Raw genomic sequence first — 55,572 nt, forward strand, 5'->3', positions numbered from 1 at the left:
CAAGTGCACTACTCAAACCGCCATAGGCCGTCCTGCCTTGATGCCAAGTCGACGGAATTGTGATGCGGTGCGTGTCGGCACCGGGCTGGATGTCTGACAATAATTGAGCGAGATTCATGCCTTTGCGCATATCCGGCACTATCCATGGCTGCAAGAGAGGGTTGCATATCCCCGCACGCGATGGTTGAATTGCGGAAATGGGAGTGACCGAACAATTTTCCTGGGTGGATCGGTTGATTGCGGCCGATATCGCTCTCCCGCCCAATACAGCGTCGGTCAATTTGATCGCCAGAATCCTAGCTTCAGCGGAGTCCCGCGGCGCACGGCGCCCGGCCTTATTGGACGCCGTCGGCATTGGCGAGATGAATAGCCGCAACCAGTTAAGCCGGCTTCCAGGCAGCTTACTTGTACGGCTGTTCCAGGCTGTCGAACGGGAATTGACCGACCCGCTGATCGCCATGAAAATAGGACGCGATTCACGCCCGCGCTGTTTTTCCGACATCGGCTATGCGACTCGCTTCCTTCCGACCGCGACCGATGTGTTCGACGCCAACATCCATATGCAGACACTGCGCCAGAACCTCTATCGTGTCTCGCTCATGCAATCCGACCACCGCACCAGTCTCCGCTGGAACCTGCTCGAACATGATCCGCAGGAACTGGCTGCGCTGATCGAATTTTCGGTATCGACCTACGTGCGGCTCGCCCGCGAGTTGTGGTGGGACGACACCCGGATGCTGTCAGTTTCGCTGCAACACCGGCCGCGGTTCGATGCCGCCGAATATAGCCGCATGCTGGGTTGTCCCGTCGTCTTCGGCGCGGCCTTCACTGAAGTAGAATTTTCCACAGCGCAAATGTCAGCGCCTAATCCCATGGCGCATGCAAAACTGACGGCCGCCGTTCAGGGACGGCAGGCGGCACCAATGCTATGGTTCGATGCAGGCCAGCGCGTTTCCGCCCTAACCTATTTCCATATCTATACCGAATTGAACAAATCGCCGGTCACATTGCAGCGTATCTCCCGCTTTCTCGACCTGTCGGAGCGGACGCTCCGCCGGAAACTTGACGCTGAAGGCAGGCCGTTTCGCAATCTGCTCGATCAAGCCCGCATGGACCTGTGCGATCTTTATCGCATCGAGGGCCACAGGTCATTTGGGGAAATTGCCGAATTGCTGGGCTATGGCGAGCTAAGCGCGTTCACGCGCGCTGCCAAACGCTGGTATGGCACTGCACCAAGCCATTTCTGGAAAGACATCGAAGGGGAAAATGGTGGGCGTAGCAAGGATTGAACTTGCGACCCCTGCGATGTCAACACAGTGCTCTACCACTGAGCTATACGCCCACGCTGCGGGCCATCTAGCGGGGGAAGCGATTCCCATCAAGCCCCAATCTGCACGGTCAGATCTGGCCTGATGCAGCTTCCTTGTTGAACAACCGTTCGACCTCGAGCACGAGGTCTTTCAGATGAAAGGGTTTCGAAAGGATTTTCGCCTGTGGCATGGATTTTCCTGCACGCAGCGCAACGCCGGAAAAACCGGTGATGAACATCACTTCGGTCGACGGAGACACCTTGCTGCAATGCCGCGCCAGTTCGATACCGTCCATCTCCGGCATGACAATATCGGTCAGCAACAGATCGAACTGCTGCTGTTCAAGCAAGGGGACAGCCTCTGTCCCACGATCGACAGCAACCACTTCATAGCCTGATTTTTCCAACGCACGTGCCAGATATTCGCGCATTGCCTGTTCATCTTCGGCAAGCAGAATCCGAATCATAATAAATCTCGTCTTGATGCCGTTTCCGGCTGCGGTCCCTGTAGCTGCACTGTTAACAGCAGAGACTTAAAAAATTGCATTCATTTTTCCGATTTTCGCCCTAACGACGACGAATGTCGGCGACGAAACCTACAGAAAAAGCGAAAATGCCTGCCGAAAATGGCTTTTCTGCTTTCAATTGCGATGACCTGCAATTTCCTGTCCTGGTCTCTGTGCCGCATGCGGGGCGCATCTACCCGCTAGATCTAACGGGCAATTTGCGACTCGATCCCGCCCAGTTGGTGCGGCTTGAAGATCGCTATGCCGACCGGTTGGCGGCTACAGCGATCAAAGCGGGACTGCCGACACTGGTCGCCCATTATGCGAGGGCCTGGATTGATCTCAACCGCGACAGCCGAGATGTCGACCCAGCGATGGTCGAAGGCGGTTTTGCCAACAGCCTGGGCAGCGCGAAGATGCGCGGCGGGCTCGGTTTGATCCCCCGGCGGCTGATGCAATATGGTGACATCTGGAAACGGCAGTTGCGGCGCGAAGATATCGACCATCGCATTGGCAGTTACCACGCGCCCTATCACGACCTGCTGGAACAACTGCTGTCGCAAATCGTCGCGCGCCATGGTGTCGCGATCCTTGTCGACTTACACAGCATGCCGCCACTAGGCGCAGAGGGCGAAATGCAGCCGCAGATCGTAATCGGCGACCGATTCGGGCAAAGCGCGGCTTCGGTCTATTCGGAACTGCTGGCCGCGCGACTGAGTCATTTGGGAGTTCGTGTCGCGCTGAACCATCCCTATCCCGGCGACTACATATTGCGGCGCCATGGCGCGCAGAAACGGAATATCCACGCGCTCCAGATCGAGGTTGATCGCCGACTTTACCTTGATGCCGACCTGCGCGAACCTTCAGCCGACATCGGCGATGTTGCAGCAATGATCGCTGAGCTTTTGTTTCTGCTCATCGAACAGGCACGCGGCGCTTCCCTGCCTGTCGCAGCGGAGTAACGCCTGCACGCACTTCCCTGCAAACAAGAAAAAACCACCCCGGATTTCTCCGGGGTGGCCAAGGTTCAGGGAGGTGGCGCTGACCTGCAGCGCCGATAGAGCAGACAAGGGAGGGGAGATGTCCGCTCTTCACCAAAGATGGGCCGGATCTTCCGTCAAATCAATAGCTCAATTGTATTTTTCAATGTCAGCCAGCGCGATTAACCCATCAATCGTCGCACGCGCTTTCAGGGCCACATGCGCTGCAGGAACGGCAATCTGTCTATAAACTGGTGCTTCAGCGCGCCTGCAACATGCAACAGGATCAGCACGAACAGCGGCTTTGTAAGCACTTCATGCGCTTCATAGCCAATCTCGGCCAGCGCCTCGCTCTTGCTGATCGGAAGCGTGATATCGAACAATCCGAAAAACTCGACCGGCGGGGCCTTGGGATGCGCAGAGGCGAGCAACCAGCCCGAAAGCGGCACCGCAATTATCAGCACATAGAAAATGATGTGGACCGTGCGTCCGATCATGGCCTGCCATGCGGTCACTGCCTGCGGCAACGGCGGCGGTTTATGCCCCAATCGCCAGAACAGGCGCAGGAAAGACAGCGTCAGAATAGAGACGCCGATCGCCTTGTGCGATGCCATCAGACCTGCCCCTTCGGCCCTCGACAGATCTTCGGCCATGCTTGCCAGCACAAAGTTAGCGACCACCAAAATAGCGATCAACCAATGGAATAATATTGCGATTTTGCTATATTTTGCAGTCATGGCGGCCCTCCTTCACCGGGGAGCCGCCATCGCAGATCAAGCGAGCACAGGCTCCGTCCCCTCGGGGACTTTACCTTGCTGGGCCTGCATTGCAAATACCTCGCGAACCAGGTTCAGTGAGAAAAGATGCGCATAGATCAGCGGCAACATGCCGTTCTGGTTCATGGCGCGAAGCTGGTCGCCACGCATATCGCGCAGCTTTTCTTCATTCACCATCTGGAAACCGCGATAGATATAGGGCGCTTCCCGGCCATCCTGTTGGATTGCAACTTCGCCGTCCATCAGCAGCTCATATTTCTTCAGTTCATCGACAAATGCCTGGGTACGCGCACCCGCCTGTTCGAAATCTTCGCAGAATTTCAGGATATCCTTGGTGGTATCGGTCGCCTCGGTGCCGTCGAAGAGCGCATTGCCTTCCTCGAATTCGCCGAGCGCATCTGAAGTCGGATCAAAGCAGAGGGTCAGTTCGTCGCTGTCCGGACGAAGCCGGGCCAGCATGAACGGATAGCGGCGGATATAGGCTGGCAGATAGACAGGCAGCGTGAACTTGCCTTCATCGTCCATGAACACGTTGACGCCTTCATTCATGCCCATCAGCGCAAGCGGCACCGGATTGTCGCCTGCCGAAAAGACGATCGGGAAATTCCGGCTGGCGCTGACAAATTCCTCAACTGTCAGCGGAATTGCGTGCTGATTGACCACGAAATTGGCATTTTCAATCGGGCGGCTCTTCAGCTTGCCATGCTCTCCACTGTTGAGCGGCAGCAGGTCATTGTAGAAAAGCGGAAGGCCTTGCGGCGCGGGCTGAGTAGCCATCGAGAAAAACTCCGGTCTATAGATTCGTCACTTAAGTTGCGCGCGGCTTTAGGCGGCAGAGCGGTCGCTGGCAAGAGGAACGAGTTTGCCCGGGTTCATGATGCATAGCGGATCGAGCGCCTGCTTGATCGATCGCAAGGCGAACAGCCTCGCGGGATCAGACAATCGGCCAAATTCCGCCAGCTTTGCCTGACCAATGCCATGTTCGGCCGAAATCGACCCGCCATAGGCCGTCACCCTGTCATAAACATCGCTGCTGATCTGTTCTGCCTGTTCGCCATACCATTGGTCTGCGGTCACTCCCTTCGGAGCCTTAACGTGGAAATGGACATTACCATCGCCGAGGTGGCCAAATGCGACCACCTGCGTTCCGGGATAGCGCGCCTCGAGATCAGGGGATTCACGTTCGATGAAGCGCGCCATATCCGCCACCGGCACGCTGATATCATGCTGCAGCGCGGGGCCCTCTGCCCGTTCCGCCTCTGCAATCGAATCGCGGATTTTCCAGAAAGCGTCGGCCTGCGCCTCGCTAGATGCAATCACAGCGTCCTGAACGAGACCGGCCTCCATCTGCTGCGCCAGAAACTCCTCCGCCAACATTGCGGGCGAAGCCTGATCATCGCGATCCCGGACGAGCTCGATCAACACATGCCAGCCACCATTGCCGCCGTCGATCGGGCGGCGCGTGCCGGGAATATGCTGCAAGACATGGCCCAGCGCCGTATCCGGCAATATCTCGAATCCTTCAAGCATCGACTGACAACGCGCCTGCGCCGCCAGCAACAGTCTGTAGGCATCATCGGGTTGCGCCACTGCGGCCCAACTGACGCTGCGTTCGAGCAATGCCGGCACCAGCCTTAACGAGGCACGGGTGACAATTCCGATCGTGCCTTCGGCGCCAATCAGCAAATGTTTGAGGTCATAGCCGCGATTGTCTTTCTTCAGCGGTGCCATCCCGTCAAACACCGAACCGTCGGGCAACACAGCCTCGACACCAGCCACAAGATTGCGCATCGCGCCGTGCCGCAATACCTGCGTTCCACCTGCATTGGTTGAAACCAGTCCGCCAACCGTTGCCGATCCCTTGCCGCCCAGCGTCAGCGGAAAGCGCAGGCCATGGGCCGCCACCGCGTCATGCAGGTTTTGCAGGATAACCCCCGCCCCGCAACTGACTAGCATGCCATCACGGTCGATCTGTTCAATGTCGTTCAAACGACGCAACGACAAAAGGCAACTCTGCCCGCTGCCGTCAGGCGTTGCGCCAGCCACCATCCCGCTATTTCCGCCCTGCGGCACCAGCGGCACTCGATATTGCGCCGCAATTGCCACCACGCCAACGACCTCCGCTGTGGTGGCTGGCGACAGGATTGCCGCGGCATTACCACGAAACCGGCCCCGCCAGTCGGTCGTCCAAGGAGCGATCGCATCTGCATCCGACGTAAAGCCTTTTGGGCCGAGCAAGACGCGAAATGCCTCCAGAGCCTGTTCGAGGGCCATTTTTACGCCTCCTGTCGACGAGTGAATTGACTAAAGCCGGACTGCTCCATAGGGCGCAATTAATGCTCTGTTCAACCGTTACGGTCCACCGCCGCGAACTAAGAACACTGGCCGGGATCCGACATTGCGCCTTTTGCTGATAGTCATTGCCGGATTGACCTTGGCCTTCGGCGTTTCTGCCCGCGCGTCGGGCGAGATATTGCCTGCCCTCAATACGCTGTGGCACGATATTCGCAATTTCCAGATGCGGGTCGAACAGCGCATCATCATTCGTTTCCCGAACCAGCCCGTATCACCGCCTGCCGGTCGTGCCGACCCCCGCAAGGCGTTGATTTATAATGAGGAAAAAATCGGCCGCTGCCTGATGATGGACCGGCTGATCGCTTCACGGCCGGGGCCAAAGAACTCACTCGAACTGGTTACCCGCGAACGGCAGTTGATCCGTGCCTATCTGGGTGATGGTTGCCTTGCGCGAGAGTTTTACGCGGGTGCCTATGTCGAACGATCAAGCGATGGCCGTTTGTGCGTCGATCGCGATATCCTGCATGCCCGCACCGGTGCCAAATGCGAAATCGACAAGTTCCGTCTACTGGTACCCGAGTAAGACAGCCCTATTTCCTTGACATTTTACACCCGTTGGGCGTAACGGCTCGAACCGGACGCGCGGGCGTAGCGCCTGTTCGTCGTCCCCATCCGGATTTTCTTATATATGTCATTTGCCGACCTCGGCCTTTCCGATGAACTTTTGAGCGCGGTTATTGCCGCCGGTTACGATACTCCAACGCCGATCCAGGCGCAGGCAATCCCTTCCGTTCTGATGATGCGCGATATTATCGGCATCGCCCAGACAGGCACCGGAAAGACTGCATCCTTCGTGCTGCCGATGATCGACATTTTGGCGCATGGCCGCGGACGCGCGCGTATGCCGCGCAGCCTGATCCTTGAACCGACCCGCGAACTCGCCGCACAGGTTGCGGAGAATTTCGAAAAATATGGTGTGAACCACAAGCTGTCGATGGCGCTGCTGATCGGCGGCGTTTCGATGGGCGACCAGATCAAGGCGCTGGAAAAGGGCGTTGACGTGCTGATCGCGACGCCGGGTCGATTGATGGACCTTTTCGAACGCGGCAATATTCTTCTCAACGGCTGCGAATTGCTCGTCATCGACGAAGCCGACCGGATGCTCGACATGGGCTTCATCCCTGACATCGAGAATATCTGTACCAAATTGCCGACCAACCGGCAGACGCTGCTGTTTTCGGCTACCATGCCGCCGCCAATCAAGAAACTGTCCGACAAATTTCTGTCCAACCCGAAATATATCGAGGTGGCCAGGCCCGCGACAGCGAACATCAATATCGAACAGAAACTGGTCGACGTCGCGCCGATGAAAAAGCGCGAAGTGTTGCGCGATCTGATCCGCAGCGAGGATGTGTCGACAGGCATCATCTTCTGCAACCGCAAGACTACGGTTCGCGAATTGAACAAGAGCCTGAAGCGCCATGGTTTCCGTTCGGGCGAGATTCATGGCGATATCGATCAGGCAGCGCGCCAGCGCGAACTGGAAGCGTTCAAGACCGGCGAGATCAACCTGCTGGTTGCATCCGACGTTGCCGCGCGCGGGCTGGACATCAAGGGTGTCAGCCATGTGTTCAACTTTGACGCCCCTTGGCATCCCGACGATTATGTCCACCGCATTGGCCGCACAGGCCGTGCGGGTGCAAAGGGCAAGGCCTTCACCTTCGTCACCAAGGCTGATGAAGAAGCAATCGATAATATCGAGAAGCTGATCGGCCTGAAGATCGAGCGGTTGGGCAAGGTTTCTGCACCCAAAGAAGAGCGTGAAGCGACACCGAAGAAAGAGGCCGAGCGTCGTTCCTCACGCGGTGGCCGCGCCAAGGGCGAAGAGGCCGAAAAAGCCGAAAAGCCTGAGAAAAGGCAACCCAGACCTGAAAAGGTTGCGGCACCGGTGCCCGCCCCGCGCGAGAAGGCACCTAGGTCAAAGCCGGATGAAGGCGGCACCGACTGGAATGGCCCGATGCCCGACTTCCTCAATTTCAGTATCCCAGCCTGAAGCAACAAAAAAGGCCCGCCGAAGCGGGCCTTTTCTTTTACCTATTGTTCGCGATCAGAATTTGCCGCGGACGGTGATACCGTAGGTGCGCGGCTCTGCCAGAAAGTGCGAGAATATCTGCCGGCCGCCTGGATATTGCGGATCAAGATAGGGAGCCGCGGTCGTCCCCGCTTGGAAGGGCGCGTTGAACGCGACCTGTGCATAGGCCTTGTTGAAGATGTTCTGGCCCCACAGTTCGACAGACCATGCTTCATCCGGACCACGCAGACCGACACGCGCGTTGAACAGGGCAAATCCGTCCTGTTCCTTTTGCGGGAACAGATCCGACCCTGTGTTATAGTCGCTGGTCATGCGGGTATCGATGTAGAAGAGACCCGAAAGGCCGCTATCCCCGATTTCCGGTGTCCAGGTCATCGAACCCGTCGCCACCAGTTCAGGCGCATTCGACAGATTGTCGCCCGGCAACTTGCGCAAGGCCTGATCGAGCGGTGCACCGGTATTAGTGCCGATCAGATCATTGCGATATTTGGTGCTGGCATAGGTGAGACCGGCAGCAACGCGGAAGTTGCGGGCCGGAACAAGCGAACCTTCGAGTTCGAAGCCCTGGGTGCGGACACCATAGGAGACATCACCCGGAGCGCAGCTGCCGGTCGCATTGCTGAGGTCGGTATCGGCATTGGATCCACCCACCAGATTATCGCAACCATTGACGTTCTGGACCAGGAACACGGTTCCGTTGAAGGTGTTCAACTGGAAACTGCTGAAATCCGAACGGAATGCCGACAAGCTGAGGCTGAACGGGCCGGTCGAATATTTCGCACCCAGTTCATAGCTGTCGACCATTTCGGGGTCGAACTGCAGGTTGCGAACCAGAGCCTGAGCGCCGCCAACCGATGCAAATGTTGCGATCGGGGATTTTAGCGCCGAACGGTCGAGGTTGAAACCCCCCGCCTTGTAACCGCGTGCATAGCTGCCATAGAGCAGCAGGTCGTCAATCGGCTTCCAGCTGAGGATCGCGGTTCCGGTGAACTCGTCCTCGCTCCGCTGGTCGCGAATCGCAACGCCGTTCAGTTCGGCGGTCGAGTTGCCCTGACACGACAGGCCAATCACCGCACCTGCGGTCGCGGCGGCTGCTGTAGTCAGCAAGGGTGCCAATGCTGCTTGGTTGGCGGTGCAGACCGTGTTGTCGTTACCAAAGCGCGCGTTAAACTTCTTCTTGTCGCTTGTGTAACGAAGACCCAACGTCAGGTTGATGGTGTCGGTGATGTTCACGATATTGTGCGTGAACAGCGCCCAGTTGGTTCCATTCTGGAAATAACGATCGATGGTCGACCCGCGATCGTTCAGCGTGTCAAGGCGATCAAGCCCGGCCACGATAATGGGACCTGCAGCGCCCAGCGCGCCCGTAACTGTCGGACGCAAAGCGGGGTTGATACAGCTTTGCGAAGCTGGGCTATAGGCAAACGCCAAGCCGCCACCCGAAACGATACGGCAGTTTGCAAAGCGACCATATTGGTTGCCAAAGCGCAGATTGTCCTGAACAGTCAGTTTCTCATTGGCATAAAAGCCGCCGATCAACCAGTCGAGCTTGCCATCAAACGCCTCACCCCGCAGGCGCAGTTCCTGCGTGAACGTGTGGAACTGACGATAGGCATCGTCGCTCGGTGCGCGATAGAGGATGTCGACTTCACCATAATCGGTGTCTGACGCCTGACCCGAACGATATTCGCGGTAGGCAGTGATCGAGGTCAGCGTTGCGCCCCCAAGATTATAGTCAATCTGGCCCGAGAAACCATAGTCCTTGGTTTCACCGGTAAACACCCGATTGGGGCTGACCGAAATACGCCGGCCATAGCCCTGGTTGAACGCAGCCAGCGGCTGGCCCAGATCGCGCAGGACGTTGATGATGTTGTTGCCGGTCGTTTGCAGCGGGGTAAGCGGCGACGACAGATTGTTCAGATCGCCAATATATTGGTTGACTGTGCGATCGACGTAAGTCGCCGCGCAGCATTCTTCCTTGCGCGAGGTATAGTCTGCAATCAGGCGAACCGTCAGATCATCATTCGGTTCAAACAGCAGCTGGCCACGCAAGAAATAACGGTCGCGATTGTTGACATCGCGGCCATTGGTATCGTCGCGGTAAAAACCGTCACGCTTTACATAAACGCCGTCGACGCGGAAGGCGACCTGCTCCGAAATCGGGCCGGTGATGCTCGATGCGGCGCGCATGAAATCAAAGTTGCCATAGGTCAGTTCACCCGAACCACCGAAAGTGAATTCCGGCTTTTTCGAGTAAATGCTGATCAGACCGGCCGACGAGTTGCGGCCGCCGAGTGTGCCCTGAGGGCCACGCTGAACTTCAACACGGTCGATTTCACCAAGTTCGTTCAGGCCAATGCCCGAACGCGAACGGTAAACGCCGTCGATGAATACAGGAACCGAGCTTTCAAGGCCCGGGTTGTCGCCCACGGTGCCGATGCCGCGGATACGCGCCGAACCATTGGCTTCGCTGCCGGTCGAGGACACGAGAAGCGAGGGTGCCACCTGGTTAAGCTGGCGAATGTCGTTGGCGCCGCTGTTCTGCAGCGTTTCTGCATTAACAGCTGAAATCGCGACGGGAACATCGGACAGAAGCTGCGAGCGGCCCTGCGCCGTTACAACAATCTCGGGGGTTTCTTCACTAGCGCCTTCCTGCGCCGCAGTTTCGTCCTGCGCCATCGCAAGCGACGGCATGGCCAACGCTATCGACGCAGAGGAGAGGGCAAATAGGCTTTTTGTAAAAGTCAGTCGCTTAGACATCATCTTCTCCCACATTTTTTGGTTTGGGTGCTTTTAGCTAACCAAAAGTGAGAATTAGGCCACGCAATTGCAACTTAATGACAGATTTTTACATTCTACTGCGGCAAAAGCGCAACAGGATGTTAAAGTGCTGGCTGGCCCGCCGTATAAACTGGACGCCCGCCAACCCACGCCTCGGTAACCTTCGTTTCACGGATCTGGGCAGGTGATGCCAGCAACGGATCAGTATCAACCAAAATGAAATCCGCCCGATAACCGGGTGAAAGCGAGCCCAGCCTGCCCTCTGCAAAGGCGGCATAAGCGGCATCGATTGTAAAACCAGCCAGCGCCTGTTCGCGGCTTACCCGCTCTACCGCCATCCATCCGCCAAAGGGCTGGCCATTCGCGTCTTCACGGGTGATTGCTGCGGCAATGCCATGAAAGGGATTGGGCGATTCCACGGGCACGTCCGAACCAAAGGCCAGCTTGCCGCCCGCCTTCAGGATTGAGTTCCAAGCATAGGCCCCTGCCAGACGGTCGGGCCCCAGTCGCGCTTCGGCCATAAGCCGGTCGGAAATCTGGTGGACCGGCTGCATCGATGCGATGATACCATTTTTCGCAAGCCGCGGCAGATCGGCCGGATCGACGATTTGCGCATGTTCGATGCGCCAGCGCCGGTCGCCGGTATAGGTGGGTGCCAGATCCTCGACCGCGCCGATCGCCTCAGCATTGGCGGCATCACCTATTGCATGCACGGCTGTCTGGAACCCATCCATCGACGCGCGCACCATCATGTTGCGCAATTCCGCTGGCACCAGCAGCGGCAATCCTGTCTGCCCCGGCGCATCGGCATAAGGCTTTTTCAGCCATGCCCCGCGGCTGCCCAGCGCGCCGTCGAGATAGAGTTTGACGCCGCCAAGGCGCAGCTTGTCATCATAAAGCCAGGGCGTCGGGCGCGGGCCGGCAATCGCGACCATATTGTCTATCCCGGCCGCGTAGCCAAAGATGCGAACCGAAAGCCAGCCTTCATCTCCTGCGCGGCGATAGCTTTGCCAATCGGCAACCGTAGTCCCCATATCGGCAATCGCAGTGACGCCGACCTTCAGCAACGCCTGCTGCGCTTCGGCAAGCGCAAGGTCGCGCTCCACTGGGCGGGGGGCGGGCACATGCTTGGCCACCAACTCACTTGCCATATCAACGAAAATGCCGCTGGGCTTGCCATCGACCATCTCAATGCGACCGCCAGCGGGCGATTTCGTCGCCGCAGTAATGCCCGCGATTTCGAGTGCGCGGCTGTTGGCCCAGCCCGCATGACCATCAACCCGTTCAAGCCAGACCGGACGGTCGGCAACTGCCGTATCCAGATCTGCAGCGGTCGGGAAACGACCTAGCCCCCATTTTTCTTGGTTCCAGCCGCGCCCGATGATCCAGCGCCGGTCGGGGTATTTGGCGGCATAGCCGCGGATCGCGGCCTGTGCCTCTTCCAGCGAATTGGTGCCCGACAAATCCAGCGTCAGCGCCGCAAAACCCAGCCCGATGACATGGCCATGCGCGTCGATCAGCCCGGGCAGCATCGTCAGCCCTTTTCCGTCATGGCGGAAATCAAGCTGCTTTGGTGCCTTGTCCCGGGATGTCAGCAATTGGCTGACCTTGCCGTCACGGCCGATCAGCAGCCCGGTGAAGCGCACCACCTTGCCATCCTTATCGAGGGTGATGCCGTTCACATTCTCGATCAGCCCGTCGGCAATGGCAGCTGGAGCGGCCAGCACAGCAAGTGCAGCAGCAAGCAAAAAGCGCATCTTGATCATCGCTTCGGCAACCTCCGGACCAGCGCGCTCGTATCCTGACGGCCGCCGCCCATATATTGAATGTCGGAATAAAATTGGTCGGTCATCGCGGCGATGGGAATGCTGGCGCCATTGGCGCGCGCCTCATCAATCGCCAGACCCAGATCCTTGCGCATCCAGTCAACCGCAAACCCGAAATCAAATTCGCCGCGCGCCATCGTGGCCCAGCGATTATCCATCTGCCAGCTTTGCGCCGCACCGCCCGAAATCGCGTCGAAAACCTTGTCGAGATCGAGTTCGGCGCATTGTGCAAAATGCATTGCTTCGGAAAGCCCCTGCAGCACGCCCGCGATACAGATCTGGTTCGCCATCTTCGCCGTTTGCCCATCACCCGGGCCGCCAACATGGACAATGCGTTTCGAATAGGCGTGTATGATAGGCGTCGCCGCAGCGACCGCCGCCTCGGTACCACCGCACATGATGGCGAGCGTGCCATTTTCGGCGCCGGCCTGACCGCCAGTGACCGGTGCGTCGACGCAATGAATGCCCCTGCCCTTAGCCTCAACCGCAAGCTGACGGGCAATCCGCGCTGACACGGTGGTGTGATCGATGAAGCAGCTGCCCTTGGCCATCGCCTGAAACACGCCGTCGCGGCCCAGCGTGATGCTGGCCAGATCATCGTCAGTGCCAACGCAGCTCACGACAAAGTCGGCGTCCTTTGCAGCCTCTGCCGGAGAAGCGGCCTTGCGACCGCCATGCTCGCCGACCCATTTGTCCGCCTTTGCCGACGACCGATTGTAAACGGTCATTTCATGTCCGGCCTTGCCGAGGTGCCGGGCGATCGGGCCGCCCATGACCCCGAGGCCGATAAAAGCTATTCTTGCCATGACCGTGCCTTAATCTCTGTTTTCAGCTTGCGCCAGATAGGATAGGTTAAAACACCTATGGCCGATCAATCACCCAGCGAACTTCTTTCCCTTGCCGACGTCCGTGCAGCGCACGACCGGATTCGCGATGCCATTATCGAAACGCCGACGCTGCATAGCCAGACCCTGTCAAATCTGACCGGCGCAAACATCTTTCTAAAGTTTGAAAACCTGCAATTCACCGCAGCCTATAAGGAGCGTGGCGCGTTGAACGCGTTGCTCCAACTGCCAGAAGAAGCGCGCAAACGCGGTGTGATCGCAGCATCGGCGGGCAATCATGCGCAGGGCCTCAGCTATCATGGTACCCGGCTGGGCGTCCCGGTGACAATCGTGATGCCGAAGACGACCCCCACGGTAAAGGTGATGCAGACCGAGGCGGTCGGCGGCAAAGTAGTGCTGGAAGGCGAAAAATTCGATGACGCCTACAAACATGCCCGTCTTCTGGAAAAGGAACTGGGGCTGACATTTGTCCATCCCTTTGACGATCCAAAGGTCGCGGCGGGCCAAGGCACCGTTGCACTAGAAATGCTGGAGGCAGCGCCCGAAATCGATACGCTGGTCGTGCCGATCGGCGGCGGCGGCCTGCTGTCGGGTATGGGGACCGCAGCGCGCGGCCTGCGCCCCGATATCGAACTGATCGGCGTTCAGGCGGAACTCTATCCGTCCATGTATGCGCTGCTCAACGGGCTACAATTGCCATGCGAAGGCGATACCCTTGCCGAAGGCATTGCCGTAAAAGAACCCGGCGCATTTACGTCACAGGTGATCAAGGGTCTGGTCGACGATATCGTCCTGGTATCCGAGCCGCAGCTTGAAACTTCGGTCAGCCTATTGCTGCAGATCGAAAAGACTGTGGTGGAAGGCGCGGGCGCGGCGGGTCTTGCGGCTGTCCTTGCCTATCCCGAAAAATTCCGCGGCAAGAATGTTGGGGTGGTGTTGTGCGGCGGCAATATCGACACGCGCCTGTTGGCCAATGTGCTGCTGCGCGACCTTGCCCGTTCGGGCCGGCTGGCGCGGCTGCGCATCACATTGCAGGATCGCCCCGGCGCGCTCTACAAGGTGATGCGTCTGTTCAACGAGCATAATGTCAACATCATCGAAATCTATCACCAACGCATCTTTACGACGCTGCCCGCAAAGGGGTTGATCACCGACATTGAATGCGAAGCGCGCGACGCTGAGCAGTTGCAGGGCCTTGTAGATGGACTGAAGGTGGCGGGCTACAAAGTCGAGCGAGTCGAACTGAACTGACACCGGATAGTTTTTTCGCATACCGCATTTTGATGGTAAACAGACTTTTCACTATCGAAATGAGTTGTCATAAATAGGTCAAGCAATAAGCAATAAACAAGTAGGGAAAAGGTCGTAATCTCATGAGCGCTCCGGTTCGCTTTCCGCGCTTCTTTGTGACGAATCCTGCGCCTTGCCCCTATCTGCCGGGCAAAACGGAGCGCAAGGTCTTCACCGAGTTGAACGGACCACATGCCAGTGAATTGAACGAAGCGCTTGGGCGCATCGGTTTTCGTCGCAGCCAAAATGTCGCCTATCGGCCCAGTTGTGTCGACTGCAAGGCGTGCATCCCGGTGCGCATCCTGACCGAACAGTTCGTTCCCAACGCAACGCAGCGAAAGATCATCAAGCGCAATTCGGATCTGCAGGTCAGTGCTTGCCGTCCCTGGTCGACGGGCGAGCAGTTCGAATTGCTGCGCCGTTACCTTAAACAGCGGCATCCCACCGGCGGCATGGCTGAAATGGACGATATGGATTATGCCGACATGGTGGAACAGACGCCGGTGCGCAGCCATGTCGTCGAATATCGCCTGCCGGCCGGTTACGGTGCGCAGGGCGAACTTGTGGGTGCTTGCATCACCGATCAGCAGTCGGACGGGCTATCGATGGTCTACAGCTTCTACAATGCGGAAGCGGCGAACCGCCCCGGCCTAGGCAATTTCATCATTCTCGATCATATCCTGCGCGCTCGGGCGGCGGGCCTGCCGTACGTCTATCTCGGCTATTGGGTCGAAGGCGCGGAACGGATGCAATACAAGACCCGCTATCATCCGCTCGAAAAGCTGAGCCCCGATGGCTGGGTGCCCTTTGGCGACGAGGAACAGGGCGAATTGATCCGTTAATCCAACCCTGATCACATGAAAAAAACCCCGCCGCAGCGGGGTTTTTTATATGCTTAGCGACAAACGCAGCGCGGCTTCGGCTTGGGCTTCCATTTGCGGACCGCCTTGCGTTTCACCGGAACCGTTTCATAATAAACTTCTTCGGTGACGGTGGTGGTGGTCACGGGTTGCGATATAGTGATCGTAGTCACCACAGGCTGGCCGGAGTAATAATAGCTGCCGGGATAATAGCCCTGCTGCTGTGGATAGCCCGTTTCGGGATAACCAGTGACGGGATAGCCGGGCGCGGGTGCATAACTTGCCTCCCTATCGGGCAGATATTTGCGGCATTTCTTCATCGATTTCTCGACGCCAAGCCCCGCCAGTGCGCCAAGTCCACCACCGATCAGCGACCCTGCTGTGCGATCGCCCCGGCCGGCGATGCGGTTTCCGGCAACAGCGCCGATCACCGCGCCGATGGCAGCGCCAGCCACACCTTCTGTGCGAAGGCAACGTTCATAACGATCATAGCCATAGGGCACGGCATAGGCGGGGGCCATAGGATAGCCGCGCGCACCCGACTGCGGAGGCACCGGATAAGGCGCGCCTGCACGCACCGGTCCGGCATTGCCTTCACCCTGGCGCGTAACGGTGCCGTTCCACTGGCCTTCAAAGACACGGCCATCGGAATCGACATAACGGCCCTGTGTCCACTGGCCCTGATAATCGTACCGCACACCATCGTCGCCGGTATAGGTCGGCGCTCCACCCATGTCGTAGATGCTGCGATCCGCACCCATGGACGGGCCATAATCGGGCCGTCCATAACGGCCTCCTTCGGGGGCATAGCCATATTCGTCCCAATGGAGATTAGGGCGGTAATCCTGCACATAGCCACGCTGGTCACGCAGCACGGCATCGTCATAATAGCGCGACCAACCCCAGCCCGCGCTTGGCGCAGGAAGGCCCAACACGCGGTAATTGCTGATCGAATAAGCAGGGTTCACCCAATAGCCGGGAAGAACAAATCCACGGTAAGGCGCACGATAGCCCTGCCAGCCGCCCGGTGCATAAAATCCGGCGAACCAGCGTCCGCCAATATTGTGGCCCCAACGGTTCTGGACGACATAGGGCCGCGGCACAGGCGTGCCTGCAACCGGCTGCCGGTTGCCCTTGCGCCCTTCATAAACGGCGTCGAACAAAGCGGATTTGGCGGCATCGTTCCTGATCGTAAACGATTCGCTCGCATGCGCTGCGGGTGCGAGTGCCAAAGTTGCCGCGACGGACATCCCAGCAATTGCGAGTTTTTTCATGGTCAACAGCTCCTTAGACACCGAAAAGCGCACCCCATGCGCAATTCGGTGGTTAAGCTGTCTTTAACATTTTTTTCAAAGGACTGCCATGAAGGCGCATGTAAATTGCGCGCCGTCTGCCCAGCTGTTCCAAAATGATGCAGAAACGCAGCCTTGCGCGTGGATGACACAACCGGAAGATTGCCAAGCGCACTACCCGAACGAGGTGGCCAGCCTAGTGCATGCGTGAATGCGTGCGATGCAGCGTTTCAAGGGCCGACCGCAGCGCCGGGTCCATTTCCTCGGCATTGTCTGGAACGAAAACGTCAGCCAGCATCGTTTCGCGGGCCGGGCGCGACACCGCAACCGTTTCAGCTTCGATCGCGTTTAGAGCGCCGGTCTGCGGAGTGGGCACGGCTTGGCTTGCAGCCAGTTCCCGGGCAAGCGCCTCGATCCGCGCCAGTTCGGCATCACGCGCATTCAGCGCAGCTTCCAACCGGTCGACCATGGTTGCCAGCAAATCGTCAGCATGGGGCGCCACAACTTCGGCTTCGACTGCGACAGGCGCATCGGCCTCAACCGCAATATCATGGTGGGGCGAGATGCCTGCTGCGGCCTGCAACTGCTCTTCATGCGGCTCTCCGCTTTCAGCAATGGCGGCAGCCTCAATCAATTCGGCTTCCAGACCGGCATCAAGACTGTCGTCGACCAGCGGCATCGGTTCGTCTTCGGCAATCGGCTCGGCAATGGATGCTTCAGGGGCTTCTGGAGCAATTGGCGCCTCTGAAATTGCCTGCGCTTCACGCGCAAACATCGAGACGGTGCTGACCGGTTCGCCTTCGGCCGCCAACGCCTCAAGGTCACGACCAGCCGAGAAGGGGCGGCGGGGCGGCGCATCGGGATGGGCATCGCTGGCACGCAATTTCGGCAGATCCTCAAGGGTCACAATTGCGCTGCTGTCGCGCCGCGCCTCGGCCCAGGCCGCCAGCTTTCCACGCAGGCGCGCGACGAGCGAGGGGCTTGGTTCAGGATCGGCCTTCTCCGTCAGATCAAAAACCGCATCATTCCAGCTGGACATGCGCGGTTCGTTGGCGACAACATCGTCGGCAACATCCGCCACAGAACGGCTGCGTGCCGGACGGCGCAATGTCTGTGCCGCGAGCATGATGAAGGTTACGGCGCCCAGACCGAATGCAATCAGCGCGCGGGCCTTGTCACCCAAAGGTGCAGCCGCGACCGGAACCATTTCGGAAATGCCGGTCGATCCCGTAATCATTTCCCACACACGAACGGGCACGAACATCGCCGCGACGGCAACAATCGCCGATCCGACAAAAGCAAATATCCATGCGCGCATCTGGTTATCAATCTTGCGGTCAAGCGGCATATTCTAACCCTGTTATCATCGGGCAAAAACAGGCGCAAAACGCCGAATCCTAGCCCCGTTTGCCTCGGGCTAGCAGCAAATGGTAAACAGGTTCGTAACATATTATGTTATTCTGCCAATTGCGTTCCTTTTCAACAAAGGCCCGGGCATCCGCCTTTCTCTTCTCCCAAACGGCCCTGTCTGCAAACAAGGCATCAATTGCCTTGGCTGCGCCTGCAGGATCGTCGGCAGGAAAAAGCGTTCCCGTAACCCCGTCAGCAATCAGCTCCTTATGCCCACCAACATTGGACGCCGCTACCAGCCGGCCCTGCGCCATCGCCTCAAGCGGTTTCAGCGGGGTCACTAGGTCGGTCAGCCGCATCGATTTGCGCGGATAAACGAGGATGTCGATCAGGCTATAATAGCGTTCGACCTCAACATGCGGCACGCGGCCGACAAAATGGATACGATCTGCCACTGGGGATGCCGCAACCTGCCTGCGCAGGGCATCCTCCATCGGACCGCCGCCAACCAGCAAAAGATGCGCCGCGCTCGCCGCGCCTTTCAGCCGGGCCATCATGTCGACAAGATCGTCCAGCCCCTCATAATCGTAGAAACTGCCAATATAGCCGATCACATCCTTGCCCTGCAGCCCAAGCTCTGCGGCAAGCGCTGCATCGCGTGGCGGTGGCTGACCGAACATCGCCATGTCGACACCATTGGGTGAAACCAATATGCGTTCGGGGGCAACCCCGCGCGCCACAAGATCGCTCCGAAGCCCATCGCAAATCACAGCAATATGGTCTGCGCACGCAACGACATGGTTTTCGAGCGCGCGGGTCAGAAGATAGCGTGGCGAACCTTCCCGGCCGGTGCCATTGCCCACCGCCGCATCCTCCCAAAAGGCACGGATTTCATAAACAAATGGCAAGCCCAGCCTTTTGGCAGCCCGCGCTGCGGCCAGCCCGTTGAGCGCGGGCGAATGGGCATGAACAATGTCAAAGGGCCAGGCACGGTGCAGATCGACGATCCGCTTTTCCAGTGCGCGCACCTCGCGCCATTCGCGCAGCAGCGGCAAGCCGGACTGGGTCGCAGGCGTGCGATAAAAATGCAGCCCCTCGGCTTCTTCCTCAAACGATTCGGGTTGTTGGCCATGTTGATATTGCCGCAATCCGGTCAACCCGCGCGCATCCCATCCTGCCGCAATCTGCGCCTTCATAATGGCGCGCGTGCGAAAGGTGTACCCGCTGTGCAGCGGCAGGCTATGGTCAAGAACGTGGAGGATGCGAACCATAAGCTGCACATAGGCGCAGAATATTTAACGGGGCGTCAACCCTCCTCGAGTTAAGTTTTTCGCGATTTTGCAATTTAGCGCTATGTCCGGCCATCGCCGGGTTGGCAGGGGCCGCGTTCGAATGATCGACAATCTATCGATATTGCTGAGCCACAGCCTGATCCTGCTTGCCTTCTGGCTGCTCAGCCGGCGCGAAGACCTGAACGTAGAGCCGCCGCCCGAGCGTGATCCCGAACCGCAAGGATTCGGCATTGCCCGCCGCGCAGTCCAATCGCGCAACAAAGTAACGCCGCCCGATGCGTGACCTTTTCTTCGTCGGCTATATCGGCCTTCTGATGCTGCTTGCGTTCAAGCGGCCGTTTCTGTTCACCCTGCTTTATGCCTATATCGATATCGTCGCGCCACAACGGCTGAGCTATTTCATGCTCAACTCGCTGTCGATCTCACTTGTCGCCTTCAGCCTCGCCGTTCTCGGTTTTCTGGTGAGCGACGAGAAACGCGATGTCAGAATATCGCCGCGCTGGACGTTGCTGGTCGTACTGATCGTCTATTGCGGCTATACCACGACGGTCGCGATCGAGCCGGTGGCAGCTCAGGAAAAATGGGGCTGGGTCTGGAAGGCATTGGTCTTTGCCGCCTTTCTACCCTTGCTATTGAAGACACGTTTGCGGATCGAGGCGCTGGCGCTTGTCATGGTGCTGTCGGCATCGGCATTGATCGTCACCGGCGGGGTAAAGACGGTGTTAGGCGGTGGCGGATATGGTTCGCTGGTACTGCTGATCGACGACAATGCGGGTCTGTATGAAGGCAGCATCATCAGCTGCGTCGCGATTGCGATCATCCCGCTAATCGTCTGGCTGGCGCGGCATGGCACGATCATAAAGCCTGACTGGAAGGTGCGGGTTTATGCGGGCGCGCTAGTCTTTGCCGCCTTGCTGATCCCTGTTGGGACACAGGCGCGCACGGGCCTCGTCTGTATCGCTGTGCTGGCAGTGCTGTTCATCCGCCAAACCAAGCGCCGTTTCCTCTATCTGACAGCGGCAGTGTTGGTGGGCGCGGCTGCCATTCCCTTTCTGCCATCGGCCTTTTCCGACCGGATGGAGACGATCCGCGAATATAAAACAGATGAATCAGCGGCAACGCGGCTTGCAGTATGGAAATGGACGTGGGAGTTTGTCCAGGAACACCCCTTTGGCGGGGGCTTTGATGCGTATCGCATAAACAAGGTGCGCTATGAACTGCCGGTCGTCGACGAAAATGGTTTTGACACAGGGGCCGTCGACAGCCGAGAGATTGTCGATCAGGCGCGCGCCTATCATAGCAGCTATTTCGAGATGCTCGGCGAGCAGGGCTTTCCGGGACTGATCATCTGGTTGATCATCCATGTAGGCGGTGTCTGGCGGATGGAAGTGATCAGCCGCATCTATAGGAAGCGCAACCGGCCGGACGAGACTTGGGTGGCACCGCTGGCTCGCGCGCTGCAAAACGCGCAGATAATCTATCTGGTCGGTTCGCTTTTTGTCGGCATCGCGTTCCAGCCCTTTGTCTATATGCTGGTCGGAATGCAGATCGGGCTCGACACCTATCTTGCGCGGCGGCGCGGCGAAGCAGCATGGATGCCAATCCGTAACCAGCGGCTTGTATCCAAGGAAAGCGGCAATACCGCCTGACGGCCCACCTGGCGGCCCAACTGACGGCTTGTCGCAGGCATGGCTGGGCACTAGATCAAGGACATGCCCCTACCCGATCCCAAACTAACCCCGGATACCGCAACCGAACTTGTGCCGCGTATTCAGGCCTATGGACAGTTAATCACCGACTGGGTGCGCAACAATCTGCCCGAACTGCTGATCGCGACGGCGGCGGCGATCATCGTGTTTCTTGTGCTCAGCTGGCTGCGGCGGCGGGCGGCGCGTATCGTAAGGAAAAGCGAGGATCATGGCGCGCTGGCGACGATTGCCGCGCGCACTTTTGCCCGCACCGGAATATTCTTTCGCATCATGGTCTCTGCGGAACTGGTCAATGGCTATGCCAACGCACCCCACCCCGTTGCACGGACGATCGACATATTGTTCACCATCGCCGCCGCGCTGCAGGTCGCCATCTGGATGCGCGAGATCATTCTGGGCATGATCGAACGGCGTGCCGGCGAAAGCGGCGGGGAACATGAAACACTCGCCAGCGCGATGGTGCTGATCCGCCTGCTGGTCAGTTTCGCGCTGTTCGCCATCGCTGCCATCGTCATTCTCGCCAATCTGGGGGTCAATGTCACCGGCCTGATCGCAGGTCTTGGCGTTGGCGGCATTGCTATCGGCCTAGCCGCACAAGGAATCTTTCAGGATCTGTTCGCGGCGATTTCGATCATCTTCGACCGGCCATTCAAGCGCGGCGATACCATTAGCTATGACATGTCAACCGCAACGGTGGAACGCATCGGGATGAAAAGCACCCGGCTGCGTGCCGTGACAGGTGAGGAAAAGATCATCTCGAACAGCAAGCTGCTCGACAAGGAAATCACCAATAACACAACCACCGCCTTTCGCCGGACGACCTATCGGCTGAGCCTGATTTACCAAACCCCGCCGGAAAAGGCCCGGCGCATCCCCGCCATGTTGCGCGCGATTGTGGAAGCGGAAAATGAAGAATTTGTGCGCGCCGGTTTTGTCGGGTTCGGCCCTAGCTCGATCGATTTCGAACTGGTTTTCGATGTGCGGAGCGACGATTTCGAAGAGACCTTTACCACGCGGCATAATGTCGGGCTCACCATCCTCGAACGCTTCCGCGACGAAGACATATTGTTCGCCTATCCGACACAAACGACCTTCACCGCAGCGCCCGACGGAAGCTATGTAATGCCCTATGCCCCGCTGCCCCAGCCGGTTTCGCAGGGGCGCACCAAGGGCTGATTCGCGGACCGCAAAGCCTTGCTTGATCGGATGACGTAGGGTCAGCGCCGCTTCGAATGGCAAGACTTGTCAATTGCGGCAGAAAAGCGCAGAACCCCGCGCAAATTCCACCAATAAGGAGCAGGACATGAGCGGAGTTACCCCTGCCGATCTCGCAAGCCGGGTCGGCGAAGTCATCGGCAGTTCGGATTGGATGTTGATCGATCAGGATATGGTCAACAAATTCGCCGATGCCACCGGCGATCACCAGTTCATCCATGTGAACGAGGAAATGGCCAAGATGACCCCGTTCGGCGGCACCATCGCCCATGGCTTCCTCTCGCTTTCGCTGCTGCCCGTTTTGATGGCGAAATCGGATTGCCCGCGGATCGACGGCGTAAAAATGGGCGTCAACTATGGTGGCAACAAAACCCGCTTTCTTGCCCCGGTCCGCGTGGGCAAGCGCGTGCGCGGCCATTTCAAGCTGCTCGAACTTGCTGAAAAGCGTCCAGGCCAGTGGCAGCAGACGATTGAATACACGCTGGAAATCGAAGGCGAGGAAAAGCCCGCCTGCATCGCCGAATGGATCACCCAGTTTTTTGTTTGAGGTCGCTTCATCCCCTCCCTCAAGCGGGAAAGGATATGCAGCCTAGGGAGCTTATTCCTTAGGCGAAGTGGGCGAGGTCCCTCGCCGCTGCGATTAGTTCGCTATGCTCAATAGTCTCGCTCCTCTCCTTCATACAGGAGAGTAAATTATCGAAAGGAATTCTTCCATGCGCGACGCAGTTATTGTTTCCACCGCCCGTACCCCGCTGACTAAGGCAGCGCGCGGCGCTTTCAACAACACCACCGGTGCCACCCTTGGCGCATTTTCGATAAAGGCTGCCGTCGAACGTGCTGGCCTTTCAGGCGCGGAAATCGACGATGTCGTGATCGGCACTGCTGTGCAGCAAGGCTCGACCGGCGGCAACGTCGCGCGCCTTGCTGCGCTGCGGGCCGGACTGCCGGTAACCGTCCCCGCGATGACCATTGACCGTCAATGTTCCTCGGGCCTGATGACCATCGCCACGGCTGCCAAGCAGATTCTGGTGGACAATATGGACATCTGCGTCGCCGGCGGCGTTGAAAGCATTTCCAAGGTAGTCGGCAGCGGCAAGATGTTTGTTGAGCCTGATCGTGAACTTCTGGAAATGCACCCACACATTTACATGCCTATGATCGGCACTGCCGAAGTGGTGGCCAAGCGTTACAATATCAGCCGCGAATATCAGGACGAATATTCGCTCCAGTCGCAACAGCGCACCGCTGCCGCACAGGCGGCGGGCAAGTTCAACGATGAAATCGTGCCCTGCACCGCCACAATGGCTATCGTGGACAAGGAAACCAAGGAAGTTTCCTACAAGGAAGTCACCGCCGACCGTGATGACTGCAACCGCCCCGAAACCACGCTTGAAGGGCTTGCCAGCCTGAAGCCGGTGATGGGCGAAGGTCATTGCATCACCGCAGGCAATGCCAGCCAGCTCTCCGACGGCTCTTCGGCGAGTGTGCTGATGGAAGCCAAGGTTGCCGAAAAGCGCGGTCTGACCCCGCTCGGCCGCTATGTCGGCATGGCGGTCGCCGGCACCGAGCCCGATGAAATGGGCATTGGCCCCGTCTTCGCGATCCCCAAGCTGCTCGAGCGCTTCAACCTTAAGATGGATGATATCGGCCTTTGGGAACTGAATGAGGCGTTCGCTGTGCAGGTGCTGTATTGCCGCGACAAGCTCGGCATTCCTGACGAACTACTCAACGTCAACGGTGGTTCGATCTCGATCGGTCACCCCTTCGGTATGACGGGCGCACGCTGCACCGGTCATGCGTTGATCGAAGGCAAGCGTCGCGGCGCCAAATATGTCGTTGTAACGATGTGCATTGGCGGCGGCCAGGGCGCAGCCGGACTGTTCGAAGTCCTGTAACCAAGAAGACGGGCGCAGCGGTCAAAACCCTGCGCCCACCATCATTTATCGAGAGGAATCAGAAATGGCCGGAATTGGCGTCGTCGCAACATTGACCGTAGCAGAAGGCAAGAATGCCGAATTCGAAGCGGTGTTTGCAGAACTTTCGGCAGCGGTGCGGGCGAATGAGCCGGGCAACCATTTCTATACCCTTACCCGTTCGCGCACCAATGCGCAGGTCTATCGCGTGCTGGAATGCTATGCCGATCAGGCTGCACTCGACGCGCATGGCAAGAGCGATTATTTCCGCGCCGCTGGCCCGAAACTGGGCGCGTGCCTCGCCGGTGCACCCGAAATCGAATATCTCGACGCGGTTTGAGATGTCCTGCTCAGGCGGGAATTATCTTCCCGCCTTCGAAGGTAAAGCCATCTTCGCGATCGCGCGCCAGCAAGGCGGGCCCATCCAAATCGACCCATATCGCACCTTGTGCCGCAAGCCATGCGGGTGCGATGCCAAGGCTGGTGGAGAGCATGCAGCCGACCATCAGTTTTAGGTCGCGCGCCTGCGCCTCGCGCGCCAAAGCCAAGGCCTCGGTCAGCCCGCCGGTCTTGTCGAGCTTGATGTTGATGCCGTCAAAATGGCGCGCGCACAAATCAAGCTCTGCGCGTGATTGGCAGCTTTCGTCGGCAAGGAATGGAACAGGGGCCCTCACGCCATCGAGCAGCGTCTCCTGCCCCACCGCCACCGGCTGTTCGATCATTTCGACCCCCAGCGCCGCCAGAGCATGGGCCTCTGCCTCAATATCAAGACCGCCCCAGCTTTCATTGGCATCAACAATCAATCGCGCCATAGGTGCGCCTCTGCGCACCGCCGCAACCCGATCCCGGTCGCCCTCGCCGGTGAGTTTGAGTTTGAGCAGGCCAAAACCGCGCGCCGACGCCTTTGCCGCATCGGCCTCCATCACGTCAGGTTCGCCCAATGAAATGGTAAAGGCAGTCTGCAGCGGCTGAGGCGGCGCTACCAACCCTGCCAATTGCCATAACGGTTTGCCGGCGAGGCTGGCCTCAACATCCCACAAGGCACAATCAAGCGCATTGCGGGCGACACCGGGGGGAAGCAATTGCTGTAACGCCTCACGTGCAGCGCGAGGTTCAAGGCCGGAAAGCACTTCCATTACGCCTTCAATTTGCGACACGCCTTTTTCCGCGGTTTCCTGTAGGTAATAAATGGCGGTACCTTCGCCCATGCCAACCGCGCCATTGCAACGCACGGCAACGACAAGAACGTCGACATGGGTTTTCGCGCCCCGCGCAATCACGAACTGGCCGGCAACGGGCCAACGTTCCACCATAGCCGTGATCTGCAATTTCATCTTACACCTCCCCCGGCGGGCCCGTTCTTTTCCGTAACCACAGGAGCAGGTTTCGACAAGCAAACCGGGAGTTTAGAGCCTCCGTTGGGATCAGGCGTTATGCGCGAGGATCCAGTCTTCGACGACAGGGGCGATTTTATCGCGCCATTTGCTGCCATTAAAAATGCCATAATGGCCGACTTCGGGGGCCATATGATAATGTTTCAGCTTGTCTGACAAGCCGGTTGCTATGTCCAGCGCCGCCTTGGTCTGGCCAAGGCCGCTAATATCGTCACGCTCGCCTTCGATCGCAAGCAGAGCAATATCGTGGATCGCACCAGGATCGACCAGACGCCCGCGATAATTAAACTCGCCCTTGGGCAGCAGATGGCGTTGGAACACGACGTCGACGGTCTGCAGATAAAATTCGGCCGTCATATCGCAAACCGCGCGATATTCGTCGTAAAATTCCTTGTGCCGCTCGGCGCTGTCGCCATCGCCTTCGACCAGATTCTGGAACATTGTCCAATGGCTGATCATATGGTTGCCAAGGTTCATCGACATGAAACCGGCCAGTTGCAGAAAGCCCGGATAAACACGTCGACCAGCACCCTTGTAATAAGGTGGCACGGTCGCGATCACATTATGCACAAACCAGTCATGCGGACGGCGGGTGGCATGGTCGTTGACCGCAGTCGGCGCCTCGCGCGTGTCGATCGGACCACCCATCATCGTCAATGTACGCGGACGCAGCGGATGATCCTTTGCGCTCATGATCGCGGCTGCCGCATAGGCGGGAACCGAAGGCTGGCATACTGCGAGCATATGCGCACCCCGTCCACCGGCATCGGGACCGATATGTTCCAGCCATTCGATCAGATAGTCGATATAGGCCTCAAGGTCGAAACCGCCGCCAGTCAGCGGTACATCGCGCGCATCTTTCCAGTCGGTGATATAAACATCATGTGTCGGCAGCATCCGTTCGACCGTGCCGCGCAGCAGTGTCGCGAAATGGCCTGACATCGGCGCGCAGATCAAAAGGCGCGGCTTGGCCTCGCTGCCTTCATAAACGAAATGCTTGAGCTGGCCGAAGGGCTTACGCGCCTCATTGCGTTCCTCGACCGGAACATGCTTCCCATCCACCTCGACAAAATCGAGTCCGAAGCCAGGCTTTCCGCGAGGCATCACCGAATGGGCGAATACGTCAAGCGCCGACGCCGTGATCCCTGTCAGCCCGCCATAGTTGAACGGAGCGGCGTTAAAATTATTCAGGAAATCGGCCTGTTTCTGCGCGATCCAGCCCATTCCGGCAAGCATGCCGCGCTGAAGATCATATCCGGTGTAGAGCATGTGCGTTTCCCGTCTCGCCCAAAGGCAGCCTGACGCTGGATCAAAGGGCCCTGTTTCAGACCCTGACATAGGCATTTTTTGTGCATTGCACCATAGAAAAAGATCAAAGCGCTTCGCTCGCCAATTGTTACGGCTCGCCGCGCCTGCTAGGCGGTCGGCATGAATGATGTGACCGCAGCCATGCCCGACGCACCGGATAGCGGAAAACCGCCAGCGGAACCCAAGGCGAAAGTCAATCTGGGCAGCCTGCGCATGATCGCGCGCTTTACCCTCGATTATCCGCGACAGATCCTTTTTGCCTTGCTGGCACTGGTGGTGGCGGCATCGTCGACGCTGGCCATTCCTTATGGCTTGCGCCTGATCATCGACAAGGGGTTCATCAAAGATGGCGGCGATCCCGCCCCTTATTTCTACCTGCTCTTTGCGATTGTCGGGGTGATCGGCATCTCGACCGCCTTCCGCTTCTACTTTGTCAGTTGGCTGGGTGAACGCGTGGTTGGCGATATTCGCGCCGCTGTACAAGATAATCTACTCCGCCTTGCGCCCCGCTTTTTCGAAGAGAATCGGCCCGCTGAAATCGCGAGCCGGATGACGGCCGACACCGCGATCATCGAACAGATTGTAGGCACGACTGTTTCCGTTGCGCTGCGCAATCTGTTTATCGGCATTGGTGGTGTTTTCCTGCTGTTCGGCCTTGCGCCTAGCCTGACGATCTGGCTGCTTGCTGGCATTCCAGTCGTTGTGCTGCCCATCGTCTTCCTCGGCCGACGATTGGAAAAGGCATCGCGCAACAGCCAGGACAAAGTGGCGAGCGTCGGCACCGTCGCGTCTGAGGCATTGGGCGCAATCAAGATCGTGCAGGCTTTCGGGCAGGAGAAGCGGGAACAGCAACGCTTCCGCGACGCGGTGGAAAGCACCTTCGCCGCTGCACAGCGCCGTATCCGCCTGCGCGCCTTCCTGACCGCACTGGTGATGACGCTGATTTTTGGTGGCATCACCTTGCTGGTGTGGGAAGGCACCGACCAAGTAACACAAGGGATTATTTCAGCCGGCACATTGTTCGCAGTTGTTCTTTATGGCGGCCTTGTCGCCGGTTCATTCGGCGCCTTGACCGAGGTTTATGGCGATCTGGTGCGTGCATCTGGTGCAGCGTCGCGACTGGCGGAACTTTTGCAGGAAGTGCCCGAAATTGCCGCACCTTCAAATCCCGTCAAAATGCCCGCTCCGCGCGGCAGCCTTGAATATCAGAATGTCCGTTTCCGCTATCCGACGCGGCCCGAGGTTGCGGCGCTTGATGATTTCAGTCTGAAAGTCTCGCCGGGGGAGACGGTTGCAGTTGTCGGCCCGTCGGGTGCGGGCAAATCGACCCTCTTCCAGTTGGCGCAGCGTTTCTATGATCCTGAGGCCGGCACGGTGCGAATTGATGGAGTTGCGCTGACCAGCGCCGATCCGGCAGAATTTCGTCAACGCATGGCGTTTGTACCGCAAGATACGGTGCTATTCGCTTCGTCCGCACGCGATAATCTGCGTTACGGCAATTGGAATGCCGATGACGCCTTAATCTGGGCGGCGGCTGAACAGGCTAATGCCGCAACTTTCCTGCGCGAACTGCCCCAAGGCCTGGACACCTATCTGGGCGAAGGCGGCGCGCGACTTTCGGGCGGCCAGCGGCAACGGATCGCGATCGCCCGGGCATTGTTGCGCGATGCTCCCTTGCTGCTGCTGGATGAAGCTACCAGCGCGCTCGACGCTGAAAGCGAACGGTTGGTGCAGGATGCGCTTGAACATCTCATGAAGGGTCGCACAACCATCGTCATCGCCCATCGCCTCGCCACCGTACGCAAGGCAGACCGGATCGTAGTGATGGATCAAGGCCGCATCGTCGAGCAAGGGACGCATGACAGCCTGTCAAAGGCAGGCGGGCTCTACGCACGGCTGGCTAGCCTGCAATTCGACGCCTGAGTTGCTTATAGGTGTGGCCGTTCATTGGAAGGGCTCGTGGAGATCGCGCTAGCGGTGCGATAGTCCGCCATTGTCCATCCCGGTAGAATGTCGAGTTCTGACCGATCAATCGGCAAACAGGGCTTCATCGCCTCTACCATCCCGCCTGCTTACGGTCCGCTGCGGTTCATCCTGCGACTTATGTCGTTTCATTGTCGCGGATAGGGCTGTCGGATCAGCGGTCAAAGGTCCATCGTACGGCTTACGCATGTGGATCAACAGCTGCATCCCATGGCCGTCATACAAGGAAACCTCAGGATGATGGGGCCATAGCACCCCACTTTAGCGACACAAAAAAAGGGCGGCCCGAGAGCCGCCCTTTCATGTCGATTGCAGCTTCTGCGATCAACGACCTTCGATGGCCGCCTTGCCGAAGACGCGATATTGTTCGTTACCGACGAAACCGAACTTGGTGATGCCACTGCGCTTCACGACGTTCAACGTCGCGTTCACAGTGTCATAGACCGCAGTCGGTGCGGGCTGGAACTGAAGTTCCGGCTCGGGGCTCATCGATTTTGTCTGTGCGAGATACTGCCCGATCTGATCAAGCGAAGACGGCGTGCCGTTCCACTGGATTTCGCTGTTGGGCATGATCACGATCTTGTTGACCACCGGATCGATCAATACTTCCGGCGGAGGCTGGTTCGGATCCTGCACGGGCAGATCGATATCAACCGCGTGCGATACCGGCGGGATGGTGATCATCAGCATGATGAGGAGAACGAGCATAACGTCGATCAACGGCGTCGTGTTCATTTCCATCATCGGCTGGCCATCGTCCTTGCCACCACTCATTGCCATAATATTTGCTCCTTGCGAGGCTGGACTTATTTAGCCGAATCGAGCGGCGGGAACGGCGTCGAAATGAACCCGACGCGGGCAAAGCCTGCCATCTGCATCGAATAGATCGCACCACCAATGCAGCGATAAGGCGTGTTCACGTCACCACGAATATGCGCCTCGGGCAGCATATCGGGCGTGATCTGGCCAGCCGCTGCGGCAGCTTCGCCGCCGAGGATGTCAAATTCACGCTTCAGATGCTTGGCTGCACGATCAACCAATTCGGTCGAATCCACCGGAGTCACGTTCCAATAGATGCGGCATTCCCCGCTGGGGTTAGCGCCCTGAAAGCCCTCTGCGCCCGGATCGAGGCCGTTCACATCGGTCGTGGTCACAGACAGCAACACATTTTCACGCTTTGCCTTGGTCGGTTCAAAAATCTGCTCAGGGAGCTGCATCTTGACCGTCTGGATGGCCACGGGAATGGCGATCAGGAAGACGATCAGAAGCACCAGCATGACGTCCACAAGCGGGGTCGTGTTGATGTCTGACATTGGCGTGTCTTCGCCGCCGCCTCCAGTACTCATTGCCATTTAGCTATTCCTCTCTGACTGCTCGCACCCGGACACAAGGCCATGGGCGCGGTCATCGAGGGGAGGGCCGCCCTGACCGGACGACCCGTCCCCCCAGTGTCTTACTTCTTAGCGGCAGCGGCCGGAGCAGCCTTGGCAGCGGCAGCCGGAGCAGCCTTAACTGCGGGCTTCACCTTGCCATCCGAAGTGATGTAGCCAAGTACGTCATTCGAGAAAGCCGACATGCTGCGGGCGATCGACTTGTTACGCGCCTGAAGCCAGTTGTAGGCAAGCACCGCGGGAACCGCGACGAACAGACCGATTGCGGTCATGATCAGTGCTTCACCAACGGGACCAGCGATCTTGCCGATGTCGGCCTGACCGGCGATACCGATCTTGATCAGCGCCGAATAGATGCCGATAACGGTACCGAGCAGACCAACGAACGGAGCGGTCGCACCAACGGTAGCAAGGAATGCCAGGCCGCCAGCGAGCTTGCTGTTGATCGAATCTTCCGAACGATTCATCGCGCCGTGCAGCCAGTCATGGGCTTCAACCGGATCGGTCAGCATGCCATGCTGCTTCTGGGCAGCAATGCCGTCGTCGATCAGCTGACGGAACGCACTGTTCTTTTCAAGCTTCGCCGCACCTTCTTCAAGGCTGTTTGCGCGCCAGAACGTTGCCTGGACTTCCTTGGCCTGCTTCAGAACCTTCTGCTGTTCGATCAACTTCGTGAACATGATGTAGAACGAGAAGACCGACATGATCACCATCACGATGAAGATCGACCAGCTTATCGGGCCACCTTCGTTCAGCGCAGGGATAAGACCAAATTTTTGTGCAACGGCTGCCTGATCGGCACCAGCTGCAGTCAGGAAAACAATCGACATTTCTACTTCCTCTCAAAAAACCAGATAGACTATTGAAAAGCCCGGCCTGGAAGCTCCCCTAAGCCGGGCTGAATGATTACTTCGGAATTTGCCAGCGTACGCGGCTCGACCAGCTACCCGAGGTGGGCTGACCATTGGAGTCAAGTGCCGGATCGAAACGGGCGCGACGCTGGATGTTCTTGCAGGTCGCATCGTCGAGATCGGCATGACCCGAAGAAGCTGTGACCGTGCATGACTGAACGCGACCATCAGGACCAACGGTGACGCGGAAGCTGGTGGTGCCTTCACGTTCCTGCTGCAGGGCGCGCGACGGATAGTCGTTGGTGTTCGCCCAGTTGCCCGGATTACCCTTTGGCAGCGGATTAGGACGCTTTGCAACCGGCGGCGGCGGTGCCGCAGGTGCCGGCGGGGCAGCCGTGGGGACGATGGGCGCTGCGGGTGGCGGCGTATCGACCGTACGAACTGTCGGCGGCGGCGTTACCGTCGTGACCAGCGGCGGAGGCGAAACTACCGGCGGCTCGATCTGCTTTTCGGGCTCTGGCGGCGGCTCTTCCTCTTCAGGCGGCTCTTCTTCCTTCACGTCAACGACATTCAGCTTCTGCTTGACTTGCTGCACCGCCTCATAAGCGAGGCCGGTGACCAGTGCATAGCCAAGGAAAGCGTGAAGGAGCGCGACGATGATGATCGAGACCAGTCGGCTCGAACTCATTCCATCTTGATCAGCATATGCCATGCGGAAACTACTCTCCTAACTTACCCCATTAAGGCTCCGACCGCTTGGTAAGCTCATCTTCGTGATGCCACCCAATGGTCAGCGCTTGAAATTGCTTTTTATGGCTGATTCCTAAGCCGCTTTAGCGAGGCCATTTTCCGCAGGCAATGCGAATATTGCGATTCATCCGCAATTCATCCTTTGCAATTCAAGACTTGTGGGACCCTTGCTTTCACGGCACGATGTTACAAAGTAACAAAATATCAAGGAAACCCAAGGTGAAAAGCCAGTTTGCCATCCATTTAGCCTTGTCATGTGCGCTGATGCTGCTGGCCCCCAATGCGGTTGCGCAGGCCCCCGCTCAAACCACATTTTCTGTGCCTGCAGAGGGCGCAGGCTATGCGGATATTGCCGATCTCGTGGTGAAGTCGCCTTTGATTCTCGATGTCCAGATTCGCAAGGTCACAGCTTTGCCCCAAACCCAAGCGGTTGGAGTGCCGGCAAACATACAGCGATCGCTGGTCGAGGCCGACGTCCAGTCACTGATCCGCGGCGAAGATGGCTTTGCCGCACGGGCGCGTTTCCTCCTCGATATTCCCAAGAACGCAAAGGGAAAGGTGCCCAAATTGCAGAAGCGCCGCTTCTTCCTGTTCGGCAACAAAGCACAGGGCCTTCCGGGCACGCTGCGGCTTTCGCGCCCCGATGCGCTGGTTGATTGGAGTGCGGCAAATGACATGTTGGTGCGTACGATCACCAAAGAGGCGGTCCTGTTGGGCGCACCAGATGCGATTTCGGCAATCAGCAGCGCATTTCATACGCCGGGGACAGTGATCGGAGAGAGCGAAACGCAGATTTTCCTGCGCACGGCAGGCGGCGAACCAATTTCGATTTCGGTGTTAAGCCGGCCCGGCCAGGAAAAGCGCTGGGCGGTATCGACGGGCGATGTGATCGACGAATCCGCTCAGGCCCCGGCGCGCAATACATTATTATGGTATCGCCTCGCCTGCAGCCTGCCACGCAGCCTTGATTCCAAATTGATCGAAAGCAGCGAACCGCCCTCAATCGCGGGCGCGCAGGGAGATTATCGTTTTGTGCTTGAATCGCTGGGGCCATGCGGGCGCACCCGGCCGCTGCCCGGATCAAAATGACGGGTTAGCGGGACGCGCCCGGCACCCAAAGAATGTCGCCGCCGCGATCCTTGTTGATCAGGCGGCACAGCACGAACAGATAGTCCGACAGCCGGTTGAGATAGATAAGCGCGAGCGGATTGATCGCCTCTCCGGCCGCAGCCGATACGAGCGCCCGCTCGGCACGACGCGAAACGGCCCTTGCAAGGTGCATCGCCGCCGCCGCCTCGCTGCCACCGGGCAGGATGAAGCTGGTGAGCGGGGGCAGTTGTTCATTCGCAGCATCGATCGCCGCTTCCAGCCAGTCAACCTGGCCCTGCACGATGCGAAGCGTCATTTCACCCGGAGTAAAATCATCGCCCGGGGTCGCGATATCGGCGCCCAGATCGAACAGGTCATTCTGGATACGCCGCAGACCGGCAACAAGCGCGACATCACCATCAGCGCGTTCAAGCGCGGCAATCGCGATGCCCAGCGCGCTGTTCGCTTCATCCACCTCGCCAATAGCATGCATTCGCGCATCAGCCTTTGACCGGCGCGAACCATCGACCAGCCCCGTGGTGCCCGCATCACCCGTGCGGGTGTAAATCTTGTTCAACTTGACCATGACGGCCGGCTCAGTCTGCGAACGCGCCGCCGACGACGATGATCGCGACGATCGCAATCGCAATCGCCTGCCATTTGACGCGGGCGAACATCATCTGGTTTTGCCGGGCAAGTGCGCGCGGCACGCCATTTTCATCAACGTCATTCGGGTCCATATTGGCAAAGGCATGCAAGCCGCGCACCACGGCCCAAACGACCAGACCCATGACGATGATGAGAGCGATGATAAGAAGCGCGGCCATGATTAAATCCTTTTCTGCAAATCCATCTAGGGACTCGACCGGGTAATTCCAAGCGGAAGCTTTCCCTGCCGCAGTTGGCCGATAGATTCGATACCGGATATGCCCTTGCTTCGAAGCTCCGACAGCGGTTGCGACAACCGCGATTTTGCAAGTTTCTCACCCTTTTCGTCGAGCAATAACGGGTGGTGCCAGTAAAGCGGTTCGGGCAGCCCCAGCAACTTCTGGAGCAAACGGTGAATGGCGGTGTAGGCGAAAAGGTCCATCCCGCGCACGACATGGCTGATTGCGTCCGCCGCATCGTCCAGCGTTGCGGCCAGATGATAGCTGGCCGGCGCATCCTTGCGCCACAAGATCACGTCACCAAACTGCATCGGATCGGCATGCTGTACGCCGGCGGCAAGGTCGGTCCAGCGTAAAGGCCCTGTCCGCTCGGCTGCTGCGGCCATGTCGATCCGCCAGCAATATTCGCCATGGCATTCATCGGTCCGCCCACGACAGGTGCCCGGATAGACGGGACCATCGGGTCCATGGCACACTGGCCGATGGCGCAATGCTTCGGTGATTTCGCTGCGGGTGCACCAGCAGCGATACACCAGCCCCATTTCCTGCAGCCGTTCCAGCGCGCTGCGATAGCTGGCAATACGCCGCGACTGAAAAACAGGCGGGCCATCCGGAACCAATCCCAGCCAGCCCATATCTTCAAGGATCGCTTCGATATGTTCAGGGCGACTGCGCGTGCCGTCAATATCCTCGATCCGCAGAAGGAAGCGCCCGCCATTGGCCTTTGCAAAATCATGCGCGCACATCGCAGAAAAGGCATGGCCCAGATGCAGTCGGCCATTGGGACTGGGCGCAAAACGCGTCGCAGCCACGCGCTGCGGCGATAGTTCGATACCCGCTATTTTACCCACAGAAATACCATATCTGGTGGTCTTTGCCCTCTTGACGTCAATCCCTGCCGCCATAGTCTGCGGTTCAGCGTAGCAATTGTCAAAATGCTGTAACTTCCTTGGGAGAGGGAGGGAACAGTGTTAAGCCACAAAAGATAGGGGAGAGGTCAGAAGGCATGTTTCACGCCGGATCATTCCAAGCCGCAGATCGGGCACGCCACCCCGAAAACTGCCCCGCGCTTGTCCTAAACGCCGATTATACACCGCTAAGCTATTACCCGCTGAGCCTCTGGCCATGGCAGACGGCGATCAAGGCGGTGTTTCTGGAAAAAGTGGATATCGTCGCCAGCTATGAACGGCACGTCCACAGCCCCAGCCTCGACATGCAGATCCCGTCGGTGATTGCGCTCAAGCAATATGTGAAGCCCAATGAATATCCCGCCTTCACCCGCTTCAACCTGTTTTTACGCGACAAGTTTGAATGCCAATATTGCGGCACGGGCGACAATCTGACCTTTGACCACATCGTTCCGCGCCGGCTGGGCGGCAAGACAAGTTGGGAAAATGTCACCACCGCCTGCCTGCCCTGCAACCTTCGGAAAGGCGGCCGCACCCCGGCACAGGCCCACATGCAGCTGCGCATGGCGGCAATCCGCCCGACCAGTTGGCAATTGCAAGATCGCGGCCGCGCCTTCCCGCCCAACCATTTGCACGAAAGCTGGATGGACTGGCTCTATTGGGACATTGAGTTGGAGCAGTGAAGGGCCACCCCCCCTGACCCAGAGGCAGGGGAATGCCCGAATTGCCGGCCGCCGCCAGCCGCGTAAAGCGGTGTCATGCTTCAATCATTTCCATCACCGATTACTGTCTGCGTTTTTGGCGCGACGGGCGGGATTGGTGCCGCCTTTGTCGAACAGTTGGCTGCTGATCCCGCAGTTGCAATCGTCCATGCCGGGGGGCGCAGGCCGGTGGCGGGTGGCGGAAAAATCCACCCCTTCACTTTCGACCTGACCGATGAGGCGAGCATCGAGGCAGCCGCTACTCAAATTCGCAGCGCCGACCTGATCCTTGTGGCAACGGGGATGCTGCATGATGGCGGCGTTCAGCCCGAAAAATCCTGGCGAGCGCAAAGCGGTGAGGCCTATGCACAGGCCTTTGCGCTGAATGCGATCGGGCCGGCCCTGATTGCCAAGCACTTCCTGCCGCTTCTGCCGCGCGACCGGCGTGCGATCTTTGCGGCACTTTCGGCGCGCGTGAGTTCGATTTCGGACAACCGGCTGGGCGGCTGGCACGCTTATCGTGCGTCAAAGGCGGCGCTAAACATGATAGTCCGCAACCTCGCGATCGAACTGACCCGATCGCACAAGGAAGCGATCGTCGCCACGCTGCATCCGGGTACGGTCGATACCCAGCTGTCGCAGCCCTTCCAGCGCAATGTCGCGCCGGGAAAGCTGTTCACGCCAGCCTTTTCGGCAGACAAGCTGCTGGGTGTGCTCGACAGACTTACCCCTGCCGACAGCGGCAATCTGTACGCATGGGATGGGCAGAAGATCGAATATTGATATGCCAAAGATGCGCAAGAAATCCGACCTGCCCACCAAGACCTGCCTTGCCTGCGGCCTGCCCTTTGCCTGGCGCAAGAAGTGGGAACGGGATTGGGACAGTGTGAAATATTGCTCCGACCGCTGCCGGTCCGGCAAGGGGCGCAATACCCAAGGCTAGATACGCGCAGCCACCATGTCGCGCAGCGGCAGCCGGGCCTGCATCCGCACCGCAAGCAAGGCGGTACCACTGACCTTGCGTTGGACGAACAGCGTATCGGCAGGCGGCACATGCCAGGCCGCCCGGTCGGCGACGATCGTTTCAGCATGACGGCGCACCTGTTCAACAAAACTGCGATCGGCGAAATCGAACAGCCCGGGCTTGCCCAGATGCTGCATCAAAATATCGATCATCGCATCAAGGGCTGCGCCATGCCGTTCGAGAGTGACTGGCGCGACGAAACCTATATCGAGAAGCGCCGCCCGCAGCGCCGCCTTGTCCTCGCCCAGACCCGCCTGCATCAACCGGCGATAGGCAGCGACGGTATCAGCCGGCACCGCGCGGGCCGCGCCGAAATCGAGCAACACGATCCGCCCACTTTCGGACTGCCAGCGATAATTGGCAAAATTGGGATCGGTCTGCATATAGCCAAACTCGAACAATTCGCGCAGCACAAGGTCGAGCATCAGACCCATTGCACGATCGCGCACTTCCTGCGTCTCGATCTCCAGCGTTTCGATTGACCGGCCCTCGATGAAATCCATGGTGAGCACGCGTTCGCCCGAAAATGCTTCATGCGGCGCGGGCACGACAAATTCCGGCTGCTGCGACAGCAGATCGCGATAACGGCGCATCTGCTCCGCCTCGCGCAGATAGTCTGCCTCTTCATTGAGTTGCCGCTTCGCCTCGGACAGCAGCGGGGCAATATCGAGGCTGGCGGGCAGCAGGCCGGAAACCCGCAGCAGGCTGGCGACATTATCGACATCAGCATCGATGCTGGCCGCGATACCGGGATATTGCACCTTCACCGCAACAAGTTGGCCGTCGGGCAATGTGGCGCGGTGCACTTGCCCGATCGAGGCAGCCGCAATCGGCCGTGCCTCGAAATGGCGAAAACGGCGGCGCCAGCCCGGCCCCCATTGCGCGGTAAGCACCTTGTCCAATTGCTGCGGCGGCATGAAGTGCGCAGAATCCCGGAGCTTTGCAAGGATTGCCGTGAGTTCCGCAGGCAACAGGTCGCCTGCATCCATCGAGATCATCTGCCCCAATTTCATCGCCGCCCCGCGCAGCCGCGACAGTTGATCGGCAACGCGGGTTGCATTTGCGGGCGTGAGCAAAAGATCCGAGAGGCGCGGGCGTTCACCGCTGGCCACCTTGCGCACGCCCTCGGCCAACACGCCCCCGGCAATCCCGCCTGCCATCTGCCCGAAGGACGCCAGCCGCGACAGCCGTGCCGAAGGAACCTTGCGATAGCGATCGTCGGTCATGCAGCCCACCTTTGCAATTTCGGCCGGATTTTCAGGAAGCCCCGATAAGCGCGTTCAAGCAGCCAGAGAATGAACGGGATGCGCGCAAGCAGCCCGAGCGGCCGCAAAAGTGGGATCGCACGCCACATCGCGGCAAAGGCAGCGGCGCCATCCAGCAACCGCTCATTTTCGAGGGCATGGAAACGGGCAAGCAGGGCCTCACGATCAGTCGGACAGGCGGTATCGCCATCCGCCACATCGACAAAATCGATCCGTCCCAGCCGGTCGAGCCGCCGCATAAGCGCAATTTCACGCCGGCAAAGCGGGCATCCGCCATCAAACCAGACCGTCAACCGATTCATATGCCCCCATCCAGCGTGCCAAGGAAGCGCGCCGCATCGCCCGCAATCTCTGCCTTGCGGGGTTCGGCGAAACGATCATAGTTGCGCACCATCTGCGCCATGCGGGGGTTGCCTTTCAGTCGGTCGCGATGCCGGGCGACGAAATCCCAATAGAGATAGTTGAACGGGCAAGCCGATGTTCCAGCCTTGGCTTTCACCTCATATCTGCAGCCGCCGCAATAATCGGACATGCGGTCAATATATGCACCGCTTGCGGCATAAGGTTTGGACGCCAGCAGGCCGCCATCGGCAAACTGGCTCATCCCCACCGTATTGGGCGCCTCCACCCATTCATAGGCGTCGGCATAGACGGCAAGATACCACTCATGCACCGCAAAGGGGTCGACCCCTGCGAGCATCGCGAAATTACCGGTGACCATCAGACGCTGGATATGGTGGGCATAGGCTTCATCACGCGTCTGTTCGACGCAGCCACGGATGCAGGCCATGTCGGTTTCGCCCGTCCAGTAAAAGGAGGGCAGCGGGCGGGTGGCACCAAGCGCGTTGCGGCGCACATAATCAGGCCCTTCGCGCCAATAGATGCCACGCACATATTCGCGCCAGCCGATAATCTGGCGGATAAAGCCCTCTACCGCGTTTAACGGCGCACGACCGGCGCGATATTCCTCCTCGGCCGCGCGCGCCATGGCGAGCGGATCGAGAAGCCCACAATTGAGATAAAGCGCGACAACAGCATGGTAAAGAAACCGCTCATTGGCGAGCATCGCATCCTGATAATCGCCAAAGCGCGGCAATGCAGTCTTCAAGAAATGGTCAAACGCCGCCTCGGCATCGGCGCGCCGCGTTGCAAACCAGAAGGGACGCAGCGTACCAAAATTTCCAGCGAAGCGCGCCTCGACAAGATCGAGCACCGCCTCCGTTATAGCATCCGGCGCAAAACGCAGCGGGCGCGGCATCAATAGATCGCGGCTGGCAGGTTTGCGATTGTCATGATCAAAATTCCACTGCCCGCCCGTTGGCTCCTCGCCATCCATCAGCAGCCCGGTTTTGCGCCGCATATCCCGGTAGAAATATTCCATGCGCAGCGCCTTGCGCCCCTCTGCCCAGGCATCAAACTCTGCATGGCTGGCAACAAAGCGGCTGTCGGGCAGGATTTCGAGATCAAGCACGGCGTCAAGCGCGCGTAATTCGTCCAGCACCCGCCACTCGCCCGCTTCGGTAACGCGCAACCGGATTGCCCCATGACGCTGGGCCGCCCGCAACACCTCACCCGACAAGGAACCTGCATTGGCCGGATCGTCAAGCGTCACATAATCGACCACCCACCCCAGGTCGCGCAATTCGTCGGCGAAATGGCGCATTGCCGAAAAGAGGAAGGCGATTTTCTTTTGATGGTGCGGCACATAGCCGGCCTCAGCCATCACTTCGGCCATGAGTATGACACAGTCCGAAGGGTCTGCGCCCTGCATCGACGCGATCTTCGGGGTCAATTGATCGCCGAGAATGAGGATGAGCGTCTTGGCCATTGCTATTCCCACTAGGAACCGGACGGCGCTGCTGCACTACAGGCATAAGGTCGTGTTGGGGCCGTGCAGGCACACGTCTAAGCATCAGCCATGACCACAAATTCGCGCACCGTGTCCGATTCCGCCAAATGGTTTGGCTATGCCGGGCTGTTGCCCCAGCTATTCGCGGTACTGATGCAGCTTGACGATGGCAGCCTGCGCTGGATCGCAATGGCGGGCGGCTATGGCTATGCCGCACTGATCTTCAGCTTTCTCGGCGGGGCCTGGTGGGGGCTAGGCATTGCATCGCCCAATCCGCCCAAATGGCTGTTTGCCGCGGCGGTCGCGCCGAGCCTGATCGCGCTCGTCACTTATCTGCCTTGGACATGGGGCTGGCAATGGCCTGATCCATCACTTTGGATCATTGCCGCAGCACTGCTGCTATCGCCACTGATCGACCTTGCATTGGCCCGTTCGATCGCACTGCCGGCGGGATGGCTGCGCCTGCGCGTCCATCTGTCGGTGGGCCTGGGGGCGCTGACTGCGATGCTTGCGCTGGCCTGAGCCCGGTCAGTCCTTCAAGGCCCGCAGTGCAGGAACGGCGGCTGCCGCATCTTCGGAATTGATCCCTGGCGGCGGTGCGGCCGAAATCCGCGCTTCGCCCCGCATCACCCGTGCCGCACGCTGGATCGCATCGCGTAACCGGGGATAGACGCCACAACGGCAGATATTGGTTACTGCCGCGTCGATTTCGGCATCAGTAGGGTTGGCGTTTTTCTTCAACAACACCGCCGCCGCCATGATCATGCCGGGGGTGCAGAAACCGCATTGCACCGCGCCCGCCGCGACAAAGGCCTGTTGGAGCGGGTGACTGCGATCAACCGAGAGCTTTTCGATCGTGGTAACAAAGCGGCCCTCGGCCTCTGCCAGCGTGACAAGGCAGGATCGCAGCGCTTCACCATCAATATCGACAATGCACGCCCCGCAATCGCCCTGCCCGCAGCCGAATTTCGTACCGGTAAGGTTCGAGGCATCTCGCAACGCCCACAGCAAAGGCGTCTGCGGATCCATGCGATATTCGACGGGGCGGTCGTTGACGGTTAGCTTGGTCATCGCCTTGCGTCGCTAAACCAGCTTTTCGTCTAGGTCCAGTTTCGATACAGGCTTTGCGCACGGGCTGCTTTTTGCTTACAACCCGCAGGAAAGCGGCATTCGCTCTTGTCATTCCTGCCATGCAGGTATAAAGGCCCCCTCGGTTCGCCGCCTTTGTTGCGCGGCGATTTTTGTTTTTTGCAGTCTTTCTGCGGGTTTTTTTGCCTGCAAGCCGATTCGATTGCGGCAAAAGTTCGGAGTGTGGATTTTTTATGCAGATTATCGTTCGCGAAAATAATGTGGACCAGGCGCTGCGTGCCCTGAAGAAGAAGTTGCAGCGTGAAGGCGTCTACCGCGAGATGAAGATGCGTCGTCATTACGAAAAGCCGTCGGAAAAGCGCGCCCGCGAAAAGGCCGCTGCAATCCGCCGCGCTCGCAAGATGGAGCGTAAGGCTGCAGAGCGTGACGGCAACCGGTAATCCGGTTTGAAACGATCAAAAAACAGGGCGTCCGTTCGGGCGCTCTTTTTTTTGTCCGCAAAGCCGTTAAGAGAGCCGCATCTGTTTAGGGGCCGCCCCTGCCCCGATCCGAACATAACAAGGAACAACATATGTCCGTCACCACTGTCCCCATCCAGCCGATCAAAAAAGGTTCGATCCCCAAATTTTGGGTCGGCATTGCGGCGCTGGCGCTGGCAGGCGGCGGACTTGCCTGGTGGGGCACAGCTGATATCCGTTCGGAATATAGCAGCGACGCACAGTTTCTGAAGGACAATGCCGGCCAAGATGGCATCACCGTCACCAAGTCGGGCCTGCAGATCCAGACGATCCGTGGCGGCGAGGGCGCACCGCCGACCGACAATGATGTCGCGATGATCTCCATCACCGGTACGCTTCGCGACGGCACCATTTTCCAGGAACCGGCATCGGGGCCGTTCCCGGTCTCGGGAGGCATTCCCGGCTTCACCGAAGCGCTGAAACTGATGCAAAAGGGCGGCAAATACAAAATCTGGATCCCCAGCGAGATCGGCTATGGCGCAAGCGACATTCCCGATCCCAAGACGGGCGCAATTGCCATTCCGGGGGGAAGCATGCTGATCTTTGATGTCGAACTGACTGATTTCGTTTCGCGCGAACAGTTTGAAGCGGCCATGCAGGCACAGCAGAACGCGATGCAGCAGGGCGGCGCCGGTGCAGGTGGACCGCCGCCGCAATAAGCGGCAATCGCCCTTCGGGCGTAACCTCCAGTTAACCGCTTATGGCTAGTCTTTCTGGGCAAACGCCCAGGGGATTGCCATGACCTTTCAATTTGACCAATTTGCATCTGCCATCCGCGCCGGTGGCGCCATCACCGCGCGCGACACGCTTTCGCTGCGTCAATGGGTATGGGGCGACGGCATCTTGTCGCAAAGCGATGCGCAGGCCCTGTTCGAGCTGAATTCCGGTGCGCAATCCAAAGATCCGGAATGGATCGCATTCTTCACCGAAGCGCTGTGTGATTATGTGATCAACGGCACCGATCCCAAAGGCTATATTAGCGAAAAGGACGCACTGTGGGTGATTGAGGGCGTCGATAGCGACGGCCGGGTCGAAAGTGCCGCCGAGATGGAGCTGCTGGTGCGGCTTTCGGAACGCGCGGTCGAACTGCCCAATGTCCTTAAATTCTACACACTAGAGCAGATCGAACGAAACATCATAAGCGGCGAAGGCCCAACCCGCGACGGCGATAGCACACCGAACAGCGTAACCGCCGCCGAAGCCGCATTGCTGCGCCGGCTGGTATTCGCATCAGGCGGCATCGCTCCGCTGCATGTGTCACGCGAAGAGGCCGACATGCTGTTCCGCATCAAGGATGCTTGTCTCGATAGCGAAAACGCCCCTGAATGGCAAAAACTGTTCGTGCAGGGCGTTGCCAACCATCTGCAAAGCTTTGCCGCTTATGCGCCCCTAACCCGTGATCGGGCGCAGCAACTGGAAGGTTTCATGCGCAACACCAGCCCATCCATCGGCCGCTTCTTTGGGCGGATGGCGCAGTTGGACCTGCAAGCGGGCTTTGCCGAAATCTTTCGCCCCGAAGCGCCCGGCCGCGACATCGAAGGTGAAGCAAACGCCGCAGCGGAAGTGACCCTTGCCGAAAAAGGCTGGCTCGACGCCAAATTGGCCGAACGGGTCGGCATCGATCGCTACGAAGCGGCGCTGCTGGATTTTGTCGCGGGCTAAAGACCGCCAATCAGCGCAAGGGCAACACCCACGCCGACCAGAAGCAGCCCGAGAACCTCTCCCGGTTTGCGACCCTCGTTCAGGTAAAATCGGCTGAACCCGAGCGTGAGAATCACTTCGATCTGGCCGACCGCGCGTACCAAGGCAACAGGCGCAGTGGCAAAACCCGTGAACCAGCAGGCCGAGCCCAATGCCGCAAGCAGCCCGACTTGCCCCGAGGTTCGCCAAGTCGCGATCACGCGCGGCAGTTGTTCCTTCTCCCGCCAGACGACATAACTGCCCTGCATGAGCGTCTGCCAAGCCTGAACCACAACCAATGCCAAAAGCGCCGCGAGCAGTTTGTCTGACGTGGCAAGTTCCAGCGAAGCGGATTTGACAAAAATCGAGGTCATGGTGAAACCCAATCCCGCTCCAAGACCGCACAAAGCGGCAGGCTGGATCATGTCGGACGGACGCAGCCTCTGTCCACCGGCAGCAACGATCATCACACCCGCAACACTGACCGCAATTCCGCAGGTCGTAAGCCAGCTAAGCGTCTCTCCAAGTAGTAAGAAAGCGATCAATGCCCCCTGTATCGCCTCAGTCTTCGCGAATGCAGTGCCGGCGACATAGTTGCGATAGCCAAATGCCATCAGCAAAAGGTTGGTACCGATGATTTGCGCAAAACCGGCCGCAGCGCAAAAGGCGAGGAATGGGAGGTGAATGGCTGGCATCTCAGGATTACGCCAAACAAGATACAGGCCAAGCAAAACCAGCCCGACAGGGAGCCCGTAAAGATAACGTACCAGCCCCGCCGCGTTGACCGAAAGCTCTGCACGCACCCGTTGCTGTACAGCTGTTCGCCAAGCCTGAAACAGCGCAGCAAGCAGAGTTGCGGGAAGCCAGATCATTCAGCTGGCTCGAGCAAACCCTCCTCGGCAATCTTCTTCTTCCACACCAAGGGTGCGGTAGTGTGGACATTTTCGCCGCTGGAATCGACCGCGACGGTCACAGGGAAGTCACTGACCTCAAATTCATAGATCGCCTCCATGCCGAGGTCTTCAAAGCCAACGACCTTGCTGCCCTTAATCGCGCGGGCGACCAGATAGGCGGCACCGCCCACGGCCATCAGATAGGCGCTCTTGTGCTTGGCAATTGCCTGTGTGGCGGCGGGTCCGCGTTCGGCCTTGCCGACGCAGCCCAAAAGCCCCTGTTCGAGCATCATGTCCATGAACTTGTCCATGCGCGTCGCGGTTGTGGGGCCGGCGGGGCCGACAATTTCCTCACCCACCGGATCGACCGGGCCGACATAATAGATCATCCGGCCTTTGAAGCTGACAGGCAGCTCCTCGCCCTTGGCTAGCATATCGGCGATGCGTTTGTGCGCAGCGTCGCGGCCGGTAAGCATCTTGCCATTGAGCAGCAGGCGGTCACCCGCCTTCCAGCCCTGCACATCGGCGGCGGTCAGCGTGTCGAGATGGACGCGCTTGGCGGCGCTATCGGGCGCCCATTCGACCTTCGGCCATTCGTCCAGCTTGGGTGGCTCAAGATAGACAGGGCCGGCACCTTTCAGCGTGAAATGCGCATGGCGCGTGGCCGCACAATTGGGGATCATCGCAACGGGCTTTGACGCGGCATGGGTAGGATAATCCATGATCTTGACGTCAAGTATCGTCGCCAGCCCGCCCAGCCCCTGCGCACCGATGCCGAGCGCATTGACCTTGTCGAAAATCTCGATGCGTAGAGCCTCGATATCATTCTGGGGCCCGCGCGCCTTCAATTGCGCCATATCGATCGCACCCATAAGGCTTTCCTTGGCAAGCACCATCGCCTTTTCAGCCGTGCCGCCGATGCCGATGCCCAGCATTCCCGGCGGGCACCAGCCGGCACCCATTTGTGGAACCATTTCCAGCACCCAATCGACGATGCTGTCCGAAGGGTTCATCATCTTGAACTTGGTCTTGTTTTCGCTGCCTCCGCCCTTGGCCGCAACATCGAAGCTCACCTTGTCGCCCGGTACCATTTCGAGATGGACGACCGACGGCGTGTTGTCGCGGGTGTTAACGCGGGTGAAGGCAGGGTCCGCCAATATCGAGGCGCGCAGCTTGTTTTCGGGGTGAAGGTATGCGCGGCGAACGCCTTCGTCGATCACCTCTTGCAGCGAGCGGTGCGAGTCCAGCATGCATTGCTGGCCCCATTTGACGATCACGGTGACGATGCCGGTATCCTGGCAGATCGGGCGATGCCCCTCTGCGCACATGCGGCTGTTGGTCAGGATCTGGGCGATCGCATCCTTGGCGGCCGGGCCTTGCTCCTTTTCATAGGCGTCCCCCAGCGCGCGAATATAATCCATTGGATGGAAGTAGGAGATATATTGGAGCGCGTCGGCGACGCTTTCGATGATGTCATTTTCCCGGATGGTGACGGTCATGGTGCAAATCCCTGCTGAATTTGGGCCTTCCCTTACGCACAGAACGCCGCCGTTCAACCCGAAAGTGCGGCAGCACGGCAAAGCCGGTCATCATGCGGTGCAAAAGCCAAGGGGCCGGTATCGACCCGGCCCCGGCCAGTCAGCAGGTGCAATCAGGCCACGGCCTGCGTGCGGAACGGCATGTTGCGGATGCGTTTTCCGGTGGCCGCAAACAGTGCATTGGCCAGCGCAGGCGCAGCGGGCGGCAGGCCGGGTTCGCCAAGCCCGCCGATTGGCGCTTCGCTTTGCAGAAATTCGACGAAAATTTCAGGCGCATCAGCCATTTGCATAATCGGGTAATCCGGGAAGCTGGATTGCACGACCGCGCCCTTGTCGATTGTGATCTCTTCACCGATCGCCGCAGACAGGCCCATAACGATCCCACCGGCAACCTGGGCTTCGGCGTTGTTGCTATTCACCACCTGCCCGCAATCGACCGCAGCCCAAACCTTGTGCACCTTCGGGTTGCCGTCTTCCTTCACCGACGCCTCGATCACATGCGCACAGACCGTGCCGAAACTTTCGACGACAGCAATGCCGCGGCCCCTGCCGGTCGGCAACGGCGTTCCCCAACCCGACGCCTTTGCCGCCGCATCAAGCACACGGGCGGCGCGTGATCCGACAGCCAGATGGCTCTTGCGAAACTCCAGAGGATCCGCCCCTGCCGCGTGAGCCAGTTCGTCCATGAAAGCTTCCTGGAAAAAGCCATGCTGCGATGCCTCGACTGATCGCCAGGCCGCAGTGATGATGTTGGTCGAATGCTCAACATGTTCGACCTCAACCGAGGGAATGTCGTAGATCAGCTTCATCCCGGATTCGCCACCTGCCGCTTGGGCGAAGGCTGCCGACCAAGCGGAAACCTTGCCGTCCGCATCGAGTGCGGCCTTGAAAGCGATCGTCGATGCGGGGCGATAGGTGCCCTGCTTCACTTCCTCCTCACGCGGCCAGATCAGTTTGACCGGCCAAGGCGATTCCATCGCCAGCTTGACGACCTGTGGCACAATATCCGTACCCGCGCCGGGCAATTTTCGGCCAAAGCCGCCCCCCAGAAGCGTGGTGTTCAGGGTGACATTGTCGAAATCAAGACCTGCCGCGTCGGCGAGTGCTTTGCGCGTAGCCAGCGGGTCCTGCATGCCGCCCCACACTTCGAGGCTGTCACCCTTACGGTGCGCGGTCATCGCAAAGGGCTCCATCATCATATGATGGAGATAGGGCGCGCGATAACCGGCTTCGACCAACTTGCCGCCGCTTGCGTCGACCGACAGAGCAGCCTCCTTCACTAGACGGTCCTGTTCGGCCGCGATCGCCGCGCTCGAAACGGCGGCATGGCCGCCGTCCGAGAATTTCGGCGATAATGCCTGCAGCCCCTTCAGCGCGGGCCAATAGCCCTTGGCGACGACGGCAACGGCATTGTCCATCTGCACGACCTTTTCGACACCCTTAACCGCCATGGCAGGGGCGGGATCGACGCTTTCTAGCTTTCCGCCACGTACGGGGGCCGCCATCACCGCGGCGACACGCATATCGGGAAGCTGCACATCGATGCCGTAGATCGCACTGCCGTCAACCTTGGCCGGAATGTCGAACCGCAGCACCGGTTTTCCGATCAGAACAAAATCCTTCGGCGCTTTCAGTTTGGGTTCGCTTGAAAGGCTGCGCTGCGATGCGGCTATGGCAAGTTCACCATAGCGCAGCGAGCGGCCGCTTTTGACATGGGTCACAATGCCCTTGGCGGTTGTCAATTCGCCTGCAGGCACTTTCAACCGCTCCGCCGCCTCGGTAACCAGCGCCTCGCGCGCAGCGGCACCCAGCGTGCGCATGCCGATCTGTCCGGTAAAGCGCACCGCAGACGATCCACCGGTAATCTGGTTCACCATGTTGCGCGACATCAGCGAGGCAATCGAGCCGGGCAATGACACACCGGCTATGTCCTTGACAAAACCCTTGGCAAGCCAGGCATTGGCAAAGGCATTGTCCGCCGGCGCATGTTCAACACTGATACTGTCCCAATCGGCATCAAGTTCGTCGGCGACCATCTGCGCCAGCGCGGTGCCGTTGCCGGTGCCCATGTCGATATGCGGGCTATATACGGTGATACGGTCATCCTCGCCGATCTTCAGCCAGCCGGTGAAGGATCCGCTCTTCCCGCCCTTGGTCATCGCAAGCGCATCGCGCGCCGCGGCATAATCGCCATATTGCAGGGCGAAGACACCGCCGCCGACCACAGCAAGCCCGCCGATCAGGAAAGCGCGACGCTTCACGCCCTTCTTCTTTTTGGGAAGAGCAGTTGCTTCATCGATATTGGGGTTGGCATTGTCGGCCATCATGCGTCTCCCTTCACCGCGCTCGCGGCCTTGCCGGTGGCGGCATGGATAGCCGCGCGAATGCGGGGATAGGTGCCGCAGCGGCAGATATTGGTCATCGCCTCGTCAATCTGCGCATCACTTGGGCTACCGACCTTGGCGATCAGCGCCACCGCCGCCATGATCTGGCCCGACTGGCAGTAACCGCATTGCGGCACCTGCGCATCAATCCAGGCCTGCTGCACCTTGTGCAACATACCATCAGTCGATTTCAGCCCCTCGATTGTGGTGACGGATTTTCCGGCGACATCGGCGAGCGCGATACTGCAGGATCGCGTCAGTTCACCGTCAATATGGACGCTGCACGCGCCACAGGCGGCAACGCCGCAGCCGAATTTGGTGCCGGTAAGGCCGACATCTTCACGCAAGACCCAGAGCAAGGGCGTATCAGGCTCCGCCTCCACGCTAACCGCTTTGCCATTAACCGTCAGGCTGGTCGCCATGCCCATGCTCCTCAAGATTTCGATTAGGTTGTCTGTAGCAACCGATTGTCCGCTTTGCTACTGCCCTTACCATGCAACAAGGTGGGGCAATGACTAAGGGCGCAGCAGATCATCGCCATATCCTTGCGGCGGCACATCGCTGGGCAAGGTCCCCGATGGCCATTGCCACCGTGATCGAAACCTGGCGTTCGGCGCCCTGCCCGGTCGGCACACACATGCTGGTCCATGGCGATGGCCGCTTCGTGGGTTCGGTATCGGGTGGCTGCGTTGAAAGCGACGTTCTGGCGATTGCCGCGCAGGTGATCGCATCGGGCCGGCACGAGATGCGCCGCTATGGCGTTGCCAATGATTCCGCATGGGAAGCCGGGCTGCCCTGCGGCGGTGATATTGTCATACTGGTCCAGCCGGTTTCGGGCAGCGGCTTTCCAGCCGAATTGTTCGACAGCATAGCCAACGCCCGCAATGCCGGCGAGGTGGTGACCGTCAGCACCGACCTTCAAAAAGGCTCAAGCCGGATCAGCGCTGAAAGCAGCGAGACCTTCTTCGAAAATCCCTACCACCCCAGTCGCCGGCTGCTGATTGTCGGGGCGGTCGATATTGCCGTCGCGCTGTCGGCAATCGCGGCGCAGATCGACATCGATGTGACAGTGATCGATCCGCGGACACGCTTCCTTACCGAAGAGCGGTTTCCTTCTGTCCGCCTTGATGATCGCTGGCCGGATGAGGCGATTGTCGCCTTGCGCCCCGATCATCGCAGTGCCGTTGTCACCCTGAGCCATGACATCAAGATTGACGACCCTGCGCTGATCGCAGCGCTGGCCTCCCCCGCTGCCTATATCGGTGCGCTGGGATCAAAGGCGTCGCACGCCGCGCGGCTTGAACGGCTGCGTGCCGCAGGCCTTGATGAGATCGCGCTTTCCCGTATCGAAGGCCCGGCAGGGGTGGCTATCAACTCGATCAGCGCGTCCGAAATCGCCCTGTCAATCACCGGCGGCATGATCCGCGCCTTCAATGCCGGACTGCGCTAGGCTCTCCTGCATCCTGCTCGCGGCGGGCGAAAGCCGGCGCTTTGGCGGAAACAAGCTGGAGGTAGCTCTCAATGGCAAAATGCTTGGCCTGCACGCCGCAGAGAATCTGGCCGCGATGGGATTCGGCGCAATGGTGGCGGTCGGAAACACACGCAACACCCTATTGAATCCGGCACTGTCACAGCTGGGTTTCCGGCTTGTCATTAACCCTGATCCATCGGCTGGACAGGCCGGTTCATTGGCGCTGGGGGTAAAGGCACTGGCAGATAGCGACTGGGACGGCATATTGGTTGCACTTGCCGACATGCCCTATGTCAGCGGCCAACATCTGACTGCTTTGGTGAAAGGCTTTGCCAATAGCGGCAAATCACATTGTTCCAGCAATGGCATGGCCAATATGCCCCCAGCCATATTTGCGCGAAGTGATTGGCCGCAATTGACCGGCCTGTCCGGCGATCAGGGTGCGCGTGGGATGTTGGCTGATACGATCAGTATCATGGCCGAGGTAGCGACATTGCAAGATATCGATCTACCGGACGATATCCCTGCGCCTTAAACAGGGGCTGTCTGTGCTTATTTCGGCGTGCGCATGCGGATCAGGCCTTCCTGCGCGCAGGTGGCGACAAGGCGGCCGTCGCGGGTGTAGATTGATCCGCGGTTGAAACCACGGCCGCGGCCTGACCAAGGGCTGTCACAGCTGTACAAAAGCCAATCATCGACGCGGAAATCGCCGTGCAGCCAAACGGCATGGTCAAGGCTTGCCGATTGGAAGCCAGGGGTCAGCCATGTCACGCCATGTGCCAATGTCGAAGTGCCGAGCAACCAGCTGTCACTTTGATAAGCCAGCATGGCGCGGTGCATTGCGGCATCGTTAACCGTAGGGGCGCGCAGGCGAAACCAGATATCCTGACGCGCCGGTTCGCGCTTGTCGCCGCCCAGCCAGTCACGCGGATCGACGGGACGGCTTTCAAAGGCGCGGTCCCGCAGGAAATGGTCGCGGCCTTTTTCGGGGATACGGTCAGCATATTCGGCGCGCAATTGCACCTCGTCCTTCAACTCCTCGGGCGGCGGCACATCGGGCATGGGTTCCTGATGATGGAAGCCTTCTTCAAGTTTCTGGAACGATGCCGCCATGTTCAAGATGGGCCGATCCTGCTGCAACGCGATGATCCGCCGCGTCGAAAAACTGCCGCCGTCGAAATCGCGTTCGACACGATAGGTGATCTCGTAATCCTCATCCCCGGGACGCATGAAATAGGCATGGAGAGAGTGGGCGATCCGTTCCGGCTCCACCGTATCCTGCGCCGCGGCCAGCGCCTGCGCAATCACCTGTCCGCCAAAGACGCGCCCGACCCCGCCGGCCTTGCGCTGGCCAAGATACCAGCCATCGGCCATCCGGCTGACGGTGAGGAGCGATTCGAGCTCGGCAACGAGTTCGCGGTCAGTGGGATTTGGGTTCGACATGAGGCGGGCGTTAAACGGGACGCGACGCAATTGCAACGATCCACCCAGCGTCAAGTAGGCAGCCTGATTATCCCCATCCATTTTTTATCGTGGATAAAAATTTTCTGCCTTCACCCACAAAAATGCTTGCGTCCCAATCAAGCCCTAGAAAGTCCACGCGTCGCTGATCGGGCAAGGGCAGAGGCTGCGACGAATGGAATCTCGCAAGCGACGAACTGAGTCGTTAATTAACCATTTACCCTCTTGCGTCTGAAAACGGTTGAGGCACTATAGATAGCGGTTGGCCGTAGGGGGCATACCTACAATTTGTGTCTCATCCCGCAGGAGGTGATTCTGCGGAGGGTGTTTTCTGCTCAAAATAAAGGAGCGGAGGCGTGAATTTTTTCCCCCGCGGACAGCGCGAAATGCTAAGAGGGGCGCTTGCCTCTCGAGTCGAACAATAGGCGAACATGCCTATGCTGTTCAGGAATCAGGGGTCGGCAGCCGAAAGGGGTGGCAGCCGGCACCAGCAAGGGAGCAAAGAGTCACATGGATTTCAGGGATTTGGCACAGGAAGCCGGAAAAAACGATATGACGGATATGCTCGAAGCAGAAATGACCAAGACTGAAACCCCGCAGGCAGCAAGCAAGGCAACGCCCGAAAAGGAAGTCGCAGAGGCGCAGGCCAAGGCGAAGGCTGGTACCGATTCCAAATCGGTCGCCGCGCGTCGATTCAATGTCGTTACCGATACATCGCGTGACGAACTGCTGACCGAATTCGGCAAGGAAACGCTGAAGGACCGCTATCTGCTTCCTGGCGAAAATTATCAGGATCTGTTCGCACGCGTTGCTGACGCCTTTGCCGACGATCAGGATCATGCCCAGCGCCTGTACGACTATATCTCCAAATTGTGGTTCATGCCCGCCACCCCCGTGCTGTCAAATGGCGGCACCGGACGCGGCCTGCCGATCAGCTGTTACCTGAACAGCGTCGACGACAGCCTGGAAGGCATCGTCAATACCTGGAACGAGAATGTCTGGCTGGCATCGCGCGGCGGCGGCATCGGCACCTATTGGGGCAGCGTGCGCGGCATCGGCGAACCTGTAGGCCTCAACGGCAAGACCAGCGGCATCATCCCCTTTGTCCGCGTGATGGACAGCCTGACGCTGGCAATTTCGCAGGGCTCGCTGCGCCGTGGTTCGGCCGCCTGCTATCTCGACATCAGCCATCCGGAGATTGAAGAGTTCCTGGAAATCCGCAAACCTTCGGGAGACTTCAACCGCAAGGCGCTGAACCTGCACCATGGCGTGCTCGTTTCGGATGACTTCATGGAAGCCGTGCGCGAAGGTAGCGAGTTCAATCTCGTTAGCCCCAAGGACGGCAGCGTGCGTGGATCGGTCGATGCGCGCAGCCTCTTCCAGAAACTGGTTGAGACCCGCCTTGCCACGGGTGAGCCCTATATCATCTTCAGCGACACCGTGAACAAGTCGATGCCCAAGCACCATCAAGAGCTGGGCCTGAAAGTATCGACGTCAAATCTGTGCGCCGAAATCACCCTGCCCACGGGTCGCGACCATCTGGGCGGCGATCGCACCGCTGTGTGCTGCCTCTCTTCGCTCAATCTCGAAACATGGGATGAGTGGAATGGCGACAAGATGTTCATCGAAGACGTGATGCGCATGCTCGACAATGTCCTTCAGGACTTTATCGACCGCGCACCCGACGAGATGAGCCGCGCCAAATATAGCGCCGGCCGCGAACGTTCGGTTGGCCTTGGCGTCATGGGCTTCCACAGCTTCCTGCAATTGCGCGGCCTCGGCTTTGAAAGCGCGATGGCAAAATCGTGGAACATGAAGATCTTCAAGCATATCCGCGCACAGGCCGATCAGGCGTCGATGGTGCTCGCCACCGAACGCGGCGCCTGCCCCGATGCCGAAGAACGCGGCGTGATGGAACGCTTCAGCTGCAAGATGGCAATCGCGCCGACCGCGTCGATCAGCATCATCTGCGGCGGCACCAGCGCGTGCATCGAACCGATCCCGGCGAACATCTATACTCACAAGACGCTGTCGGGCAGCTTCATCGTCAAAAACCCCTATCTGGAAAAGATCCTTGCAGGAAAGTCGAAGGATTCGACCAATGTCTGGAACACCATCCTCGAAAAGGGCGGTTCGGTGCAGCATCTCGATTTCCTCAGCCCTGAGGAAAAGGACACGTTCAAGACCAGCTTTGAAATTGACCAGCGCTGGCTGCTCGAACTGGCCGGTGACCGCGCGCCCTATATCGATCAGGCGCAGTCGCTGAACCTGTTCATCCCGGCAGACGTGGAAAAGTGGGATCTTTTGATGCTCCACTTCCGCGCATGGGAATTGGGCATCAAGTCGCTCTATTATCTCCGGTCGAAATCGATCCAGCGCGCAGGCTTTGCCGGCGGGGTGGAGGCGGACAATACCGCCGATGCACCCAAGATCGAACTCAGCGCCGGTGAACAGACCGATTATGAGGAATGCCTGGCCTGCCAGTGAGATTACCTCCTCTCCCCATCGGGAGAGGTAAACAGTTTGAACCAAGGAAACGTACATGTCCCTTCTAGAAGCCCGCAAAAGCTATAAGCCCTTTGAATATCCCTGGGCCTATGACTTCTGGAAACGTCAGCAGCAGATTCACTGGCTGCCCGAGGAAGTGCCCTTGGGCGAGGATTGCCGTGACTGGGCGCAAAAGATCAGTGAGCATGAGCGTAACCTGCTGACGCAGATCTTCCGCTTCTTCACTCAGGCCGATGTCGAGGTGCAGGATTGCTATCACGACAAATATGGCCGCGTGTTCAAGCCAACCGAAATCAAGATGATGCTGACCGCATTTTCCAACATGGAAACGGTGCATATCGCGGCGTACAGCCATTTGCTCGACACCATCGGCATGCCCGAAAGCGAATATTCGGCCTTCCTCGAATATGAGGAAATGGCGGAAAAGTGCAATTATATGCACCAGTTCGGCGTCGATAATGATGAAGATATCGCCCGCACGCTGGCAATGTTCGGCGGCTTTACCGAAGGCGTGCAGCTGTTCGCCAGCTTTGCCATGCTGATGAACTTCCCGCGCTTCAACAAGATGAAGGGCATGGGGCAGATCGTCAGCTGGTCGGTGCGCGATGAATCGCTGCACTGCGAAGGCATTACCAAGCTGTTCCACGCCTTTACGAAGGAACGTGACTGCCTGACCAAGGCGGTGAAGGATGATATTATCGATTGCTGCCAAAAGGTCGTGCGCCTGGAAGACAGCTTTATCGATCTTGCCTTTGAAATGGGCCCCGTGCCCGGCATGACGGCGAAGGAAATCAAGCGCTACATCCGCTACATCGCCGACTGGCGTCTCGGCCAGCTGGGCCTGCAGCCCATCTATATGGTCGAAGACCATCCGCTGCCCTGGCTCGCCCCGCTGTTGAACGGTGTGGAGCATGCCAACTTCTTCGAAACCCGCGCGACCGAATATTCAAAGGCATCGACCCGCGGCAATTGGGGCGAAGTGTGGGATAGCTTTGACCGGCGCAAGAAAAAGGTCGCCAATGATGGCGCGGCCGAAACCACCGTCGAAGCTGATATGTTCGCGGCCGCCGGAGTTGCGGCGGAGTAATTACCGCTTAAATTTACTATAGTTTAGAAGCCCTAACTGATACGCCTTCCATGTGGTGGCGTATTGGTTGGGGTTTTTCTTTTATGACCGATGTTCCGGCGGACTTTTTACGTCGCATTGATGTGGCGCAATACGGGATGACATATTCCAAGGCGCCAACCCGCGCCAATTGCAGCGAAGTTTGGGACAGCTTTGACCAGCGCAAGAAAAAGGTCGCCAATGATGGCGCGGCCGAAGCTGCGAGCGACGAAGCCGATATGTTCGCGGCTGCGGGGGTTGCGGCGGAGTGACCTCAAAGGTCGATGTACTAATCAACGCAGATCGCGGATTCATAGCGCAAACCTCACTTGACAAGTTCCTTCGGGAACGGGTCCTTTCCGGCGAATGTCGCGCCTTGGATTCTGCACAGCACATCAACTTAAGAGATGAAATTGCCACTCAATTTTCAATTCACAGCAATGACGTTATTGTAGTCGGCTCCGCAAAACTTGGGTATTCGGTGTCTCCTCTCAAAGCGCTGAAGCCATTCGATGATAGCTCTGACATTGATGTTGCAATTGTAAGTGCAAAGCTCTTCGAAGTATACTGGCTCGAAATGTACCGCGCCAAAAAACGTATGATCGAGTGGCCGGAGTTGCCGGATGCCCGCAAATATCTATTCAGTGGCTGGATACGTCCAGACAAGCTCCCAATGCTCCAACTGCGAAATGATTGGTTCGATTTTTTCTCCGATTTGCAAGCCCGGCGGTTAGGTGGCCCATATCCCGTAAGGGCCGGTATTTACTACAACATCGGATTTCTTGAGGCGTATCAGGAGAACGGTGTGCGGCGGTCATTTACGGGAGCAGAATGATGGACACAACGGCTACTAACAAAAGGGTTAGAGAGTTGATCTCTGATTTGGAGGAAAAACGACTCATTCCAAACCCTAAGTTTCAACGGCGTTTGGTGTGGGCTCAAAAGCATAAAGCAGAATTCATAAATACAATTTTGAATGGGCTACCCTTTCCAGAAATTTACATCGCTGCCGGCAATGTCGATGTTGAAACTGGAAAAGGCTACTCGATGTTGGTCGATGGTCAACAAAGGATAACCACAATATATGAGTACTTTAGTGACAGTCCAAATTTAGAACTGCCGCCATCTATTCCGAGATATGCCGATCTCAGCGTGGAAAAAAAGAAAGATTTCTTAGAATACAAAGTCGTTGTT

At 58.6% G+C, this 55,572-nt stretch carries 57 protein-coding genes and 1 tRNA gene (2 of these 58 running past the window's edge); 28 read left to right on the forward strand and 30 right to left on the reverse strand.

Going from position 1 to position 55,572, the window contains the following annotated elements:
* Positions 1-130: the 5' portion of a thioesterase family protein gene (locus tag RSE16_00285; GenBank protein WRH75954.1), read on the reverse strand. It extends 656 nt beyond the left edge of the window; only the first 130 of its 786 coding nucleotides appear in the window; its start codon is at positions 128-130; its stop codon lies beyond the left edge, outside the window.
* 73 nt (positions 131-203) lie between these two features.
* Between RSE16_00285 and RSE16_00290 the strand changes: the two genes are divergently transcribed.
* A complete protein-coding gene (locus tag RSE16_00290) occupies positions 204-1,289 on the forward strand; it encodes an AraC family transcriptional regulator ligand-binding domain-containing protein (GenBank protein WRH75955.1) in 1,086 nt (361 codons plus the stop codon).
* On the opposite strand, the gene RSE16_00295 is transcribed toward RSE16_00290, so the two are convergent.
* Together RSE16_00295 and RSE16_00300 are read right to left on the reverse strand one after the other, a co-directional pair.
* Positions 1,268-1,342, reverse strand: a tRNA-Val gene (locus tag RSE16_00295). The two genes, RSE16_00290 and RSE16_00295, sit on opposite strands and share 22 nt — an antisense overlap.
* Before the next feature lie 56 nt (positions 1,343-1,398).
* A complete protein-coding gene (locus RSE16_00300; protein ID WRH75956.1) occupies positions 1,399-1,776 on the reverse strand; it encodes a response regulator in 378 nt (125 codons plus the stop codon).
* A gap of 146 nt (positions 1,777-1,922) precedes the next feature.
* Here RSE16_00300 and RSE16_00305 point away from each other — a divergent pair, with 146 nt between their 5' ends.
* Entirely contained in the window at positions 1,923-2,777 is an 855-nt protein-coding gene (locus RSE16_00305) for an N-formylglutamate amidohydrolase (GenBank protein ID WRH75957.1), read from the forward strand.
* Positions 2,778-3,004: 227 nt separating this feature from the next.
* Here the strand turns inward: RSE16_00305 and RSE16_00310 are convergent, their stop codons facing one another.
* The 3 genes from RSE16_00310 to RSE16_00320 are packed head-to-tail and all read right to left on the reverse strand — an operon-like array spanning position 3,005 to position 5,845.
* Positions 3,005-3,532, reverse strand: a complete 528-nt coding sequence (locus RSE16_00310) for a cytochrome b (GenBank protein ID WRH75958.1) — start codon at positions 3,530-3,532, stop codon at positions 3,005-3,007.
* 36 nt (positions 3,533-3,568) lie between these two features.
* The gene (locus RSE16_00315; protein ID WRH75959.1) at positions 3,569-4,348 is read right to left on the reverse strand and encodes a SapC family protein; all 780 of its coding nucleotides are present in this window, start codon (positions 4,346-4,348) and stop codon (positions 3,569-3,571) included.
* A gap of 48 nt (positions 4,349-4,396) precedes the next feature.
* Positions 4,397-5,845 carry an FAD-binding oxidoreductase gene (locus RSE16_00320; protein ID WRH75960.1) on the reverse strand — a complete coding sequence of 483 codons (1,449 nt, stop codon included), beginning with the start codon at positions 5,843-5,845 and terminating at the stop codon, positions 4,397-4,399.
* Between the two features lie 124 nt (positions 5,846-5,969).
* On the opposite strand from RSE16_00320, the gene RSE16_00325 reads away from it, so the two are divergent.
* Together RSE16_00325 and RSE16_00330 are read left to right on the forward strand one after the other, a co-directional pair.
* On the forward strand, positions 5,970-6,449 hold the full coding sequence (locus RSE16_00325) for a hypothetical protein (GenBank protein ID WRH75961.1): 480 nt from the start codon (positions 5,970-5,972) through the stop codon (positions 6,447-6,449).
* Positions 6,450-6,554: 105 nt separating this feature from the next.
* On the forward strand, positions 6,555-7,919 hold the full coding sequence (locus tag RSE16_00330) for a DEAD/DEAH box helicase (GenBank protein ID WRH75962.1): 1,365 nt from the start codon (positions 6,555-6,557) through the stop codon (positions 7,917-7,919).
* Between the two features lie 54 nt (positions 7,920-7,973).
* Here RSE16_00330 and RSE16_00335 read toward each other — a convergent pair whose 3' ends face one another.
* The 3 genes from RSE16_00335 to RSE16_00345 all read right to left on the reverse strand — a co-directional run bounded on the left by RSE16_00335 (position 7,974) and on the right by RSE16_00345 (position 13,371).
* Positions 7,974-10,718, reverse strand: a complete 2,745-nt coding sequence (locus RSE16_00335) for a TonB-dependent receptor (GenBank protein WRH77376.1) — start codon at positions 10,716-10,718, stop codon at positions 7,974-7,976.
* 122 nt (positions 10,719-10,840) lie between these two features.
* A complete protein-coding gene (locus tag RSE16_00340) occupies positions 10,841-12,496 on the reverse strand; it encodes an amidohydrolase family protein (protein WRH77377.1) in 1,656 nt (551 codons plus the stop codon).
* A 5-nt stretch (positions 12,497-12,501) separates the two neighbouring features.
* Complete coding sequence (locus tag RSE16_00345) at positions 12,502-13,371, reverse strand: NAD(P)-dependent oxidoreductase (GenBank protein ID WRH75963.1); 870 nt, start codon at positions 13,369-13,371, stop codon at positions 12,502-12,504.
* 57 nt (positions 13,372-13,428) lie between these two features.
* On the opposite strand from RSE16_00345, the gene RSE16_00350 reads away from it, so the two are divergent.
* Both RSE16_00350 and RSE16_00355 read left to right on the forward strand, forming a co-directional pair.
* Positions 13,429-14,661 (forward strand): threonine ammonia-lyase, encoded by a 1,233-nt coding sequence (locus RSE16_00350; protein ID WRH75964.1) that lies wholly within the window; start codon positions 13,429-13,431, stop codon positions 14,659-14,661.
* 122 nt (positions 14,662-14,783) lie between these two features.
* Complete coding sequence (locus tag RSE16_00355) at positions 14,784-15,542, forward strand: arginyltransferase (protein WRH75965.1); 759 nt, start codon at positions 14,784-14,786, stop codon at positions 15,540-15,542.
* A 53-nt stretch (positions 15,543-15,595) separates the two neighbouring features.
* Here RSE16_00355 and RSE16_00360 read toward each other — a convergent pair whose 3' ends face one another.
* The 3 genes from RSE16_00360 to RSE16_00370 form a co-directional block, all read right to left on the reverse strand.
* Positions 15,596-16,834: a hypothetical protein gene (locus RSE16_00360; GenBank protein ID WRH75966.1), complete on the reverse strand. Its 1,239-nt coding sequence runs from the start codon at positions 16,832-16,834 to the stop codon at positions 15,596-15,598.
* A gap of 214 nt (positions 16,835-17,048) precedes the next feature.
* Complete coding sequence (locus RSE16_00365) at positions 17,049-18,200, reverse strand: hypothetical protein (protein ID WRH75967.1); 1,152 nt, start codon at positions 18,198-18,200, stop codon at positions 17,049-17,051.
* A gap of 49 nt (positions 18,201-18,249) precedes the next feature.
* Positions 18,250-19,473 (reverse strand): glycosyltransferase, exosortase A system-associated, encoded by a 1,224-nt coding sequence (locus tag RSE16_00370; GenBank protein ID WRH75968.1) that lies wholly within the window; start codon positions 19,471-19,473, stop codon positions 18,250-18,252.
* Between the two features lie 121 nt (positions 19,474-19,594).
* Between RSE16_00370 and RSE16_00375 the strand changes: the two genes are divergently transcribed.
* The 6 genes from RSE16_00375 (at position 19,595) to RSE16_00400 (ending at position 24,671) form a co-directional block, all read left to right on the forward strand.
* Positions 19,595-19,777, forward strand: coding sequence for a hypothetical protein (locus RSE16_00375; protein WRH75969.1), 183 nt, complete (start codon positions 19,595-19,597; stop codon positions 19,775-19,777).
* The gene (locus tag RSE16_00380; GenBank protein ID WRH75970.1) at positions 19,770-21,143 is read left to right on the forward strand and encodes a putative O-glycosylation ligase, exosortase A system-associated; all 1,374 of its coding nucleotides are present in this window, start codon (positions 19,770-19,772) and stop codon (positions 21,141-21,143) included. The genes RSE16_00375 and RSE16_00380 overlap by 8 nt, the downstream gene beginning before the upstream one ends.
* A 63-nt stretch (positions 21,144-21,206) precedes the next feature.
* Positions 21,207-22,379 carry a mechanosensitive ion channel family protein gene (locus tag RSE16_00385; protein WRH75971.1) on the forward strand — a complete coding sequence of 391 codons (1,173 nt, stop codon included), beginning with the start codon at positions 21,207-21,209 and terminating at the stop codon, positions 22,377-22,379.
* A gap of 127 nt (positions 22,380-22,506) precedes the next feature.
* Positions 22,507-22,965: a MaoC family dehydratase gene (locus RSE16_00390; protein ID WRH75972.1), complete on the forward strand. Its 459-nt coding sequence runs from the start codon at positions 22,507-22,509 to the stop codon at positions 22,963-22,965.
* Positions 22,966-23,131: 166 nt separating this feature from the next.
* Positions 23,132-24,313, forward strand: a complete 1,182-nt coding sequence (locus RSE16_00395) for an acetyl-CoA C-acyltransferase (protein ID WRH75973.1) — start codon at positions 23,132-23,134, stop codon at positions 24,311-24,313.
* Between the two features lie 64 nt (positions 24,314-24,377).
* A complete protein-coding gene (locus RSE16_00400) occupies positions 24,378-24,671 on the forward strand; it encodes a putative quinol monooxygenase (protein WRH75974.1) in 294 nt (97 codons plus the stop codon).
* A 10-nt stretch (positions 24,672-24,681) separates the two neighbouring features.
* On the opposite strand, the gene RSE16_00405 is transcribed toward RSE16_00400, so the two are convergent.
* On the reverse strand, positions 24,682-25,665 hold the full coding sequence (locus tag RSE16_00405) for a dipeptide epimerase (protein WRH75975.1): 984 nt from the start codon (positions 25,663-25,665) through the stop codon (positions 24,682-24,684).
* A gap of 90 nt (positions 25,666-25,755) precedes the next feature.
* On the reverse strand, positions 25,756-26,994 hold the full coding sequence (gene phaZ / locus RSE16_00410) for a polyhydroxyalkanoate depolymerase (protein WRH77378.1): 1,239 nt from the start codon (positions 26,992-26,994) through the stop codon (positions 25,756-25,758).
* A 180-nt stretch (positions 26,995-27,174) separates the two neighbouring features.
* Between phaZ and RSE16_00415 the strand changes: the two genes are divergently transcribed.
* Positions 27,175-28,956, forward strand: coding sequence for an ABC transporter transmembrane domain-containing protein (locus RSE16_00415; GenBank protein WRH77379.1), 1,782 nt, complete (start codon positions 27,175-27,177; stop codon positions 28,954-28,956).
* A gap of 384 nt (positions 28,957-29,340) precedes the next feature.
* Here RSE16_00415 and RSE16_00420 read toward each other — a convergent pair whose 3' ends face one another.
* The 4 genes from RSE16_00420 to RSE16_00435 all read right to left on the reverse strand — a co-directional run bounded on the left by RSE16_00420 (position 29,341) and on the right by RSE16_00435 (position 31,970).
* Entirely contained in the window at positions 29,341-29,796 is a 456-nt protein-coding gene (locus RSE16_00420; protein WRH75976.1) for a biopolymer transporter ExbD, read from the reverse strand.
* Positions 29,797-29,822: 26 nt separating this feature from the next.
* On the reverse strand, positions 29,823-30,368 hold the full coding sequence (locus RSE16_00425) for a biopolymer transporter ExbD (GenBank protein WRH75977.1): 546 nt from the start codon (positions 30,366-30,368) through the stop codon (positions 29,823-29,825).
* A gap of 101 nt (positions 30,369-30,469) precedes the next feature.
* Positions 30,470-31,237, reverse strand: coding sequence for a MotA/TolQ/ExbB proton channel family protein (locus RSE16_00430; GenBank protein WRH75978.1), 768 nt, complete (start codon positions 31,235-31,237; stop codon positions 30,470-30,472).
* Between the two features lie 76 nt (positions 31,238-31,313).
* Positions 31,314-31,970: an energy transducer TonB gene (locus RSE16_00435; protein ID WRH75979.1), complete on the reverse strand. Its 657-nt coding sequence runs from the start codon at positions 31,968-31,970 to the stop codon at positions 31,314-31,316.
* 257 nt (positions 31,971-32,227) lie between these two features.
* On the opposite strand from RSE16_00435, the gene RSE16_00440 reads away from it, so the two are divergent.
* Positions 32,228-33,097, forward strand: a complete 870-nt coding sequence (locus tag RSE16_00440) for a hypothetical protein (GenBank protein ID WRH75980.1) — start codon at positions 32,228-32,230, stop codon at positions 33,095-33,097.
* A gap of 4 nt (positions 33,098-33,101) precedes the next feature.
* On the opposite strand, the gene RSE16_00445 is transcribed toward RSE16_00440, so the two are convergent.
* Genes RSE16_00445 through gluQRS form a run of 3 tightly spaced genes read right to left on the reverse strand, consistent with a single transcriptional unit; the run spans position 33,102 to position 34,835 of the window.
* The gene (locus RSE16_00445) at positions 33,102-33,683 is read right to left on the reverse strand and encodes a cob(I)yrinic acid a,c-diamide adenosyltransferase (GenBank protein ID WRH75981.1); all 582 of its coding nucleotides are present in this window, start codon (positions 33,681-33,683) and stop codon (positions 33,102-33,104) included.
* Between the two features lie 10 nt (positions 33,684-33,693).
* Positions 33,694-33,924, reverse strand: coding sequence for an HIG1 domain-containing protein (locus RSE16_00450; GenBank protein ID WRH75982.1), 231 nt, complete (start codon positions 33,922-33,924; stop codon positions 33,694-33,696).
* Between the two features lie 26 nt (positions 33,925-33,950).
* A complete protein-coding gene (gene gluQRS, locus RSE16_00455; GenBank protein ID WRH75983.1) occupies positions 33,951-34,835 on the reverse strand; it encodes a tRNA glutamyl-Q(34) synthetase GluQRS in 885 nt (294 codons plus the stop codon).
* Positions 34,836-34,990: 155 nt separating this feature from the next.
* Here gluQRS and RSE16_00460 point away from each other — a divergent pair, with 155 nt between their 5' ends.
* The 3 genes from RSE16_00460 (at position 34,991) to RSE16_00470 (ending at position 36,536) form a co-directional block, all read left to right on the forward strand.
* Complete coding sequence (locus RSE16_00460) at positions 34,991-35,575, forward strand: HNH endonuclease (GenBank protein ID WRH75984.1); 585 nt, start codon at positions 34,991-34,993, stop codon at positions 35,573-35,575.
* Between the two features lie 75 nt (positions 35,576-35,650).
* Positions 35,651-36,376, forward strand: a complete 726-nt coding sequence (locus RSE16_00465; protein WRH75985.1) for an SDR family NAD(P)-dependent oxidoreductase — start codon at positions 35,651-35,653, stop codon at positions 36,374-36,376.
* Position 36,377: 1 nt separating this feature from the next.
* Positions 36,378-36,536: a DUF2256 domain-containing protein gene (locus tag RSE16_00470; protein ID WRH75986.1), complete on the forward strand. Its 159-nt coding sequence runs from the start codon at positions 36,378-36,380 to the stop codon at positions 36,534-36,536.
* On the opposite strand, the gene RSE16_00475 is transcribed toward RSE16_00470, so the two are convergent.
* The 3 genes from RSE16_00475 to RSE16_00485 are packed head-to-tail and all read right to left on the reverse strand — an operon-like array spanning position 36,533 to position 39,710.
* Positions 36,533-37,843, reverse strand: a complete 1,311-nt coding sequence (locus RSE16_00475; protein ID WRH75987.1) for an AarF/ABC1/UbiB kinase family protein — start codon at positions 37,841-37,843, stop codon at positions 36,533-36,535. The two genes, RSE16_00470 and RSE16_00475, sit on opposite strands and share 4 nt — an antisense overlap.
* Complete coding sequence (locus RSE16_00480; protein ID WRH75988.1) at positions 37,840-38,184, reverse strand: DUF393 domain-containing protein; 345 nt, start codon at positions 38,182-38,184, stop codon at positions 37,840-37,842. The genes RSE16_00475 and RSE16_00480 overlap by 4 nt, the downstream gene beginning before the upstream one ends.
* Complete coding sequence (locus RSE16_00485; GenBank protein ID WRH75989.1) at positions 38,181-39,710, reverse strand: cryptochrome/photolyase family protein; 1,530 nt, start codon at positions 39,708-39,710, stop codon at positions 38,181-38,183. The genes RSE16_00480 and RSE16_00485 overlap by 4 nt, the downstream gene beginning before the upstream one ends.
* A 90-nt stretch (positions 39,711-39,800) precedes the next feature.
* Here RSE16_00485 and RSE16_00490 point away from each other — a divergent pair, with 90 nt between their 5' ends.
* The gene (locus tag RSE16_00490; protein ID WRH75990.1) at positions 39,801-40,253 is read left to right on the forward strand and encodes a DUF3429 domain-containing protein; all 453 of its coding nucleotides are present in this window, start codon (positions 39,801-39,803) and stop codon (positions 40,251-40,253) included.
* 6 nt (positions 40,254-40,259) lie between these two features.
* On the opposite strand, the gene RSE16_00495 is transcribed toward RSE16_00490, so the two are convergent.
* Positions 40,260-40,802 carry a (2Fe-2S)-binding protein gene (locus RSE16_00495; GenBank protein ID WRH75991.1) on the reverse strand — a complete coding sequence of 181 codons (543 nt, stop codon included), beginning with the start codon at positions 40,800-40,802 and terminating at the stop codon, positions 40,260-40,262.
* Positions 40,803-41,053: 251 nt separating this feature from the next.
* Here RSE16_00495 and rpsU point away from each other — a divergent pair, with 251 nt between their 5' ends.
* The 3 genes from rpsU (at position 41,054) to RSE16_00510 (ending at position 43,000) form a co-directional block, all read left to right on the forward strand.
* Positions 41,054-41,260, forward strand: coding sequence for a 30S ribosomal protein S21 (gene rpsU / locus RSE16_00500; protein ID WRH75992.1), 207 nt, complete (start codon positions 41,054-41,056; stop codon positions 41,258-41,260).
* 131 nt (positions 41,261-41,391) lie between these two features.
* The gene (locus tag RSE16_00505; protein WRH75993.1) at positions 41,392-41,997 is read left to right on the forward strand and encodes an FKBP-type peptidyl-prolyl cis-trans isomerase; all 606 of its coding nucleotides are present in this window, start codon (positions 41,392-41,394) and stop codon (positions 41,995-41,997) included.
* A gap of 79 nt (positions 41,998-42,076) precedes the next feature.
* On the forward strand, positions 42,077-43,000 hold the full coding sequence (locus tag RSE16_00510; protein ID WRH75994.1) for a hypothetical protein: 924 nt from the start codon (positions 42,077-42,079) through the stop codon (positions 42,998-43,000).
* Here the strand turns inward: RSE16_00510 and RSE16_00515 are convergent.
* The 4 genes from RSE16_00515 to RSE16_00530 all read right to left on the reverse strand — a co-directional run bounded on the left by RSE16_00515 (position 42,997) and on the right by RSE16_00530 (position 48,255).
* Positions 42,997-43,890 carry an EamA family transporter gene (locus RSE16_00515; protein WRH75995.1) on the reverse strand — a complete coding sequence of 298 codons (894 nt, stop codon included), beginning with the start codon at positions 43,888-43,890 and terminating at the stop codon, positions 42,997-42,999. The genes RSE16_00510 and RSE16_00515 overlap by 4 nt on opposite strands.
* The gene (locus RSE16_00520; protein WRH75996.1) at positions 43,887-45,410 is read right to left on the reverse strand and encodes a fumarate hydratase; all 1,524 of its coding nucleotides are present in this window, start codon (positions 45,408-45,410) and stop codon (positions 43,887-43,889) included. The genes RSE16_00515 and RSE16_00520 overlap by 4 nt, the downstream gene beginning before the upstream one ends.
* 152 nt (positions 45,411-45,562) lie before the next feature.
* Positions 45,563-47,776 (reverse strand): molybdopterin cofactor-binding domain-containing protein, encoded by a 2,214-nt coding sequence (locus RSE16_00525; GenBank protein ID WRH75997.1) that lies wholly within the window; start codon positions 47,774-47,776, stop codon positions 45,563-45,565.
* Positions 47,773-48,255 carry a (2Fe-2S)-binding protein gene (locus RSE16_00530; GenBank protein ID WRH75998.1) on the reverse strand — a complete coding sequence of 161 codons (483 nt, stop codon included), beginning with the start codon at positions 48,253-48,255 and terminating at the stop codon, positions 47,773-47,775. Before RSE16_00530 ends, RSE16_00525 begins: the two co-directional genes overlap by 4 nt.
* Positions 48,256-48,344: 89 nt before the next feature.
* Between RSE16_00530 and RSE16_00535 the strand changes: the two genes are divergently transcribed.
* Together RSE16_00535 and RSE16_00540 are read left to right on the forward strand one after the other, a co-directional pair.
* Positions 48,345-49,283, forward strand: a complete 939-nt coding sequence (locus RSE16_00535; protein ID WRH75999.1) for an XdhC family protein — start codon at positions 48,345-48,347, stop codon at positions 49,281-49,283.
* The gene (locus RSE16_00540) at positions 49,267-49,839 is read left to right on the forward strand and encodes a nucleotidyltransferase family protein (protein WRH76000.1); all 573 of its coding nucleotides are present in this window, start codon (positions 49,267-49,269) and stop codon (positions 49,837-49,839) included. Before RSE16_00535 ends, RSE16_00540 begins: the two co-directional genes overlap by 17 nt.
* Before the next feature lie 17 nt (positions 49,840-49,856).
* On the opposite strand, the gene RSE16_00545 is transcribed toward RSE16_00540, so the two are convergent.
* Positions 49,857-50,747, reverse strand: a complete 891-nt coding sequence (locus RSE16_00545; GenBank protein ID WRH77380.1) for an acyl-CoA thioesterase II — start codon at positions 50,745-50,747, stop codon at positions 49,857-49,859.
* Between the two features lie 528 nt (positions 50,748-51,275).
* Here RSE16_00545 and RSE16_00550 point away from each other — a divergent pair.
* The 5 genes from RSE16_00550 to RSE16_00570 form a co-directional block, all read left to right on the forward strand.
* Positions 51,276-53,252: a ribonucleoside-diphosphate reductase subunit alpha gene (locus tag RSE16_00550; GenBank protein ID WRH76001.1), complete on the forward strand. Its 1,977-nt coding sequence runs from the start codon at positions 51,276-51,278 to the stop codon at positions 53,250-53,252.
* A 55-nt stretch (positions 53,253-53,307) separates the two neighbouring features.
* The gene (locus tag RSE16_00555) at positions 53,308-54,360 is read left to right on the forward strand and encodes a ribonucleotide-diphosphate reductase subunit beta (GenBank protein ID WRH76002.1); all 1,053 of its coding nucleotides are present in this window, start codon (positions 53,308-53,310) and stop codon (positions 54,358-54,360) included.
* A gap of 137 nt (positions 54,361-54,497) precedes the next feature.
* On the forward strand, positions 54,498-54,650 hold the full coding sequence (locus RSE16_00560; protein WRH76003.1) for a hypothetical protein: 153 nt from the start codon (positions 54,498-54,500) through the stop codon (positions 54,648-54,650).
* On the forward strand, positions 54,647-55,213 hold the full coding sequence (locus RSE16_00565) for a hypothetical protein (protein ID WRH76004.1): 567 nt from the start codon (positions 54,647-54,649) through the stop codon (positions 55,211-55,213). Before RSE16_00560 ends, RSE16_00565 begins: the two co-directional genes overlap by 4 nt.
* Positions 55,210-55,572, forward strand: partial view of a DUF262 domain-containing protein gene (locus RSE16_00570; GenBank protein ID WRH76005.1) — the 5' end (the start) only. The gene runs 693 nt beyond the window's last position; 363 of the gene's 1,056 nt are visible here — the first part of the coding sequence; it begins with the start codon at positions 55,210-55,212; the stop codon falls past the right edge of the window. Before RSE16_00565 ends, RSE16_00570 begins: the two co-directional genes overlap by 4 nt.

This window comes from Sphingobium sp., from assembly GCA_035196065.1.
GTDB lineage: Bacteria > Pseudomonadota > Alphaproteobacteria > Sphingomonadales > Sphingomonadaceae > Sphingorhabdus_B > Sphingorhabdus_B rara.

Excerpts from the sequence above, each read along its gene's own strand:
- RSE16_00300 (WRH75956.1), bottom strand. The coding sequence starts at position 1,776 with ATGATTCGGATTCTGCTTGCCGAAGATGAACAGGCAATGCGCGAATAT.
- RSE16_00305 (WRH75957.1), top strand. The coding sequence starts at position 1,923 with ATGCCTGCCGAAAATGGCTTTTCTGCTTTCAATTGCGATGACCTGCAA.
- RSE16_00310 (WRH75958.1), bottom strand. The coding sequence starts at position 3,532 with ATGACTGCAAAATATAGCAAAATCGCAATATTATTCCATTGGTTGATC.
- RSE16_00315 (WRH75959.1), bottom strand. The coding sequence starts at position 4,348 with ATGGCTACTCAGCCCGCGCCGCAAGGCCTTCCGCTTTTCTACAATGAC.
- RSE16_00320 (WRH75960.1), bottom strand. The coding sequence starts at position 5,845 with ATGGCCCTCGAACAGGCTCTGGAGGCATTTCGCGTCTTGCTCGGCCCA.
- RSE16_00330 (WRH75962.1), top strand. The coding sequence starts at position 6,555 with ATGTCATTTGCCGACCTCGGCCTTTCCGATGAACTTTTGAGCGCGGTT.
- RSE16_00335 (WRH77376.1), bottom strand. The coding sequence starts at position 10,718 with ATGTCTAAGCGACTGACTTTTACAAAAAGCCTATTTGCCCTCTCCTCT.
- RSE16_00340 (WRH77377.1), bottom strand. The coding sequence starts at position 12,496 with ATGCGCTTTTTGCTTGCTGCTGCACTTGCTGTGCTGGCCGCTCCAGCT.
- RSE16_00345 (WRH75963.1), bottom strand. The coding sequence starts at position 13,371 with ATGGCAAGAATAGCTTTTATCGGCCTCGGGGTCATGGGCGGCCCGATC.
- RSE16_00350 (WRH75964.1), top strand. The coding sequence starts at position 13,429 with ATGGCCGATCAATCACCCAGCGAACTTCTTTCCCTTGCCGACGTCCGT.
- RSE16_00355 (WRH75965.1), top strand. The coding sequence starts at position 14,784 with ATGAGCGCTCCGGTTCGCTTTCCGCGCTTCTTTGTGACGAATCCTGCG.
- RSE16_00360 (WRH75966.1), bottom strand. The coding sequence starts at position 16,834 with ATGAAAAAACTCGCAATTGCTGGGATGTCCGTCGCGGCAACTTTGGCA.
- RSE16_00365 (WRH75967.1), bottom strand. The coding sequence starts at position 18,200 with ATGCCGCTTGACCGCAAGATTGATAACCAGATGCGCGCATGGATATTT.
- RSE16_00370 (WRH75968.1), bottom strand. The coding sequence starts at position 19,473 with ATGGTTCGCATCCTCCACGTTCTTGACCATAGCCTGCCGCTGCACAGC.
- RSE16_00375 (WRH75969.1), top strand. The coding sequence starts at position 19,595 with ATGATCGACAATCTATCGATATTGCTGAGCCACAGCCTGATCCTGCTT.
- RSE16_00380 (WRH75970.1), top strand. The coding sequence starts at position 19,770 with ATGCGTGACCTTTTCTTCGTCGGCTATATCGGCCTTCTGATGCTGCTT.
- RSE16_00385 (WRH75971.1), top strand. The coding sequence starts at position 21,207 with ATGCCCCTACCCGATCCCAAACTAACCCCGGATACCGCAACCGAACTT.
- RSE16_00390 (WRH75972.1), top strand. The coding sequence starts at position 22,507 with ATGAGCGGAGTTACCCCTGCCGATCTCGCAAGCCGGGTCGGCGAAGTC.
- RSE16_00395 (WRH75973.1), top strand. The coding sequence starts at position 23,132 with ATGCGCGACGCAGTTATTGTTTCCACCGCCCGTACCCCGCTGACTAAG.
- RSE16_00400 (WRH75974.1), top strand. The coding sequence starts at position 24,378 with ATGGCCGGAATTGGCGTCGTCGCAACATTGACCGTAGCAGAAGGCAAG.
- RSE16_00405 (WRH75975.1), bottom strand. The coding sequence starts at position 25,665 with ATGAAATTGCAGATCACGGCTATGGTGGAACGTTGGCCCGTTGCCGGC.
- phaZ (WRH77378.1), bottom strand. The coding sequence starts at position 26,994 with ATGCTCTACACCGGATATGATCTTCAGCGCGGCATGCTTGCCGGAATG.
- RSE16_00415 (WRH77379.1), top strand. The coding sequence starts at position 27,175 with ATGCCCGACGCACCGGATAGCGGAAAACCGCCAGCGGAACCCAAGGCG.
- RSE16_00420 (WRH75976.1), bottom strand. The coding sequence starts at position 29,796 with ATGGCAATGAGTGGTGGCAAGGACGATGGCCAGCCGATGATGGAAATG.
- RSE16_00425 (WRH75977.1), bottom strand. The coding sequence starts at position 30,368 with ATGGCAATGAGTACTGGAGGCGGCGGCGAAGACACGCCAATGTCAGAC.
- RSE16_00430 (WRH75978.1), bottom strand. The coding sequence starts at position 31,237 with ATGTCGATTGTTTTCCTGACTGCAGCTGGTGCCGATCAGGCAGCCGTT.
- RSE16_00435 (WRH75979.1), bottom strand. The coding sequence starts at position 31,970 with ATGGCATATGCTGATCAAGATGGAATGAGTTCGAGCCGACTGGTCTCG.
- RSE16_00445 (WRH75981.1), bottom strand. The coding sequence starts at position 33,683 with ATGGTCAAGTTGAACAAGATTTACACCCGCACGGGTGATGCGGGCACC.
- RSE16_00450 (WRH75982.1), bottom strand. The coding sequence starts at position 33,924 with ATGGCCGCGCTTCTTATCATCGCTCTCATCATCGTCATGGGTCTGGTC.
- RSE16_00460 (WRH75984.1), top strand. The coding sequence starts at position 34,991 with ATGTTTCACGCCGGATCATTCCAAGCCGCAGATCGGGCACGCCACCCC.
- RSE16_00465 (WRH75985.1), top strand. The coding sequence starts at position 35,651 with ATGCTTCAATCATTTCCATCACCGATTACTGTCTGCGTTTTTGGCGCG.
- RSE16_00470 (WRH75986.1), top strand. The coding sequence starts at position 36,378 with ATGCCAAAGATGCGCAAGAAATCCGACCTGCCCACCAAGACCTGCCTT.
- RSE16_00475 (WRH75987.1), bottom strand. The coding sequence starts at position 37,843 with ATGACCGACGATCGCTATCGCAAGGTTCCTTCGGCACGGCTGTCGCGG.
- RSE16_00480 (WRH75988.1), bottom strand. The coding sequence starts at position 38,184 with ATGAATCGGTTGACGGTCTGGTTTGATGGCGGATGCCCGCTTTGCCGG.
- RSE16_00485 (WRH75989.1), bottom strand. The coding sequence starts at position 39,710 with ATGGCCAAGACGCTCATCCTCATTCTCGGCGATCAATTGACCCCGAAG.
- RSE16_00490 (WRH75990.1), top strand. The coding sequence starts at position 39,801 with ATGACCACAAATTCGCGCACCGTGTCCGATTCCGCCAAATGGTTTGGC.
- RSE16_00495 (WRH75991.1), bottom strand. The coding sequence starts at position 40,802 with ATGACCAAGCTAACCGTCAACGACCGCCCCGTCGAATATCGCATGGAT.
- rpsU (WRH75992.1), top strand. The coding sequence starts at position 41,054 with ATGCAGATTATCGTTCGCGAAAATAATGTGGACCAGGCGCTGCGTGCC.
- RSE16_00505 (WRH75993.1), top strand. The coding sequence starts at position 41,392 with ATGTCCGTCACCACTGTCCCCATCCAGCCGATCAAAAAAGGTTCGATC.
- RSE16_00510 (WRH75994.1), top strand. The coding sequence starts at position 42,077 with ATGACCTTTCAATTTGACCAATTTGCATCTGCCATCCGCGCCGGTGGC.
- RSE16_00515 (WRH75995.1), bottom strand. The coding sequence starts at position 43,890 with ATGATCTGGCTTCCCGCAACTCTGCTTGCTGCGCTGTTTCAGGCTTGG.
- RSE16_00520 (WRH75996.1), bottom strand. The coding sequence starts at position 45,410 with ATGACCGTCACCATCCGGGAAAATGACATCATCGAAAGCGTCGCCGAC.
- RSE16_00525 (WRH75997.1), bottom strand. The coding sequence starts at position 47,776 with ATGATGGCCGACAATGCCAACCCCAATATCGATGAAGCAACTGCTCTT.
- RSE16_00530 (WRH75998.1), bottom strand. The coding sequence starts at position 48,255 with ATGGCGACCAGCCTGACGGTTAATGGCAAAGCGGTTAGCGTGGAGGCG.
- RSE16_00535 (WRH75999.1), top strand. The coding sequence starts at position 48,345 with ATGACTAAGGGCGCAGCAGATCATCGCCATATCCTTGCGGCGGCACAT.
- RSE16_00540 (WRH76000.1), top strand. The coding sequence starts at position 49,267 with ATGCCGGACTGCGCTAGGCTCTCCTGCATCCTGCTCGCGGCGGGCGAA.
- RSE16_00545 (WRH77380.1), bottom strand. The coding sequence starts at position 50,747 with ATGTCGAACCCAAATCCCACTGACCGCGAACTCGTTGCCGAGCTCGAA.
- RSE16_00550 (WRH76001.1), top strand. The coding sequence starts at position 51,276 with ATGGATTTCAGGGATTTGGCACAGGAAGCCGGAAAAAACGATATGACG.
- RSE16_00555 (WRH76002.1), top strand. The coding sequence starts at position 53,308 with ATGTCCCTTCTAGAAGCCCGCAAAAGCTATAAGCCCTTTGAATATCCC.
- RSE16_00560 (WRH76003.1), top strand. The coding sequence starts at position 54,498 with ATGACATATTCCAAGGCGCCAACCCGCGCCAATTGCAGCGAAGTTTGG.